Source organism: Paraflavitalea sp. CAU 1676 (genome assembly GCF_029223285.1).
Lineage (GTDB): Bacteria > Bacteroidota > Bacteroidia > Chitinophagales > Chitinophagaceae > Paraflavitalea.
Genome location: NZ_JARHUJ010000011.1, coordinates 1 through 57,671, shown reverse-complemented (window position 1 = coordinate 57,671; position 57,671 = coordinate 1). Strand labels below are relative to the sequence as shown.

The following is a 57,671-nucleotide window of genomic DNA, read 5'->3' as shown; positions in this document are numbered from 1 at the left end:
ACCAGCTGGTCCATGGCCACCGATACCACATACATCAGGTCGCTTCGCAGGGAGTACATCTGGGGCCTGCGGCCTCCTGTCGACGTAGCCAGCCCGGTCTCCACCACGCAACCTTCCTCGATCAGGTAGTTTAACACCCGCGTTGTGAGGGGTACGCTTCGCTTGGTCAGCACGCTCAGGTCGGCGCAGGACAGCGACCTTTCAAAATAGAGGTGCTTGATCACACGCTTCCTGTTGATGGTCTGTTTATCGGGCATGGCAGCAGCAGTTTTGGCTAAGTAACTTTTGTAAATTTTACATTAAGTTAGTAATACTTTTTAAAAATATGCCAGAACATGAAAAGAATTGTTAAAATTCTTGTAGAAGTGTATAAGAAAAGATTAAAAGTCAATGAGTAATAAAGAAACTTTTCCTGAAGTTTTAGGCTACAAAAGCACCTGGGAAGTGCCTATAAGGAAGATTTGAGCCCGAAATACAGCCGGAGAGGATGTTACATTAACCTTGTATTAAAATAATTGCCGCTAAACGGGAAAATGCTTGCTAAATCGTCAAAGCACTCGTGCGTTGAATGCCGTTAGTTGTTACCTTGCATACAGAACTTGCTTGCCAGGATGGAAATACTCCTATAATTCTATTAAATTTTTAATAAGTGTCCGAAAAGCAGTCCCTATACAGGAAGTCACTCATAAAGCATTTATACTTTAGCGGTAAGCTGTCATGCGCCGAGTTGAGCGTCCTGACCGACAAAAGCCTTCCCCATACCGCCCGGGCGTTGAACGATTTGCTCGAGGAAGGGGTCATTGTCGAATCGGGACTGGCTACCTCGACCGGGGGTCGACGGCCACAGGTCTATTCGATGAAGGCTGATTTCATGTATGTGGTGTCGGTGGCCATGGACCAGTTCATTACCCATATATCTATTCTCGACATGGCCAACCAGGTGGTAGGGAATATCGAAAGGGTAGAACTCAATCTGCTCACCAATCCGCAGGCCATCAAAGAACTTGCTCAACACCTTGTTTTATATATTCAGAAAGAAGGTATACCCAAAGAAAAGATTGCCGGCATCGGCATCGGTATGCCGGGTTTTGTTGACGGACTGAAGGGCGTCAACTATTCCTTTTTCAACGGTAATGGCAGCAACATCATTAATTATGTAGAAGGCGTGACAGGGCTGCCGGTTATGATCGATAACGACTCCAGTTTGATCGCGCTCGCCGAATGGAAGCTGGGCATTGCCCGCCAGCGTCAAAATGCGATGGTGGTCAACATCGGCTGGGGCATAGGGTTGGGCATGATACTCGACGGTAGCTTGTTTCGGGGTGAAAATGGCTTTGCCGGCGAATTCAGTCACATCCCACTGTTCACCAACAATAAAATATGTAACTGCGGTAAAACAGGCTGCCTGGAAACCGAAACCTCTCTGCAGGTAATTACCGGTAAAGCGATCGAGGGCCTTCAGCAGGGACGCATCTCTACCATGAAAGGATTGAGCACAGAACGCCTGGAGGAATCGAGTCGCATCATCATGGATGCCGCAGCCAATGGAGATAAATATGCCATCGAGTTGATCTCGGACGCTGCCTATCACATCGGGCGGGGGATTGCCATCCTCATACATATTCTGAATCCGGGCCTCATCGTGCTGAGCGGACGCGGTGCTATCGCAGGACGCCTATGGCTGGCGCCGGTTCAACAGGCCCTTAATGAACACTGCATTCCCAAGATTGCCGAAAACATCGAGATAAAGATATCCCCCCTTGGGTTCAACGCCGAACGCCTCGGTGCGGCATCGCTGATCATGGAGCATTTCGACGAACTGCCCATGCACCGCAAAACAAAGAGTTTACAGATGGTATCTTAAGATCGGGAGATGATAATAATGGTTTACAGCGAAGCCCGCAATGTCAGGTAAAAAGGAATGGCTACATGTTCCGTAGATCGCTCCAATATTAACTGCGCAGCCTTTTCACCCATCATCTGGAAATCGCTCGATATCGTTGTGATCCCATTTAAGATGATCTTTTTGAGCGGGGTTTCGTTATACGAGATCACGCCCACCTGCTTGCCCACTTTGAGCTTGGACGCTAGAATTCGCTCGATGAGGGTAACAAGGTCATTTTCCATCAGGTTGATGTAAACTTCGCCTTCCTGGATCGGCTCGTCTTCGATCTCGTGCACTACCTTGTAATTAAAGGCGTATTGGTTGCAGAACCGGTAGAAACCTTTCAATATTTCTTGTGGAAAGTAGGTGTAGGCAGGAAATATGATCTTCAGGGTTTCGTACTTGCTCAATTGCTGCAGTGCCTGTTCCAGCGCATTGTAGATATCCTTCTCGAAATTCTCATATACCGCACCATATTCACCATTTACACCCGCTACAAGTTTGTCTAGTAAGATCAGTTTGTTTTTATCTATAATATTGATGATCTCATGGGCATTATCGCCCCCTTCCATGAAGTGAGGTATGATGACATAGTGCGTATAGTCGTCCTTTTTGTTCTCCAGCAGTTTCTTGAAAAAGGCAAAGTCATTGTTGTAAATATAAAAATCAACGCTTGCCATTTCCCCCAGCGCCGCTACGAATGCATCGTACACGATCTTTTTGTGCGGACTCAGCTTATTGAACAACAGAAAGATCTTAAGCTGATGGTTCACCTCCGTTGTCTTCACGAAAAAGCCTTTGCCAGGCACCGAACCCAGTACGCCAATCTTCTTCAGGTGCTTATAGCCCTTTTCGGCAGTATCGCGCGAGATCTCAAATTCGAAGCTCAGTTCATTGATCGAGGGAAGTATTTCGTCTTTCACAATCTTGCCGTCTGCGATGGCCTTAACAATGGAATTGGCCAGTTGAAGGTACTTCGGAGTGGCAGAGTGGTAGTCGATATACAGGTGTTGATAGATCGGGGGCTTTTTCATTACAGCAACATTCGTTAACACATGAAGTGTCAAACCTACAAAAAATTGTGCAGGCCCGGGCACTTAATCTACGGCAACGATTGCGCGCGGCCTGCCTTCCGGACAGGTCCTCAGCGGCTGCAAACCACCACCTTATAGCAGGCCCTTTACATCCATGATGGACCATGATGGCCGACTAACCGATTCCGGCTACTTTTAACCACCTTAATTATTGCACTGCCAGGCCATATTGAAAAAATTCTAAACTCATGGGAGCTATTTTAGGCGTTATATTTCACTTTATCGGAGGATTCGCATCAGGAAGTTTCTACATACCGTACAAAAAAGTAAAAGGCTGGGCCTGGGAAAGCTACTGGATCATCGGAGGCCTCTTCTCCTGGCTGATTGTTCCGCCACTGGCTGCCTGGCTCACCATTCCCGATTTCGGCAGCATCATCAGCTCAACCGATTTTTCTGTTCTCAAGTGGACCTTCATCATGGGTGTCCTTTGGGGCATCGGTGGCCTTACCTATGGACTTGGCGTTCGCTACCTCGGGGTATCGCTGGGTAGTTCCATCATCCTCGGTCTTTGTTCCGTTTTCGGATCGCTGGTGCCTTCCATCTATTACGATGTGTTCCCTACTGCGGGAAAAGATACGATTACCGACCTCTTCAGTCAGCGCTGGGGGCAGTTTGTGCTTTTAGGACTGCTCGTTTGTGTTATCGGCATTATCATATGTGGCAAAGCAGGGGCTATGAAAGATAGGGACCTGGCCGGGCAGCAAACCACAGAAGCCAATAAGGAGTTTAAGATCGGTCTGGGCTTACTGGTCGCGATCATCTCCGGGGTACTTAGTGCCTGCTTTAGTTTCGGCATCGAGGCCGGTTCACAAATGGCCAGTGTAGCCAATGAGCACTGGAAGGCGGCCCACCCCGGTGAAGGTGAATTCCTGTATCGAAACAATGTGGTTTATGTCGTGTTATTATGGGGAGGGCTTACCACCAACTTTATCTGGTGCATGATCCTCAATGCCCGCAACAAAACCTTTAAGAACTATACGGATGGGAAATCTCCCCTAGCCCGGAATTACCTGTTCTCGGCATTGGCCGGTACCACCTGGTTCCTGCAGTTCTTTTTCTACGGTATGGGCGAAAGCAAGCTCGGCAACGGCGCCAGCTCCTGGATACTGCACATGGCTTTCATTATCCTGGTCGCCAATGCCTGGGGCCTGGTGCTCAATGAATGGAAAGGCGTGAGCCGCAAAACTAAAAATGCCATCATTATCGGCATCCTCGTGATCCTCGCTTCCGTACTCATCGTGGGTTATGGCAATAGCCTCAAACCCGATCCTGCAACGACCCTCAGGCAGGATACCGAAAGACCTATTTATCGAATTTAAATATTGAACAATGTCTGTTACTACATCAACATTTAAGCATGTAAGTTATCTGTGGAATGAAGCTACAGCCGCCTCTATGGCTGGTGATGAAGTGGCTTTGTTGATCTATCGCTCCAATCTCCTCGGCGCCGACCTTCGTCTTACAAACTATGGCGGCGGTAATACCTCCTGTAAAGTAAATGCCAAAGATCCGCTCACCGGCAAAGAAACCGAAATAATGTGGATCAAAGGTTCTGGTGGCGATATCGGTACGCTCAAAAAAAGTGGACTCGCAGCCTTGTACGTCGATCGCCTGCGCAGCCTTACCAATGTATACCGCGGCGTTCTGTATGAAGATGAAATGGTAGAACTCTTTAACCATTGCATCTTCGATCTCGCTTCCAAAGCGCCTTCCATCGATACCCCCCTCCATGGATTTTTGCCTTTCAAACACATCGATCACCTGCATCCTGATGCGGCCATCGCCATCGCAGCCGCCAAAGACGGTAAGAAGATCACACAGGAGCTTTTCAAAGGCACCATCGGGTGGGTAGAATGGCAGCGCCCCGGTTTCGACCTAGGTCTCAAGCTCAAACAGTGCCTCGATGAAAATCCCGGTATCCGTGGCATCATGCTCGGTTCGCACGGTCTCTTTACCTGGGGTGATACTGCTTACGAGTCGTATGTGAATACCCTCGAAGTCATTGAAGCCTGTGCGGAATACATTGAGTCGAAATCAAGGAAAGACGCCACCTTCGGAGGCGCTAAAATACAGTCGCTGAAAAAGGAAGACCGCCTCAAACAGGCCGCCCTGCTGGCGCCCGTACTGCGTGGCTTTTGCAGCAGCCATACCCGCATGGTAGGGCATTTTACCGACGATGAGCGTGTTTTACAGTTCATCAACTCCAAAGACCTCGATCGCCTCGCACCCATGGGTACCAGCTGTCCCGATCACTTTCTGCGCACCAAGATCAGTCCGCTCGTGCTCACCATAGCACCCGATGCAGATCTTACCGATGCAAAAGGACTGAAAGAGCAACTCGCAGCGCCTTTCGATGCATATAGGAAAATGTATGCCGACTATTACAACGCCTGCAAACATCCGAACAGCCCCGCCATGCGCGATCCCAATCCCGTGGTGATCCTGTACCCTGGTGTTGGTTTGTTCACCTTTGCCAAGGATAAGCAAACAGCCCGTGTAGCGGCCGAGTTCTATACCAATGCCATCAATGTAATGCGTGGTGCAGAAGCCATTTCTTCTTATACATCGCTCCCGCACCAGGAGGCATTTAATATCGAATACTGGCTGCTCGAAGAGGCCAAGCTGCAACGCATGCCCAAGCCGAAAGCGCTCTCCGGCAAAATAGCGCTCGTTACCGGTAGCGCCGGCGGCATTGGCAAAGCCATTGCCCAGAAATTTGCCGACGAAGGCGCCTGCGTTATCATCAACGACAACGACGATCAGCGTCTCGCCAAAGCGAAAGAAGAATTTCAGAAGAAATATGGTAAGGATACATTTACCACTGCCATCCTCGACGTAACAAAAGAACAGGATATAACGAATGCCTATACAGTGGCAGCGCTCGCTTTCGGCGGCGTAGACATCGTAGTGAATTGTGCAGGGCTCTCCATCTCCAAGCCCATCGAAGAGCATACAGAAAAAGACTGGGACCTGCTGTACAATGTACTTGTAAAAGGACAGTTCTTCGTGACGCAGGCTGGCGTAGAGATCATGCGCAAGCAGGCTCTCGGTGGCGATGTGCTCAATATCGTTAGCAAGAACGCGCTCGTATCAGGCCCCAACAATGCAGGCTACGGCAGTGCCAAATCGGCCCAGTTGCACCTCAGCCGCCTCAATGCAGCCGAGTTGGGTAAAGACAATATCCGGGTAAACGTGGTGAACCCCGATGCCGTGATCTCCGATAGTAAGATCTGGGAGGGCGCCTGGGCCGAAGGACGCGCCAAAGCCTATGGTGTGAAGGTGGAAGAACTGCCTGCTTACTATGCAAAGCGTACGCTGCTCAATGAGATCATCCTGCCCGAGGATATAGCGAATGCCTGCTATGTATTTGTAGGTGGATTACTCAGCAAATCAACAGGCAATGTGCTCAACGTCGATGGTGGCGTGGCCATGGCCTTTGTAAGATAAAATTGATCCATATGACCCGTGTTGCTTTTAAAATGACGTTGTATAAAGGGTTTGAAGAAGAATACCTTCGCCGGCACGATACCCTCTGGCCCGATCTGCAGCAATTGCTGAAGGAAACAGGGATCAGCGATTACTCCATCTTCCTCGATCCCGAAACCAATAATCTCTTCGGTGTGCTGAACGCTGCAGATCCTGCCGCACTTGATAACCTGCCTGCCCAGCCCGTGATGCAGAAGTGGTGGGCCTATATGAAGGATATCATGGAAACCAACGACGACAATTCGCCCGTCAGTATTCCCTTAAAAGAAGTATTTTACTTACCATAAAACGATTGATAATGCAAGTGGAGAAGTATGCGATCGACAACCACAATAGTGACCTCCTCGCACAGCATAAAAGAAAATACGATTTCATAGCAGCCGATGTAGCCAATGTGAAAGAGGTGATCAAAAAACTGGCCGACTTCCAGGTAGCCATTCCAAGCTGGGCACTGGGTACTGGCGGTACGCGTTTTGGCCGTTTCTCCGGTGGCGGCGAGCCGCGCACCCTCGAAGAGAAGATCGAAGACGTTGGATTGCTTCATCGCCTCAACCAATCCGGAGGCGCTATTTCCCTGCATATACCATGGGATATTCCCAAAAATGCTGCGTCTATCAAAGCGCTGGCTGCGCAACACGGCCTTCGTTTCGATGCGGTCAACTCCAATACTTTCCAGGACCAGCCCGATCAGTCCGAAAGTTATAAGTACGGCTCCCTGCAACATGTCGACAAAGCAGTACGTAAGCAGGCCATCGAGCACAATATTGAAGTGATCCGCCATGGCGTGGAGCTCGGTTCCGATTCCATCACCGTATGGCTGTCCGATGGATCCTGCTTCCCCGGGCAGCTCAACTTCCGCAAAGCCTTTCAGCGCACGCTCGACGGACTCAAAGAAATATATGCGGCCCTCCCTTCCAACTGGAAAATGTTTGTAGAGTACAAGGCTTTCGAGCCCAACTTCTACTCCATGACCGTGGGCGACTGGGGACAGTCGTTACTGTACGCTAATAAACTAGGCCCGCAAGCCTATACGCTCGTTGACCTGGGGCATCACCTGCCCAATGCCAACATCGAGCAGATCGTTGCCCTCCTCCTGGGAGAAGGCAAACTGGGTGGCTTCCATTTCAACGATTCCAAATATGGCGATGATGACCTAACAGTAGGCAGCATCAACCCTTACCAGTTGTTCCTCATCTTCAATGAACTGGTAGAGGGAATGGATGCACGTTCCATGAACCATGCCACCGACCTTGGTTGGATGATCGATGCCTCGCACAACGTGAAGGATCCGCTCGAAGACCTCCTGCAGTCGGTAGAAGCCATCAAGATCGCCTATGCACAGGCGTTGCTGGTTGATACGAAAGCACTCCAGCAAGCTCAGGAAAATAATGATGTGGCCAAAGCGCAGGAAATATTGCAGCAGGCGTACCGTACCGATGTGCGCCCGTTGGTAGCAGAAGCACGCCTCCTGGCGGGTGGCGCTTTGCAGCCTTTGGGCCTGTACCGCTCTGCTAAAGTGCGCGAGCAGCTCATTAAAGAGCGCGGACAAAAAACAGTAGCAACAGGATTGTAAGTAAACATACAGCCGGGGCGGCGGACTTGCTGGTCTGCCGCCCCGGCTTAAAATTTAGTACAGTGACGAATCTGCCCATCATAGCCATCTTCGACATCGGTAAAACCAATAAGAAGTTCTTTCTCTTCGATGAGGAGTACAATATGCTGCTCGAAAGATCGACCCCATTTGCCGAGATCAAAGATGAGGATGGAGACGCCTGCGAAGACATCAACGCACTTACGCATTGGGTACAGCAATCCCTGCGTGATATCCGTTCGATGCGGGAGTTCAACCTCAAAGCGGTTAACTTCTCTACGTATGGCGCCAGCTTCGTTCACCTCAATACGGAAGGCCAACCGGTTGCTCCGCTGTACAACTATCTGAAGCCTTATCCGCCAGGCTTACAGGAAGAGCTCCACCAACAATACGGAGGAGAGATCACATTTTCCATACATACTGCCTCGCCTGCACTGGGTAACCTCAATTCCGGATTGCAGTTGTATTGGCTTAAGAAGGAACGTCCTTCTTTATTTGAAAAGATCAGGCATTCCTTACACCTGCCCCAATACATGAGTTACCTGCTCACCGGTAAAAAGTATTCTGATATTACCAGTATAGGTTGTCATACAGCCTTGTGGAATTTTTCGCAGAACCATTACCATGAGTGGCTTTTCCGGGAAGGGATCATTGATAAACTGGCGCCCATTTACCCGTCCGATCAACTGATCAACGCGGCGATTGATGGACAGCCCGTACTTAGCGGGGTGGGTTTGCATGATAGTTCTGCTGCACTGATTCCCTACCTGGCCAATTTTAATGAACCTTTTGTACTCATCTCCACCGGCACCTGGTGCATTAGCCTGAACCCTTTCAACCAATCGCGCCTGTTGGCCGAAGAGTTGAAGCAGGATTGCCTGTGCTATATGGAATACAGGGCGAAGCCGGTGAAGGCCTCCCGCCTGTTTGCCGGCTATGAGCACGAGCAACAGGTAAAAAGACTGTCAGACCATTTTGGTCTCCGGGCTGAATACTATAAAACGGTACATTTCGATGCTGCCATTGCAGGGAAATTGAAAGAGCGCCCCGCCATTAAGGGAATTACAGGTGCTAACGGCCTGCAGCAGTCGGTGTTTGGTCAGCGACCGCTGGCAGATTTTGCTACCTATGAAGAAGCTTATCACCAACTGCTCATGGATATCATGCAACAGCAGATAGCTTCTACGAACCTCGTCATGAGCAGGGAAGTAAAAAAGATATTTGTGGATGGAGGGTTTGGGCGCAACCCGGTCTATATGCACCTGCTGGCCCGTGCCTATCCACAGCTCGAAGTATATGCAGCCTCGATAGCGCAGGCCTCTGCGGTAGGCGCCGCCATGGCCGTACATGCTTATTGGAATAAGAAACCGCTTCCGGAAGAGTTGATCGACCTGAAAAAATTCACGGCGCCTATCGAAGAAGTAAATTCGTAATGACTGCTGTAACCTAACTAACAGGGAGCACGAGATGCATAACACAGGTCAACGCTGCATCTCTGTAGTTGATCATTCTGTAGAGCAGGTAAGCGATTCCGGCTGTTCAATTCCGCAACCACACCAACATCGGATTCCAGATCCCTTCTTTATTCCTTTTATCGAAAGGCCCAAGGTGGCCGATCTTCTTGCACCCGACATCGCCGGGTTTAAAATGATGCCAGGTTACCTGGGTGCCTGAGAAATAATGCAACAGGGCCTCTACCGCCTTTTGCGGCGAACGCCAGTCGTCGGTAAAGGTGATCATCAGCAAGGGGATCTCCAGTTTGCGGTAGTTTATGTCGGGAAATTGATCAAACAGTCCGTTGTTGCTGCTGCACCAATCGAGCCATTCATACATGACGCCTTTGGGCAGGTCGTCGGAGATGCCGCTCCGTTTGCCGGGGAAATAGCCAAGCAAGGAACTTGACAGCCGGGCGAACGATTTCAGGAAGGTCATGCGCAGCCTGTCTTTCCAGGGCCAGAGTTTCTTGCAGGTAAGGGCACTGTTTACGAGCACCAGCCGGTTGATATACTGGCTGGCTGGTGACAGACCGATCAACTCGCCGCCGATGCCATGCCCGATGTATATCAGTTCCTGGTTGGGAAAGCGGTTGCGGGCGTAGCGGATCACCGCATCCATATCCTGCATGGCCCATTGTTGCAGCCGGGCTTTGTAGCCGCGTAGCCGCACCGGGGCCGAAAGGCCAACGCCTCTGTAGTCGAACGTGATGACCGCGTAGCCTTGCGATTGTAAGAAGGCCGCCATTTCATGATAGTGCTGCTGGGTGGCAAGCACAGAAGGTCCTATCAGGATGACCTTTCCTTGCGGCGGATCCTGTTCATACACCTTCATGACGATGCTGCAACCATCTTTGGTTCTAATTGTTCCGTTTTCCTGCATAGTGGTACTTCATATAAGTGGAAGAACACAAAATTTGCCTGTGTATTACGCTTGGCGCCTTCCTCTTGCTTCAAATCAGATTCCTGCAGGCATAAGCCTGCACCTTAACTCATGTAACCTCCTGTAACCAAAGAATAGGTTAGAGCAATAAGTTCATCAGCTCCTCGCGCCGGTTCTTCGACACAGGGATCTTCATCTTATTCTCCATCAGCAAATAGCCGCCATCGCCCCGGATGAACTCCCGCACCTGGTTGAGGTTGACCAGGAACGAGTTGTGCGCCCTGAAAAAATGATAGGGCGTCAGCATATCTTCAAAATCCTTTAATATCCGTGAGATCACTTTTTTGCGATTGTCGGTCAGGTATACCGTGGTGTAGTTACTGCTGGCCTCGCAACAGATGATCACCTGCGGATCGACAAATTCGATACTCTCTTTCGAAGCCAGTGCAATCCTTCCCATCTTACCCTTTCGCTCTGCCTGCACGTTCGTGAGCAAGGCATCCACCTGTTCCACCGGTATCTTCCGGGTAGATTTTTTCTGGTGCTTTTCGATCGCCTCTTTCAACTCCTTGTTTTGAACCGGCTTCAGCAGATAATCCAGCGCACTGCATTTCACGGCCTGAATGCCGAAATTATCATAGGCAGTCGTAAAGATCACGTCAAACGGTATGTCCTTACCAAGTTCTTCCAATACATCAAAACCGTTCAGCATCGGCATTTCTATGTCAAGAAACAACAGGTCGGGAGCATTTACCTTTAGCCAGGCAACCCCCTCTGCCGGCTTCTCGAAAGAAGCCACTACCTGCACCTCCGGACAATAATTATCCAGCTTCCATTTCAGCGTCTCGATGCTGTGGTGCTCATCGTCAATAATCACTGCTTTGATCATAAGAACACTTTTATAATGAACATAAGATTTCTACAATGGAATCACCAGCTCTACCCGCGTGCCCAGAGCCTGACCTCCCTCATCGGTAAGGTCCGTCACCTTCACACAAGTTTGTACGTCATATAATTTATTGATGATCTCCATCCGGTCTTTGGTGATCTGCATGCCCATCGAACGCCGCTTGCCCGAAAGCTTCTGCGTGCGTAGTACTTGCGCTTTCTCCCGACCAACACCATTGTCCTGGATCACACAATACAAATTGTTGTCGCGCTCTTCGATCTGTATATTCACTTTGCGGGGGGTGCCGTCATTTTTATTCATCAGTCCATGCCAGATGGCGTTTTCTACATAGGGCTGTATCAGCATCGGCGGTATTACGATAGAGCCGGTGTCGGTTTCCGTCATGATGCGGATCTCATACTGAAACTGATCCCTGAATCGCAGGCCTTCCATCTGCAGGTACAGTTCGAGCGTCTCGATCTCGTCCTTTAAGCTGATATAGTTCGATCTTGAGTTTTGCAGTATCAACCGCATCAGGCGGGCAAAACTGTTCAGGTATTCAGATGCCTTTCTCGATTCGTTCTTGATAATGTAGCTGTCGATGGAATTGAGACAGTTGAATAAGAAATGCGGATTCATTTGTGCCAGCAAGGCACTCATCTCTACGTTCGCCAGCTTCTTTTCATATTGCGCTTTGAGCTGCTCCTTCTTTCGCACCTGGCCGATGCGCATCCGGTAGAGCCAGTACACCAAGGCCGAGATCACCACAAACGACAGCAAATAAAACCACCAGGTCTTGTACCAGGGCGTTGCAATGTGCATGGCCAGTTGAACCATCTTTTTGTTCCAAACGCCTTCATTGTTCGCAGCCTGCAACTGGAATACATAATTGCCCGGGGGTACATTCGTGTAGTTGGCACTGCCCCGTCCTGTTACTTCTTTCCAATCGTCAAAACCAGCGAGCCGGTAGCGGAACTTCACTTCGTTGGGCAATGTGTAAGCCTGCGCCGAAAAACCTACTGTAAAGAAATTCCGCTGATGCGACAGTTCAAGGGCTGAATCGCCGAAAACCGGCGGCATGGTGTACGGTTGATTCAATACATGTAATTCGCTGATATAGGGAACCGGCATTTCATCATTCCGCTTAAATTGTTCCATGTTGGCCAGCACCAGGCTGTTCCGTCCACCCAGCACCATTCCGCCCGAAGGAAGAAATGAAATATGAAAAAAGTCGGGGTCCTTTACGCCATAATCGAAGTTGAAGGTCGTTACGGCTGTATCGCCCTTTTGAATACGGAACAATTGTTTATCGCTGAAGCCCCATAAATGCCCCTGTGGATCACGCGCAAGCCCATACACTCTTCCCTGCACTTGTTTATCGGGCAGGTAGTATTTGGTCACTACGCCGCCAGCGGGATTGCTTACCAGGGCATAGCCCAGCCAGCCGGCATTGCTCAGGGCCCACATTCTGCCGCTACCATCTTCCATATATCGATGCACAAAAGGAAAGCTGTTCGATTGGCCATCCTTATAACCAAAGTTGATGATCGAGTCCTGCACGGCCAGGTAAACCCCCATGCCGCTGTTGCGGGTGAACCAGATATTGCCGCGGCTGTCTTCGTACAGGTTCACCACACGGTCGCCAACTTTGGAGGTATCGTTGGGCCAGATGAATCGATCGTAGTTCTTGAATTGGTTGGATGGGTATTCCCATCGGATCAAACCATCGGCACCCGCACCCAACCATATCCTGCCACGTTTATCTACCACGATATCCCGTAACTGGCGGAAGCGCGTAGGCGGTGGTATTAATGGCTGAAGCACCTGGGTAGTTTTATTATAGGTGAAGAGGCCCTTGTTCGAAGATATGGCCAGTCGCCCATCCGGGAAAGAGGATACACTGTATACTTCCAGCTTGGCGGGTACATTAACTCCTTTAAAGGCCAGCCTGGTCCACTCGCCGCTGATCCGGTCGAATACATAAATACCGTTTGCCTGGATGGGGCACACCGTTACCGTACGACCCAGCTTATCGCTGATGATGTGTTGAGCATAGGCCCAGTCCATCCCGTACAACTCATGAAACGAGTAGGTTGAGAACTGCTGCATCGTAGGGTCGAAGTACTGAATGCCATTGATGCTGCCATACCATACCCGGTTCCTTTCATCGATGCAGTGAATACCATAGTAGAGTTCCTTTTGCGGATTGTTGAAGCGCGCCCAGGTGACGTCTTTCAGGTCGGTATCGTACACCGCCAGTGCCCCCACCGTGGTGACCCATAATTCATGATCGCTCTTGGCGTAGAGGGTACCGATAGACCCGTTCAGGGCTGTTTGCCAGCGGTCACTAACGGGAAGGGGTGTGAGAGCCCCTGTTTTGGGGTCGAAGGTGTGCATGCCCGCCGACCAGTTGCCCACGTACAACAACCCATCGGTGTGGTGGTACATTCGCCGGAATACGTTCACCCCACTCTGGTATGCCTTGTCTTTTTGCGGATAAACATACCAGCGTACTTTGCCGGTATAGGTATTGATCTCTTCCAGTCCGCTCAGGGTACCGGCATAAATGATGCTGTCGTTGGTACGCGACGGTTCGATAGACAGGATATGGTTGTTGGAGCCGAGCACAGGCACTATGTATGGATAGGCTGCAGCAGGGTAGGGGTAATTGATGAAATTATCCTTTCCCGCATCGTATCTCCATAAGCCATGGTGAATGGTGCCGATCCAGATATTACCTTTCCGGTCATCGACGATCGTGTTCACGCCATAATCAAAGTCCTTCGTCAAACTATCCATTTTACCTTTTGCACCAATTTGATAATGCCTGAATGTACCTTGCCTGATATCGAGTACTGATATACCCTGGTTGGTAGCGGCCCACACTTCGTTGCGCAAGGGCAGTACCGAATTGACCGTATTGTCATACAGCGTGTATTGCAGGTCGGTGCCTACCCGGAAGGTCTTGAACTGCTGGCCGTCGAAGCGGCAAAGGCCCTCCGGTGTACCGATCCAGATAAAACCATCCGGTCCCTTGCGGATGGCCCGGACATGGTTGGCCGCCAGCCCCTGCTCCTTGTTCAATACAATGGCCTTCTCAAAACGGAACTGCGCTATTGCTCCATGGGGTAACACGCAGCAGTACACTGCCACGAAGAGAACGCAGATATAGGGCAATAACTTCATGGATCGATGGCTTGGGCTTATCTTGATTGTAAGTACAGTCTTTTTCTGTTCCCGGCGAAAGAGTCCTGATTGAACGGCCTGATTTTCTGTGTAGTTAAGGCTTTACATTGAGCCGGTCAAACCAACTATTCCTGTTTCAGCCAGCAAGTCCCTTCCTCAAAAAAGGCCGCTTAATACGCATGATATCAATACATCTGCTAAGGTACGCTTTCCCCATACCCCGGTTTTGGTTAACCTTGCACTACCCTGCTAAAAATAATCTTTATTCCATTAAACATTGACCGGGAGCCGATTCCCGGCTGCGTAAATTCCTATTAGTCATGAAGAAAGTATTGTTTTTGCTGTATGGTGCAGGTAGCTATTGCATATTTCTCGGAACGATTCTGTATGCCATCGGATTTGTTGGAAATCTCTTTGTCGGTAAATCGATTGACAGTACCCCGCAGACATCCCTCCTGAGCGCTGCCTTCATCAATGCTTCGTTGTTACTCCTTTTTGCCCTCCAGCACAGTATTATGGCGAGGCCGGCTTTTAAGGAGTGGTGGATAAAATACGTTCCCCAGCCCCTCGAACGAAGCACCTACGTATTGCTGGCCAGCGTATGCCTCATTATGCTGATGTGGTTGTGGCAACCCATGGGGGGTATGGTGTGGCAGGTGGAGAATACGGTATTGAAGACCGTTCTGTCTATCGCTTACCTCAGCGGTTGGTCGATCGTGTTTACCAGTACTTTTCTCATCAATCACTTTGACCTCTTTGGCCTTCGCCAGGTATGGCTCTATTACAAAGGGAAGCCCTATACGAACCTGCCATTCAGGATGCCGTTGTTTTACAGGTTGGTCCGTCATCCCCTTTACCTGGGATTTCTGATTGCGTTTTGGGCAACGCCGGCCATGAGTGCGGCGCACCTGCTCTTCGCGGTCGTCACCACGGTGTATATCCTGGTGGCCATCCAGTTCGAAGAACGCGACCTGCTGGCGTCGTTTGGGGAACAATACAGGAGGTATATCAAATGGGTGCCTATGCTGGTGCCATTTCTGAAGCACATTACCCAGCGGTACTAACCATCCATTGTTATAAGTAAATTTCTTGCAGGAGTGCCTTGAAGCTGCCGGACCCGCCCGAAAAGGACGGATTTCCGGAAAAAGAAAGGACATATGGCCCGCCCTGGCGGGCTATATGTTTTTGAGGGGCAGGCGACATTGATATAAAATAAAAAGGGCCGACCAAAATGGTCGGCCCCCGAATGCCGGCAGACTGGAAAACCCAGTTTTCCTGGCCGGCGTGTAGTTCCCCCTATAATTTAAACGGCAGGTACCAGTTTTCTTTGTTCATAAGCTTCGCTTTCACCGCTGCTGCATCGGGTACGCCATCTTTCAGCAATTTCTGATAGATCTTATCAGCCAGGAAGGCCGGGTCGTTGCGGCGAAGCGCCACCCGCAACAGATCGGGCCAGCGGGTACCCTCGAAGGCATTCTCCAGGGCATTCTCGTTGATGATACTGTTCTCGACGTAGGTCAGGCTATCGGCGCCAGCGGGTACTTCATCGTCCAGCAGCAAGGCCCGGTTGCGGATACCGATCTGTCGGTACCAATCGCTCCGGTAATTGGGGATATCCCCCATTCGCGCATCAAAATTGTAAGGCGCCGGGTAGGCCAGTGTATTTTGGTAGGGCGTCACATTGGGCGTATTGGCCGGAACGGGGTAGGCGCCGCGGATACCCGCATTGATGAAACCATAGGCAAGCTTGTGATAGCCATCGCGGTTGGCGGCCTCTGCAAAGCGGGTATGCAGGTGCGTTTGCCGCAGCAGGAACCACTTGCCGTTTTTGGTAAGCGGGTTCACCGGCAGCATGGTGGCATAGTTGATATAATTGTACAGGAATTTCATGACCACCGGTTGATCGCCAATGAGCCGCACGCTTAAGGGGCCGCGTGCATCATAGGGAATGCCGTTGGCGGATCCCGCTACGGCCACCGGCCGCTGCCGCTGACTATTCCAGTTGTCGATGATCGCCTGCGAAGGCTTTACCAGGTAACTGCCGCCGATGGGTGAAAACAGTTTAATGAGCGGATTGTCCGGCGCAAAACGGCTGTCATACGGAAGTGCCCAGATCCACTCACGGCTATAGCCCGCATCATAAGGCCGGTCGAAGATCACCCGCCAGCCATCTGCAAAGTTCAGGGAAGAAGCATCGCCCGCACGGGTATAACTAACGTAATGGTTGTGATTACCGGTCCAGCCTAGTTTGTATTGGGAATAATAGGTTTCCCCTTGTGCGCCCACGGTAGCTGTTTCCAACACTTCGCGGAAATAGATGGCTGCCTGCCGGTAATTCCCTTTCCACAAATAGAGGTCACCCAACAAGATCTTTTTGTTGATGAACATGGTGGTGGTAGGGTGGCCGTCCAGCAGAATGTTCAACGTAGTGCCGGTAGGATAAGGATTTTTGAACGTGATCTTTTCTGTGAAACTGATGAGGCTATCAATCAGTACTGTAAACTTTACTTTCGGAAACCGGCTCTCATCCTTCACGGCGTCTACCGTTTCCAGCGCATCAGTAACATACCGAACCTCATCGCCATAGTGTATGCCCAGTTGCAGGTACAGGAACGAACGCAGGGTGGCGATATCCGAAAACCGTTGGTCGTATTCGCCTTCCTTCATCAGGTTCTTTTGTTTCATGATGGCAAAGTTTTTCAGCACATCATTACACTGCAGGATCAATTCATAGAATGGCCTTGGACTGGCATATGGATTGTCTGCCTTCACCTGGTGGGTGCTGATCTGACGGAGGTTTTCATCCGCATTCACGGTATACTCCAGCAGGTCGCCCCGCAGCTCATTGAGGATAATATACCGGTCGGAGAGCGCCATGAACTTTCCATATATAGCCATAACAGCAGCATCGGCATCGTATACATTGAGGTACATCTGGCTGCTGTCCAGTTCAGTACCCGGCTTAATATCAAAAACCCGTTTGCAGCCACCAGCCAGGATAGCCAGGAGCATCACAGGAAGAACATATCGTAAGGAAAACATTTTCATATGAGATCAATTACTCGGTTACAAAAACTAAACTTTATCCATCTTACAAACCTACCCGTACACCCACCGTTACGGTGCGGAACAGGGGATCGAGTCCTGTATCGATGCCTTGCGTAAATACACTGGGTGTTGCGCTAAACTCCGGATCGTATCCTTTGTATTTGGTGAGTGTAAAGAGGTTGGTACCATTGGCATAGATACTGGCGTTCTTCAGGAAACTGCCGGGCCGTATGGGCAGGTTGTATTGAACAGCAACACTGCGCAGGCGGATGTAAGAGCCGTCCTCTATCCAGCGGTCGCTGAACCGGCTATTGCCTACCGGATCGCCCCAGGTAGCCTTGGGCATGTTCGTGACATGGCCATCACCTCTCCACCGGTTGCGGGCGCTTTCCAGTTGGTTATTGGCTGAGCTGAGCGATTCCAGGCGGTAACGTACATAGTTGAATACATCGTTACCGTAATTGAATGTAAAGAGGATACCCAGTTCAAATTGTTTCCAGATCAACCGGTTGTTGAATCCGCCGAAAAATACAGGGTGGGGCTCGCCGATCACCTGCCGGTCATTGTCGTCTATGACCTTGTTGTTGTCGAGGTCTGTAAAATGTATATCACCTCCTTTGAAAGGAGTCAAAGAACCGTTGGCATTTTTGCTCGAAAGGCCTGCTGCCGCTGCTTCGGCATCGCTCGCAAAAACACCCTGTGTGGTATAGCCGTAAAACTGACTGGCAGGCTGCCCCACTGCCGTCAGGATGGTAGCATCTGCAAAAGTGGTGGTAAAGCGATTGCCGGGCACCGCTTTGATCTTGTTCTTATTGGTCGCTATATTGAAACCCGCATCCCAGCTAAGGTCTTTGAGGTTTAGGATCCGCACGTTCACATTGGCTTCTATACCAGTGTTCTCCATGCTGCCGTTATTGGTGAGTATCGTGGTAAAACCGCTGGCAGTGGGCAAGGTCTCATACACCAGCATACGGTCAATCGAGGCGTGATACACGTCGGCACTCAGTCCTACCCGCTCGTTCCAGAAAGAAAGATCTATGCCGGCATTCACCATGCTCTTCTTTTCCCATTGCAATGCAGGGTTCGCGATACCGCCCCGCAATAAGCCTTGCGCACCCAATAGGTTTTGCGACCGGTAGGTCATCCGCCCGCTGTAATTGCCGATATCGTCATTGCCCGATACGCTGTAAGTAGCACGCAGCTTCAACAGGTCGAGGAAGGAGTTGGCCATGAACTGTTCAGAAGAGATCAGCCAGCCGCCGCCCACCGAATACATCAAGGGAAATTTCCTGCCAGCCATCGAAAGCCCTTCTGATGCTTCCGTTCCAAACCGGGACGAACCATCGAGTGCCGCATTCAGCGTCCCGAAATACTTATCGCGGAACCCGTATTGAGCACCGAAATAAGTGTTCAGCCAGTTCCATTCGCCGATTCCGCCACCCACCAGGCGCAGGGCTGCCACCCCGTTTTGAACACTCACCAGGTCATCCGTAGCCGAGTTGAATGTTTTGGCGTAATCCTGTTCTGCTTTGTTGTGTTGGTAGCGCAAACCGAGATTGGCCGTCAGGGCATGATCCCTTCCAAACTGCCGGTTGTAGGTAAGCCTGGTGTCGTTGTAAATGGTGAACAGGCGTTTCACCTGCGTGCCCATACGGCTTTCGGCGATGGCGTTGGTCAGTGTGTCATCGGCCACCCCTTTGCGCGGCACAAAGAAATTCTCCCGCACTTTGTCGAAGACGACACCCATCAGGGTACTGGCGCTGAGGCTCTTTGAAATGTCGTATTTGAAACCAAAGGAGCCGAAGAAGCGGTAGTACTTATTATATGCCTGCATATTGGCAATGATCACGGCCGGGTTGCTCAGGCCAAGCAGGTCTGCATCGGTGAGGTTGGGCGATTCTACTCCTTTATCGTTCACTTCATTGGCGGGTAGAAAAGGCGCTTTCGTCCAGGATAGGAACAAAGGCGCCGTTTTATCGGCCATGCCCTGGTCTTTCAGGTTCTGTTCATTGTAAGTAAAGCTCAGGTTGGCCGTACCGGTAAATCGCCTGGTGAAATTGAATACGGCGTTGAAACGCGTATTGTACCGGGTGAGATCAGTTTGTTTCACGATTCCCTGGTTGCCGGCATAACCCATGCTGAGGCCATACGTTGCGATATTGTCGCCCCCGGTTACTTTCAGAAATATATTCTGGTTGGCGCTGTTCCTCAATACCTGCTTTTGCCAGTCGGTCTTATAGTGATAGCGGGCATAGTCAGCATTTTTCTCATCATCATTCATGTAGGGCAACCTGGCAATATCGGCATCCGGCATTCCTTTGCTTTGCAGCATTTCGCTCAAATAGATCCGGTAATCCGAAGCATTCATCACAGGCAGATCTTTGGGTGCCGTATTGAAGCCCGTATAAGCGGCAAAGTCGATCCGGGTAGCCTGGTTCTTCGTGCGGGAAGTGGTAATGATGATAGCGCCGTTGGCCCCCTTGGTGCCGTAAATGCTCGACGCATCTTTCAATACCGTGATATTGTCGATATCCTTCACGTCGATCAACGCCAGTGGATTTGCCACATTATTGGCGATGATGCTTTCGCCGTATTCATTACCATCGTACAACATATTGTCAACGATGATCAGGGGTTTGTTGGTGCCATAGAGTGAATTATACCCGCGCAGGAACAGGTTGGCGCCGGCGCCCGGATTGCCCGATCGGCGGATCACCTGCAAGCCGGCAATACGGCCTTGTAATATACCGTCAGCCATTTCGCCAGGCTGCGACCAGGCGGCATTGATATTGTATTGCCCGGTGGCAGCTGTAACCTTTCCTTTGGTAACAGGCCCAAAGGGCATTTCTACCGGCTCATGAAAGGAGATATGCGAATCGCTGAGCAGCGAAAATTCAATGCTATTCCTTCCTTTCAGGGGCACGCGCCGGGAATCGTAGCCCTCTCCGGCAATCGACAGGGTGGAACCATACGATGGCGCTATGATCGAAAATTTTCCCTGGTCGTCGGTGATCGCCGCCGAAAACCCCTCCACCTCAATGCGGATGCCTGCAAGGCCTTTCCCCGTTGCCGCATCTTTGACCACGCCACTTACAGGAACGCCTTTCTTCTCTACTGCCTTCACCACCACCACTGCGGCCGTGCTGTCCTTTTCGGCATCGGTTTGTGCGGCAAGGCTGCCGGTCACCAGCAGGAGGGCTGAGACAGCCGCCGTTCTTCTGATAAAATTGTTTATAAAGAACATCTGAATAGTATTAATCAAAAATGAATGAGTTTAGAGAACGGGTACCAGTTTGATGTAATCGCACACGATGGTATTGGTCAGGGCAGCCGTGCTGTTGGCCGCCGTCAAATAGATCATCGTGGTAGCGGTATAGGTATTGATCGGAAACTCTCCCAGGTATACCTCGTCATAGTTGTTAAGGCCCACCGTTACATAAGGCAGTAAAGTGGAGGTGGCGGTGCCTATCCCAAGTTTCTGCTGAAAAGTGGTAGAAGAACCATTGATGTTGTCATGCAAGGCGACCCAGTAAGCCTTGTATTTTATGGTGGGAAGCCCCGAGAGGCGATAACCAAGGTTAAACAGCGCTACTCCATGATTATATACCAGCACATCGCGAAAACCCTTTCCGGTGGAGGGGGTGATGCGGTCGCGGAAATAGGTATTGTTGCGGCGGTCATGACTGACCGTTTGGTAGTTCTCGGCCTGGATCACAATAGGCGTGAACTTATCGACAGGCCTCACGTTCAGTTTCTTCATGATGAAGATGGTGCCATTGCTCGTTTTGATGGTGCGCTCTATCTGGCTTTTGTCGATCCCTACTTTCGTATTGTATCTCGATAATACGGTATCCGGTAGCGTATTGGCGTCGTAGGCGCCTTCGATGGCACAATCGCGCAGCACATTCCAGCTGGCCAGGCGGATGCTGGTATCGGCGCCGCCCGATTTGAAGAGGGGTATATAGTTACCGATCTCTGTTGCCCATGCATTATCGTTGAGCAGGAATACGGTGTACTGTTTCTTCTCCTCCCGCAGGTCATAAACGCTTCGCCAGAATGCATTTGTTCGCACGGAATCGGTGCCGGGTTGATAGATCGGTTCGCCCGTATTGGGATCAACGCCGATCTGAACGGCATTGGTCGTATCGTACACGTTACCAAAGAGAGAAAGGAAATAGGAACGTTGAACGGCTGGCGCGAGCGGATCGCTCTCGATGAACTCCCATATGTTCTGCAGGGCAGGCACGGCCTTATCGATCACCTGCAGTACGCCGTTACGCGCATAGCGGTCGGCCTCGGTGATCGTCGCATCTTCGAGCAGCTTTCCTTTCAGCGTAGTGTATTTTTCACTCAGCATCTGCAGCCGTACAGGGGCCGTAGCCTCGCCGGTTTTGTGCGATTGATTGGTGATATGGTTGGCCACGAACATTTTGAGCTTCGCATCATTGTTCACCACTGCCGGATCCAGGTTGCTCAAGGCCGCATCGGTGGGCGCAAACACGGTGAACGTTTTGGAAGAAGCTATGACCTTGTCGTAACCCGATTTTACGAGTAGTTCCCTGAACTTACTGAGGTTGCTGCGCGCTTCGATCTGCTGAAAAAGGTCTTTGTCGGTAGCAGGATCGGTGATCGCATGGTGGTCATCCCATTTTTGGCAGGCGGGTAACAAGCTGCCGCAAACAAGGAGAACCTGTATAGATCTTATTAAAATACGTCGCATGAGTAACTATGTTTAGAAATTCAGACTGCACCTTGTAGCATCATTTTCAGATACAGGTGCAAACCATTCAATTATTGATACACTTTAGAGCCATCTGGTTTGAACCTTGGGAAGATCTGGTTATCATTCACCGGGATAAAATGTACCATATCGAGGTGGTTGGCGGCATTGGTGCCACTAAGCCCTTCGATGCGCAGTTTATGCCGCTCGGTCGTTTTTATATCCACGGTTCCAACCAGCCGGGCCGAGAAGAACCCGGCAGGAGTAGCTGTATATTGTTTCCATCCGATAGACTCCAGTTCCGCATCCGAACCCGCCGGTTTTGCTTCACCCAGGTTAACGGGCCGTTGCATCAATTCTCCGTTAACGCGTACATTGACTTGTACCGGGTTGCGCGAGCGGTAGCAGATCCAAACCTTGTAACGCCCTTTGATGATCACAGGCGTGGTAAATTCATACCAGGCCGGGCGGGCTGGTGCATTCAAGGGAATGGTAATGATATCGTTGTTACAGGCGAAGTTGGCAATAGACCCTGTTGTGGTGTATTCATAAGTAAGAAAATCGCCATTGTTCAACCGGTACTCCCAATCGATATCCTTGATGGGCCGGTCCAGCTCATTCTGCCGCTTGAATGTGTAATTCTGCTTTTTATAATAGGCAGGCAATTTCATGATCTCCGGGAAAGCCGAAAGGTCCCAGAACACACCGGCCGGTTTACGGTACTTAACCATATAGTGAGCGCCTGCATAGTGCCATACCCCATTGGTGGCTGCATTATCACTTTTGCTGCGATTAAGGGAAATACCTTTTTCTATCACCCCATCAAAGACATCTTCGTTCACCACCACATCCTGGTCGATCAGCTGTGTACTGATCACCTCCTGAGGTTGCAGTGTTTGGTGTGAAGAGGAGTTGATGATATCTCCGAGAAATTTAATATCCCGCAATACGTGATAGGCTACATAAATGTATAGGCTGTCTGCCGGATTCTCGGGGTTCTTCGTATTGCAATACCTGTTCTTGAGGGCGGCGTAAGAAGTGATGCCACTATCGGCCAAAGCCTGGTTGCTTTCTGCGATCACCGTCATCCAGCGTTTGGCAGTATCAGGATCAACCGTGTTCAACCGATCGTAGAATTTGGTTTCCTTCAAGGCTTGCGTAAAGATCGAGAATTGCGGATCGCTTTCCAGCTGCTGGGCGATTGACTTCGCAGCAGGAGTGAGAATATGATCGATCTCGTGTACAATGCCATTGCCTACTTTCACATTCGAGCGCAATACCGCTGCCTGCCGATTTACCGTATAGCTGGAATTGCCATCCTTATTAACTACGCCGGTGATCAGGAACTGGCTTTGCATGGTGGGTACGGGCAGTTTACCATCCTTAAAGGAGGCTGTGGTTACCGTATCGTTAAGCAAGTGGAATTTCACGAGTTCCTTCAACACATTCACATCAGCGCCCTCCACAGATGTGAACTTATTGGAAGCCAGCCAGGCCTTAACACCACTATTGGTTGGGGCAAAGCAGGTATAAGCACCGTATGCGTTCAGGAAGGCGCTGTTGTCTGTTCGCTCCAGGATCTGCCTGAACAGCGAAAAGGAATCGGGGTACTTATCGAGGTACCCCACAATGTTTACATCCCCGGTCGTCTCTTCCCGGAACTGCTGCTTTTTGCAGCCCGGCAGCAGGAGCTCCGAAAGCAGCATCAGCAAGATGGCTGTGGCAAATACATATTGCTTTTTCATAAACAGGCGAATTAGTTATTTGTAAAAGGGGTTCTGCACCAGCAGGCTGTTAGTCTGCAATTCATAAGTGACTATCGGGAAATAATGGCTGTTCTTATCACGCAGCTTGTTAAGCGCTGCCTGCAGTCGGTCCGAAGGCACACTCATACTGGCCATATTGAGCAGGTACTGGATGCCTTCGTAATTGTTCCGCTTGGCGTTCCGCAATACATCATACCAGCGCTTCCCTTCAAAAGCCAGCTCACGCTGCCTTTCTTCGAGTATGTAGCCTGTCATGGAACTTTTGTTCGTGCTGTCCATGGCGCGCAGTTCGAGCGCATGGGCGCGTTCCCGCACAGTTTTCACAATCCGGGATGCTTCCAAAGGTTGGTCGAGCTGGTTGATGGCTTCCGCTTTCAGCAACAGGATGTCGGCATAGCGGTAGAAGATCCAGTGGGCATCGGATTGTTCAAAAGGCCGCAATTCACGTCCGTCGTTATCAGCGCCCACATATTTCCAGATGGTGAAATCGGTACCACGGAAAGATGTTTTATCGCCCCGTACGTCCACAATAGGCTCTGTGTTGACGAGGTCGATGCCATATACATCTTCGCTGAGGTGGAAGGCGGCACCCCAGCGCCGGTTGCCGGGGGTATGCATCGCATAAAAAGAATTCAGTTTCTGCGTATTGTATTGCAGCTCAAAGATGCTTTCGTTGGAATTGCCTTCGAGGAAAACGCTGTTGAAGAACTGCTCAGCGCGCACCAGACCAAACCTGCCCGATTTAATGATTTTGTTGCACTCGGCTACGCATTCATTGTATTTGTCCATCCAGAGATAAACATCTGCCAGCAGGGCATTCACCGTATACCGGGTAGCCCGGCCCTTATCGGTGGCTTTGTTGCCATAGGTGAGTGGCAACAGGGGCTCCGCTTTTTTGAGGTCGGTCACGATCTGGTGCAGGATGGTATCCTGGCTGCTTTTTCCCAGGGGCGCTATATCCTTATCGCTGACGGTAGCCTGCAGCCGTAATGGCACCTCTCCAAAGCTGCGCGCCAGGTAGAAATACATCAACGCCCGGATGGTAAGCGCTTCACCGGTGGCGCGGTTCAGTTGTTCCTGCGAAAAGGTGTTGTCGTGCTCCAATACCTGCGGGGCCAGGTCAATCACCGTATTGCAGTAATTGATCGTTTGGTAGAAAGAGCGCCAGTTGCAAAAGTTATTGGTGGAAAGCATGTTGAGGTACACAATGTCCAGCTCGGCCGCAGAAGCCCGGAAGCCGGGCGATACCATGTCTCCGCGCCCTTCGCCCCATACAAAAAGGTATTCGGGAATGGGACGGTCGCCGATGGTGCTGCCCAGCATGGAAGAATAGATGCCCACCACGGCCGATTCAACCTGCTCTTTGGTTTTCCAGAATTCCTCCCGCACAATGCCATCCTGAGGCTGCAGGTCGAGCCACTTCTTGCAAGAGGCAAGACTGGCCGGCAGCGCAAGGATCAAAACGTATAAGATTGACTTTTTCATGTAATAGAATTTAGAAGCCTGCTACAAGGCCGATCGTAAATATTTTGGAAGGAGGTGTCATAGAATTATCGATCGCGAGGCGGAATACATCCGCACCACGCATGTTCACCTCCGGATCCTGGCCGGTGTATCTGGTCCAGGTTACGAGGTTCTCGGCAGTAACGAAGGCGCTCAGGGTCTTCATCTTCAGTTTGCTCAGGACGGAAGGATCAAAAACATACCGCAGCGTTACCGTGCGGAAGCGCAGGAAAGAAGCGTCTTCCACATATCGATCGCTGCCCAGCCAGTTATAACCACCTTCAATGATGCCGCGGGGAATGTCCGTTACATCGCCTTCCTTGCGCCAACGGCGTAAAACTGCGGTACTTTGGTTGTCGAAGGATGACATGCTCGTAGTACTCATCTTGGTACCGTTGATCACTTCATAGCCGTAACGGAAGTTGAAATAGGCCGACAGCGTCAGTTTGCCTTTGTAGCCTATCGTGGGACCGAAACCACCGGTCAATTTAGGATTGCTGTTACCCAGGTACACGACATCCATGTAATTGATGTTCCCGTCGTGGTTGATGTCTTCATACATCGCATCGCCGGGTTGAAACACATAGTCTACATTGGGGTAATTGAAGCGCATGTACACTTCCTGTCCATTGGGTCCGATGATCGTTTTGCCGGTGGTCGATTTGGCCAGGGTCGCTTCCTTGTCTTTGTAAACCCCTTTGTATTTGTATCCGTAAAACGATCCGAAAGGATTGTCGATCTGCAACAGACGCAGGTATTCGCCATTGATGCCCACATTGCCTTTACTGTTGGCAGCGTACTCGGAGATCTCGCGGATGACGTTCTGGTTTTGGGAGATGTTGAAATTGAAACCGATGTTCCAGGTCTGGTTCTTAAAAGGCACCGTCCACATGGCAAATTCCCAGCCCTGGTTATCGAGAGTACCGATATTCATCGCCATAGAGCTGAATCCATTTTGAGAGGGGATCGCCAACGCATCAGAGAACAGGTCGGTCGTGCGGTTGCGGTACACATCCACATCGGCCCTGATCCGGCCCTTGAACATCGTAACACTAAAACCCAGGTTGGCCCCATGCACGGTTTCCCAGCGCAGGTTCTTCAACTCGGGGCGCGATGGGTAAACACCGCTCTGGTCCAGGTAGTTCCAGCCATAGGTGTTGTACAGGTTGAAGAAGGTATAGTCATACCGGGGGGCATTGCCGCTCAAAGCGTAGCTGGCTCTCATACTGAGGTCGTCGATCGATTTGATCTTTTTCAGGAACTTTTCTTCCGACATACGCCAGCGTAGCGATCCGCCAGGAAACAATCCGTATTTATAGTCGGGACCAAACCGCGAATTGCCGTCCCCACGAACAGTGGCTTCGAAAAGGTACTTGTCGCGCCAGGAGTAGTTGACGATGGCCACCGCACCGATCGTGCGTGTTTGTGAAATTCTTGAAATGGCCAGTAATTCCTGGTTCTGGGTACGGGAAGGAACCGAAGGATCTACCAGCAGTGAGGAAGCTGTGTTCGAGGTCATCAGCTCCTGGTTAACCGATTTGTTATCGTTGGTGAAGAAGTTGAGGCTGGAAGAGAACACATGATCTTCATTCTTGAACCGGGGCGTGAAGATGAGGCTGCTGCGTGTGCCCACCCCAAAGATGTCGATATCGCCGTCATAAGCCCTGTTCACCACCGTTTCGGTATTGGGACGGCCTGTTGCCAACTGCGGCAGGAAACTACTGTTCTTGGTATTGTTGATATCGAACTGTACATCGAAAGTGGCACGGAGGGTATTCTTCATGATCGAATAGTCGACCTGGAACCTTGGTACGATCCGTTCACCCTTTACAGTTGCCTTCGCCAGCGATGCCATAGCCACCGGATTGTAGATGCGGCTGTATTGGCCCTGCACATTGGCGGCGGGCGAAAAGAAGTTGGGCGACAGGTTGCCAAGCTCATCATATTCAAACACGCTCATGTTGGGCATCTTGATATAAGCGATGCCGCGGATGGCATTGTCCTTGTCAAAATAGTTCCTGCCCTGGTCGGTATGCGTATAGGCGATGCTGGTGAAGATCTTGATGCGATCGGATATAATATAATCCAGGTTGATCCGTGTGTTGATGCGCTTCAGGTCGGTACCGATCGTGGTACCGGTTTGATTGAAATAGCCTACGGAGGCAAAATACTTCGCTTTTTCACCACCGCCATTCATGGAGATCGTGTGGTCGTGCAGTATACCGTTGCGACTGATTTCCTTGACCCAGTTGGTATTGTTACTGTAGTTGTGGTACCAGTAGGGATCGTTGGGGTCGTAGTTGAATTCCCGCACATTGCCCAGCATGGTGGTACCCAGCCGGTTCATGAACGCTTCGGGAATGAGGGTGGAATACTGATCGCCATTCAACATAGGGATGGGATCGGGCAGTATCGAGGAAGAGCCCTTAAAGGTATAAGTGATGCTGGGCTTGCCACGACTGCCACGTTTGGTGGTAATGATCAGTACGCCATTGGCGGCCCGGCTACCCCAGATGGCCGTTGCACCCGCATCTTTCAATGCCGTGATCTCTTTGATGTCTGAAGGGGATATATTCAACAGTTGTGCATAGCCCTGTTCATCGGCAGTGCCGAAGTTGAAGTCGCCGGGAATCTCCGTTTCGTAAGGCATACCGTCTACCACGATCAGGGGATTGCCGGTGGAGTTGATGGAAGACACGCCACGGATCCTGATATTCATGGGTGAGCCCGGGTCACCGCTGGTGGCGGTGATGTCTACACCGGCCATACGTCCCTGCAGGGCGAGGTCAATACTGGCGGAAGACATTTCCTCCATGTCTTTGGCATTGACCCGCGACACGGCTGTAGTGAGGTTTCTTTCGGCTTTCGAGTTCATGCCGTTCTCTACGCGGCGCGATGCTACGACGATCGCTTCGTCGAGATCGGCGCCGCCACCTGCTTCCAGTTGAAAGTTGATGACCGTGTGGTTGTTGATAGGCTGACTGGTCGTTTTGTAACCAACGAAAGAAACGGAGAGCCTGTTTTTTGCATTGGTGATCTTCAGTACAAAGTTGCCTTCTATATCGGAGGCAGCGCCTTTGATGATACGTCCGTCGGCATCTATTTCCGAAACGGAAGCACCCGAAATAGGCTCTTTGTTCTTGCGGTCGGTGACCTTACCGCGTATGATGAGTTTGCTGTCGCCCGCCGATTGTGCCAGGCCAGCCTGCCAGCACGTGATCGGCAACAACAGCAGTAAACAGCGAAAGATTAGGAACTTGCTCATGAGCAATGTTATTTGGGATAATTAGTCAATGTATTTAAGGTAGTTGTCGATGAGGTGGATCATGCACCGGTTGCTGAGGTAGTATCCGGGGGTGGAGATCACCTGGGCCGTGCGGTCTTCCATATCGCGCAGGGAGATAAGGCCGGGAGCATTGGTAACAAAGACCTTGGTCTCATCGCCATTGTTCTTTTTGAGCACGGTAGCAATATCGCCGCTTTCAAGGCCATCGGCCGCAATGACCTTCTTATTCAGGAAATGGTAGTGCATGAACTTCGCGACCAGTGATTGGTCTTTACCCAGTGTGGGGGCAAAATTGGGTGTGCCGTTTGCGTTCTTCGGTAGCAGGCCGTCGTCAACTGCTTTTTGAATGGCTGCATTGTTGGGTATGAACAGCGTATAGAAAGTGCCGCCCGCTATACCGGTAAACTCCTTCGTGGCATTGTTCCAGAGGGGACTATTCTTCATGAACTGCCAGAAGGAATTGTAGGGAGAGGCCGCAGGCGTACCCAGTGCTTCAATATGCTTGCCCAGTGGCGCCTCACTGAACTCCATGATGCGGTTGATATAATATACCACGCCGTTGCGCGCCGCTTTTTTATCGAGGATGGTCACTACATTGTTCGAGTCTACGTTACCCGAGCTGTATACTTTGCCATTCTTATAGGCGATGTATTCGCCGCCATAGCTGTTGGCGGCACCCTCGCCCGCGATATTATCCAGCACGGTTTGGGGCACAACGTGCAGGTTGAGGATTCGCAGTAGCCGGTTACGGGTAGTGCTACCCGTACTGGCCGGGATCGTGGATCCGGCCGGCGGCGTATACCGCCATTGATCGATAGGGTTGGCACTGATGGAGGGATCGACTGTGTATCCTGCCGCATTGAACATGTCGTTGCTGATCAGGAACAGGGTATAGTTACGGTAGATATTCGATACCTGGAATTTCAGTTCCATGTTGAGCAATGAGATCATCATGGAGTATTTGGGGTCGAGGTAAGCCTTGCCATAAACGCTCGTAAATACGTTGGCATCCTGCACTTTGTTGGTGCCGTAGAAAATGCCATTGCTGAGTATCTTCTTCTCGACCACATTGGCGGCGGGGTCAAACCGCGCTTCTTCGTTCACCACATTGAGTGTACTGGAGAATTTGCTGGGCCATACGACATTTTGCCAGAGATGAGCGTTGATGAAATCGTAGATAACATTGATCGGCGTATTGTCGATGCTGCCAAAATGTTCCAGCAATACGGTCTTCAGGTAGGTGTCGAGCGCAGCATTGGTGGGCACAAATACGCTGTACATATTGGACTGTCCATCGTTTTCCTGTGCTTTTACAAAGTTCTCATTGTTCAGTGCAAAGCCGACCAGCGGGTTGTACACCTTCGTATAAACCTGGTCGTTCCGGCCGGTTACATTCTGGTAGCGGGTGGTGGCCGTTCCATTGAGCACATACTGTATCAGGAAACGGTCGAATATTTTCTTGAAGAGACTGTATTCGGGTTTGCCGGCAATATATTGATCTATGGAAGGGAGGGAGGTAATCACTTTGTTCACTACATGGATAACGCCGTTCTCGGCCGGGATATCCTTTTCGGTAACCACGGCGTCCAGCACGTTGAATCCGGTATAGGTAGTAGTCGGATAAAAATAATTGTAGTCGGCAGCAGTGAGGTTCCGCGCTTTCATGAAATCATCGACAAAATAAGTGATGTGTTTATTGTTGTTATCTGTTTCGCTATAAAAGGCTACCCCGTTCCGGTTGGAGGCGATCATCTTTAGTTCTTTGCCCGAAGTGTCTGTTCCATTGTACACACCGGTAAAGCTGGCGGTACGCCGGCGGTAGGCGCTGGAGGCCACCCAGCCATTGTTCGATTGGAAGTCGTCGAGCCGCTCTTTTTTAAAAGCGTTGTAGACGAGACAGTAGGTAACGATCTGGCGGCAGGCGTTGCTATCGAGCTTGTCGATGCCGGGGAGGTTGTTGGCCGTCAGGTAAACCTGGAAGGCGGAATCGTGCGGAGCGAAAAAAGTCCAATAGCCGGCAGCACCCAATATGGGTTTATATCCCGCCTTGTCGATGGCCGCCAACAGCAGCTTGAAGTTGCCTTTGGCTTCCAGCGTCTGGTAAATAGGCGGCTCCAGCGAATCGGGCCGTCCGTAATACTCATCGAATGCTTTTTTTCGACACCCCACCAGCAACAAAAAGGCCATTGTTGCCAGGAGTGTCTTGTGTAAAACCTTGAACATAGAGGTTGTCGTTTTCGTTTTTCTTATAAGAACCGTATATCAATCAGGAAGGAGAGAAAGGTTTATGGAGTACACAGGCTTCAGTTACGGCAATAAATAGCCGTATCATTGTTCCAACTGCCTGGAGGAACAACAATCATATTATTTGGCCAACGGCCGCATTGCTTAAGCCGATACCTGGTTAGCTGTTACATCGGTAATATTGTCTTACTGCGTAGAGTTGGGCGATATTGCCCGGCTGCCGGTGAAGCGGTGTGCGGATAGAGTCCGCCTCCTTGGGAAATGCCCGGGCGGGTGGGCTTACACAATCCTGAAATAGCATGGCAAGCAAGTTTAGGTGCTGGTTAGAGTTGTTGAGTAAATAGCAAAAAGCCCTTCAGTAGCCACTCATTAATCGTAAAGATTACACTAATCCGGTAATAAAATTAACTTTTGCAAGGCAGCAACCGTCCTGAAGTATCCTGCAATAGGGCGTTTCAGCCGAATGCCCCTCTATTTGCCAGTCAGTTGCATTTAAAATTGACCAAAGGCAAACCCTATCAGGATAGTTCAGGATGATTAATCATGTACGCCTGATTAATTTAGGCTTGGTAACGATTGAACAAAACATGCTATAAAAAACGCTGTATGAAAAAATGCCAAAGCCATGCTTATTGGATTTGTGTGCCCCTATTGATTACTTGCTTCTATTCTAACTATGCTACTGCAACTCCCCGGTATCCACACTCCTTCAAAAAGCATTTTACACCAAACGAACATGTATCCGACCTACCGGCTCCCGTAGCCGATACCACCGTAACGGGTACTATCCTCAACGAAAAAGGCGAGCCGCTGATCGGCGCTACCGTCACCGTGAAAGGGTCCGGCGCCACCGCTTCCTCCAATGACAAGGGAGCTTTTACCCTCCAGGTTGCCAACCCCAACGCCACGCTCGTCGTGAGCTACATCGGGTACCTTACCCAGGAACTGAAATTGAACAATAAGGCGACTGTCTCGATCATGCTGTATGCTACCAGCAAATCGCTCGAGGATGTGGTGGTGGTAGGTTATGGTACCCGAAAAAAAGGTGACGTAACCGGTTCTACCGCTTCCGTCAGCGCCGAGAAGATACGGGCTGTTCCGGTTACCAACGTTACCCAGGCCCTGCAAGGTCGCGTGGCGGGCGTAGAAGCGATGGCTTCTTCCTTCCGTCCCGGTAATGGATCGCGCATCCGTATACGGGGCAACCGCTCGCTTTCGGCCAGTAATGAACCGCTTTATGTAGTAGATGGTGTGCCCGTAAGTTATACGATCGATGATATGAACCCGCTCGATATTGAAAACATCGACGTACTGAAAGACGCCTCCGCTACCGCTATATATGGTGTACGCGGCGCCAACGGTGTTATTCAGATCACCACGAGAAAAGGAAAAGCCGGTAAAGTGAGTGTTGAATACAGCGGCAGTGTTTCGTTCGACAACATATTAAAACATATACCCGTCTTCAACGCCACCCAGCTGATGGACGCCTGGCGCCAGGCATTCTCGGCCGATAAGGTGTACAACTTTGCGCAGAATACCTCACAGCCCAACAACTATTACCCCAATGCCGCTGCCGATATCAACCTGTTCGATGGCGACCTGTATACGCTCAACGCGATCAAAGGCGCTTACCAATGGCGGGTCTTCGATCGGGCAACCAATACCTATATCGCCTTCAAAAGGCCGTCTACCGCAGAAGAAAAAGCCGTCATGGGAAGCCTGAAGATCCCCGTACTCGACAGTCTCGATATCTATGATCCATCCAAAGTACAGGGGTACAACTGGCAGGATGCAGCCATTCGCCAGGGCATCACCAATTCTCAGAATATCAGCATCTCTGCCGGAAGCGATAAGATCAGGGCCAGCTTCAATGCCGGTTATTTCAACCAAAAAGGTATTGAATACGGCCAGGATTACACCCGCTATACCATTGGTAACAATACCGAGTTCAAGCCTGTTAAATGGCTCACATTCGGAAATAGTATCACCTATTCCAACAGCCTCCAGAACATTGGGCCCAGCATGTATGGCGGCGCATCGGGCCAATTGCCCTTTGCCCAGCCTTACGACAGCACCGGTAAGTTCATTCTCTATGCCGGCGGCGATCAGAACATCGTGAACCCGATGAACGACAAGAACACCGTGTTCAATGAAATGAAAGTGAGCCGTGTGTTCGGTAACGTCTACGCCGAATTCACCCTGTTCAAAGGACTTCGTTACAAAACAGTATTTGGTCTCGATTCGCGCAACAGTCGTCAGGGACAGTTCAACGGCGCTCAGTCATCCGTACGCCAGGGTGGGGTTGCCAATGCTACACATACCATCACCAACAGCATCTCCTGGGTATACGATAACCTGCTCTACTACGATTTCAAGATCAAAAAAGACCATTCCTTCAACGTTACCTTACTGCATGAGATGCAGAATCCCAATAAGACAGATGTGCTGGCCCTTACTGCCAACAACCTGATCTTTGAAGAACAGAAATGGTACTCGCTCAACCGGAATACATTGGGGGTAACCACCGGTAGCGGTAGCTACAGCGCACAGCAATTGCTGTCGTACATGGGGCGTATCGATTATAACTATAAGAACAGGTATTACCTTACCCTCAGTAACCGGTACGATAACTCCTCTGTACTGGCCGAGGGAAGCAAAGGCCAGTGGTTCCCCTCAGCTGCTGTGGCCTGGCGTATGGACAATGAAACCTTCTTCCTCAACCAGCATGTCATCAATGCCGCCAAGCTGCGGGTAGGGTATGGCCTGGTAGGTAACTCATCCATTCCTCCTTACCGTACCAACGGTCCGCTCGATTTCACCAACTACAACTGGACCAATGGTGCTGCTGCCGTAGGCCTGGCGCCCACTACCTTTAAAACGCCCGGACTTACCTGGGAGAAAACAGCGACCATCAACGCGGGCCTCGACTTCGGCCTGTTTGGTAACCGCATCTCCGGTAGCATCGACGTGTATAAAAGCAAAACAACCGATCAGCTCCAGGAAATGCGCATCCCCAATGCCAATGGTGTAAGCTCCATGTACATCAACCTGGGTGAAGTGAGCAATAAAGGATTTGATATCTCACTGAGCTCGGTGAATGTCAACAGCGGCGGTTTTACCTGGACTACCGACTTGGTGTTCAGCAAGAACAAAGAGTCAATAGTAACCATCGACGGTACCAGCAACAACAACCTCCTCAACCTGTGGATGGTTGGACAGCCGATCCGTGTGTATTATAACTATGTATCCGACGGAATTTACCAGTATTCCGATACGGCCAAAGGCGGCTACCTGGCCGATTACCTGTGGCCCAAGGGTACCAATGCTGCCAATACGCTCTACCGCCCCGGTAAGGTAAGGGTGCGCGATATCAACGGCGACAGCCTCATCGATGGCAATGATAAAACAGTGTTGGGTTACGACAATGCCAATTGGACCGGTAGCATCACCAATACCTTTAGCTATAAGAATTTTGAGTTGAGCTGTATGATCTATATCCGTAAAGGTGGCATGTACCGTGTGCCACGTCCCAGCCTCGTGGGCCGCTTCCAGTCGAACAGCGTAAATTATTGGACCCCTACTAATCCATCCAATGAATACCAGCAGCCCACGCGCACTTCCGATGTACCTACGTATTGGGAGGCGCTGGGCTATCGTGAAGGCAGCTTCGTGCGCGTGAGGAACATCTCATTAACCTATCGCATCCCGCAATCACTGCTCACCAAAATAAAGGCAAATGCCATGTCGGTTTACATCAATGCGGTGAATCCCTTCTTATTCCACAATAAGTCGGATTACGATCCCGAAACGATCCAGTACACCGAACAATTTGCTTCCACTACCAACAACCCCGGTCCCAACTCCTACAGCTTCAGAAGCTTCGTGGTGGGTGTAAGACTCGGACTGTAAGTAAACCAACTGTTTGCCTTAAAAAAAGAACAACAATGAAAACATTCTATAAAATAGCCGGTGCTGCAGTAGTGATTGCGATGAGCACGGTAGTATCCTGTAAGAAGTTTATCAAAGAAGAGCTGGTCACCACGCTGACACTCGATTATTATAAAACAGATCAGGGATTGGAAGATCTCGTGAAATCGGCCTACGCGCCTCTGCGCTGGAAGTTCGAGAACGAGCAGTCCTATGCCATGTGGAACTTCGGTACCGACGAGTTCCGCCTGGGCGACCAGTTCAATAACGAACATTGGAATAAATACAACGGCTTGCTCAATCCAAATGGATCGGATGGATTTGTGAACGGTCTATGGAGCACCAATTACGGCGGCATCAACCGTTGTAATATGGGTATCGAACTGATCGGCGCTTTTGCCGATCCCAACTCGCGCCTGCTGGGTACGCCAGCGCAGCGCAACCAGCGTATTGCCGAATTGCGGGCGTTGCGCGCGTTTTACTATTTCCAGATGGTGCAGCAATTTGGCGGCATTCCCCTGGTAAACCAATCATCCGATACCCTGCGCACCGATTTTCCCCGTGCCAGTGTAGCGGAGATCTATAACCAGATCATTGGTGACCTGCGCAGCGTGGCGCCCGTGTTGAGTTATGCCATCCCTTCTGAAAGAGGAAGGATCTCTAAATCGGTAGCCTACCATTTCCTCGCCAAAGCCTATCTCACAAGAGCCAGTGCGGTAACAGAGCAACGCGGACAGAAATCCTCCGACCTCGATAGTGCGATCGTGTTTGGTGATTCGGTGATCAAATCGGGTGTACACAACCTGGAGGCCAACTATGCCAACCTGTTCAGTGCCAGCTATGCCAACCATACTCCTCCTAAGCCCGGTTTTGATGGCGCCACTCCCCTGGGTGACGCCTCCAAGATCGCTTCCAACAACAATAGCACCGAGATCATCTTTGCAGCCCAGGTCAGCAACAGCCTGGCGCTGGCCGGCAGCGGCAACCGGGTACACCTGTACTTTGGTACCCAATACGATGCTGGTATTCCGATTCCTGGTATGATCCGTGACGCTTTCAACGGTCGCCCTTTCCGCCGGCTGCGTCCTACCGATTATGCCATGGACATCTTCGACCGTGCCAACGATTCGAGGTTCTTCAAAAGTTTCCAAACGGCCTATTACCGCAATGCGCCTACCAGTCATAGTAACTCATCGGCGATCCCGGTCTTCACGGCGGCCAATGCACCAAGCCCCGATCTCGTTGGTAAGAAAGTTGTGGGCATCGGTGACACGGCTGGTTTATTCATCGTCAACAAGCCCGAGCAGGCCCTGCTGCCTGCCGATATCGCTAAGTTCAGGGCGAAAGTATATGCGCGGTACAGGAAGGCCAGCCCTACGGCGGCGATCACTTCCGATTTTTCCGATAACAAATACCTTACCCTCATTAAATTCCTCGATGGGGTGCGCCTTACGGCCGACCTGCAGGAAGAAAGAGGCATCCGCAACGGAACACTGGCCAGGGTAGCTGAAACTTATCTGATCGTGGGAGAAGCCTATGGTCGCAAAGGTGATTACGCCAAGGCACTCGAATATGTGAATATCGTACGCAAGCGTGCCGCTTACAAGACCGGCGAGGTGAAGAATCCACATAACTGGTTGTTCTATGGCGGCTCCGAAAGCGATCTTAGCAGCACAGAACCAGCGATGGTAGCAACAGCCGCTCTGTTCACCACCAATGCCTCCAGCGAATTGTATCCGCCAACAGTAACCTCTACCGAAGCCCGCTTCATCCACTTCATCCTCAATGAAAGGACCCGCGAGCTCTGTGGTGAACTGTACCGCTGGGAAGACCTGGTACGTACCGAATCATTATACGACAGAACGAAGCTCTATAATGCCGACGCTACCAACCTGGCGCCGACCCACAAGCTGCGTCCTATTCCTTTACCGCAGATCATTGCGTTGAAGCACAATGGGCAGCCTTTATCGAACCAGGAAATGGCAGCCTACCAGAATCCCGGTTATCAATAATGTCAAGCAGTCTTAGTTAGTAGAATAGCAAGCACGGACGTGTCAATTTTTATTGACCGTCCTTTTGTTTTTACGAACTTGTTACAGAAAATATCAGCAAACAGAAACCGAAGCACAATATGAAGTATTCAATGAAGCCCGTACTGATGGCCGGCATGAGCCTGGCAGCCCTGCCGCTTTTTGCGCAAAAGGCCAATGATGTTACCGCCCCGCTGCATGCGTTGCAGCCCAACTATCCGGTACCTTATAATCCGCCCACCACAGCAGCGTTGAAACAGGTACTCGACCGGGTATACAATTACCTCGATGCGGCGACCCCTGTCAGTTTCGTCAACCGCAATACCGGCGTAGAACTAAGCTCCCTGCAGGCGGCCGATACAGCCTCCATCTTCAAGCCCGGCGACTTCCGCCTCACCAGCTATGAATGGGGTGTCACCTATTCGGGTATGATCCAGGTGGCGCAGGCAACCGGCGATAAAAAGTATGCTGATTATACCAACCGCCGTATGCAATTACTGGCGGATGCAGTACCCGTATTCAAGCCGATTTTTGAGAAATATAAGAACCGCTCCAATCCATTGCGGTCGGTGATGGAGCCGCATGCGCTGGATGATGCGGGTGCGTTGTGTGCCGCCATGATCAAGGCAGAACGTGCAGGCAATGTGAAGAGCCTGCGCCCGCTCATCGATAATTTCATGCAGTATATTTCTACCAAAGAATTCAGGCTGCCCGATGGAACGCTCGCGCGCAACCGTCCCCATCCCAATACCATCTGGCTTGATGATCTGTACATGGCCGTGCCCGCCCTCGCACAGATGGGTAAACTCACCGGCGACAAGAAATATTACGACGATGCAGTAAAGCAGGTGGTGCAATTCTCCGGGCGCATGTTCAATAAGGAGAAGAACGTGTACATGCACGGCTGGGTGCAAGGTATGAACGAGCATCCGCAGTTTCACTGGGCCCGCGCCAATGGCTGGGCGATCATGACGAAGGTAGAGTTGCTCGATGTATTGCCCGAAAACCATCCCGGCAGGGCCAAAGTACTGGAGCTGCTGAAAGCGCATATCAAAGGACTTGCTGCCTACCAGTCTGGCTCGGGCTTCTGGCATCAGTTGCTCGATCGCAATGATTCTTACCTGGAAACATCCGCTACCGCCATCTATACCTATTGTATAGCGCATGCGATACAAAAAGGGTGGATCGATCCGGTGGCTTATGGTCCCATGGTGATGCTGGCCTGGAATGCCGTATCGACGAAGGTGAATGCGCAGGGACAGATCGAAGGAACCTGTGTAGGCACTGGCATGGGCTTTGAGCCAGCTTTCTACTATTACAGGCCGGTGAATGTCTATGCAGCCCATGGTTATGGACCGGTGCTGCTGGCTGGCGCCGCCGTATACGAGTTATTGCAGAGCAATAAATACAAGATCAACGACAGCGCTTTACAGTATTATGAAAAATAATAGCAGGGTGCTTCATCGCCCTGCTCCCCTGCGGGCACATTAACCCGCAGGGCATTTCCGGATACCCATTACAGCAATTATCTTTAATCGACTATGCGATTCCTATTTGTTCTTTTAGTGGCCTGTCTGCCATCACTACTTAATGCACAAACTACCAGCTGGCGATTCGATTTTGGCAACGGCGGGACGGCTGCCGGCTATACACCGGTCAGCACCACCGATACCTACAATGATGCGAAAGGGTATGGGTTTGAGCCAGGGGCTGTACTGCAGGCGGTGAACCGAAAGAAGAGAGACCCCTTGAAGGGCGACTTCATTACCGGTCCGCTTCCTTTCTTTTTTTCCGTAAAACTGCCCGAAGGCAATTACAACGTAACGGCCATACTGGGTGATGCCGACAGCGCCTCTGTGGCTACCATCCGTGCCGAGAACCGCCGTATGATGGTGCAGCAGGTAAAAACCAGGAAGGGAAAATTTGCTACCGTATCCTTTACGGTACATGTACGTGATTCATTGATCCATGGCACCGATAAACAGGTGGGCTTAAAGTCGAGGGAATCGGCCTACCTGCATTGGGATAACAAGCTCACGCTCGAGTTCAATGATGCGGCGCCTAAATTATGTGCACTCGAAATAACGCCGGCAGAGCAAGCGGTCACTGTCTTCCTGGCTGGCAATTCCACCGTAGTCGATCAGGCGTCGGAACCGTATGCAGCCTGGGGGCAAATGATCCCCGCATTCTTCGAGCCGGGCAAAGTGGCGGTGGCGAATTATGCCGAATCGGGCGAGGCACTCAACAGCTTCCGGTCGGCCCGCCGCCTCGAGAAGATTCTGCAATTGATGAAACAGGGTGATTATCTCTTTATAGAGTTTGGTCACAACGACCAAAAGCAAAAAGGAGAAGGTATTGGCGCCTTCACTTCTTATACCCGCGATCTGAAATACTACGTCTCCGAATTCCGCAAGCGGGGAGGCATACCGGTACTCGTAACTTCCATGCACCGCCGCAGCTTCGACAGCACCGGCAAGATCGTCAATACACTGGGCGATTATCCGGCTGCCGTTCGAAAGGTAGCGGTTGAGGAGCGCGTGGCGCTTATCGATCTCAACAACATGAGCAAGACCTTATATGAGGCCTGGGGCCGCGATAAGAGTCAGCTGGCATTCGTGATCTATCCGGCCAATACCTTCCAGGGACAGGAAAAAGCACTTAATGACAATACGCACTTCAATCCTTATGGAGCGTACGAGATCGCGAAATGTATTGTTGAAGGAATCCGTAAGAATGATCTCCTGCTGGCTAAGCTCCTCAAAAAAGACCTGCCTGCATTCGATCCCGCTAAGCCAGATGATGTGAAAGACTGGCACTGGCCACTAAGCCCCCGCCTTAACGTAACAAAGCCCGATGGTAATTAATAGGTTTATCAGGACGGCGCAGGATGATAGAACAGCTGCGCCGTCCTACTTTTAAGCAATTGGTTCTCATACTAAACGATTGCTATATGAAAACACCTGCACCGGGCGCCAGACACAAGCATACGCTGCTTACTGTCAAATCAACACACAATTCCCTTGTTCACACCATTGCCCGGTATTAACTTGTCACTCCATGAAACGCGCCTCCCTCATTACCTGCTTGTTTTTTGCTGTTACAGCTACACACGCACAAAGTAAATGGCCTGTTGTTACCAGCACCGCCAAACCCTGGACACGCTGGTGGTGGCAGGGCAGTGCGGTGAACAAAACCGATCTCAGCTCGCTGATGAAACAATACAGCGAAGCCGGATTGGGTGGACTCGAGATCACCCCCATTTATGGAGTACACGGTGCCGAGCAACAATTCATTCCCTTTCTATCGCCGCAATGGGTAAGCATGCTCGAACATACCTTACAAGAGGCGAACCGCCTTAAAATGGGCATCGACCTGGCGACCGGTACGGGATGGCCTTTTGGCGGACCCTGGGTTACACCAACCGATGCGTGTAAGAATGTAAACCTGAAAACATGGTCGCTCAATACCGGTGAAAAGCTCACCGAGAAAGTGTTGTTTACGCAACAGCCGATGGTGCGCACGGTAAGCGGCAAACCGGTTGATATCAAAACACTCAGCTATCCCATCGCTACCAATAAAGGATTACAGGAATATGCATTCGACCAGGTAAGGTTCGGGAAAGAACTACCGGTTACCTTATTGATGGCCTATGATGATAAAGGCAATCAGCAGGACCTTACCGGTAACGTGTCGCCCGATGGTACGCTGAACTGGACGGCGCCGGCAGGCAATTGGACACTCTATGGGCTTTTCCAGGGCTGGCATGGCAAGCTCGTGGAGCGCGCAGCGCCAGGTGGCGAAGGCGATGTGATCGATCACTTCTCGTTACCTGCCTTGCAGCATTACCTGCAATACTTTGACAAAGCATTTGCCGGTAAACAGGTAAAAGGCATCCGCTCTTATTTCAACGATTCGTATGAGGTGGATGATGCGCGGGGCCAGGCCAACTGGACACCCGATCTGCTGAACGAATTTCAGCAGCGCCGGGGATATGATCTGCGAAAAGAACTGCCGGCATTATACGGTAAAGACAATGCCGATAAGAATGCGCGCGTATTGAGCGATTACCGGCAAACCATCTCCGAGCTGCTGTTGGAGAAATTCACGACTCCCTGGCATAGCTGGGCCAAAAGCAAAGGAGCGCTCATCCGCAACCAGTCGCACGGATCGCCCGCCAACATACTCGATCTTTACGGCGCCATCGATATACCCGAAACGGAAGGAACAGATATATTACGTTTCAAGTTTGCTACGTCTACCGCACATGTGATGGGCAAACCGCTCGCTTCGGCCGAAGCCGCCACCTGGCTCAATGAGCATTTTATATCTACCCTCGGTGATGTGAAGCTGGCCATCGACAAATATTTCATTGGCGGCGTAAATCATATTTTCTATCACGGCACCAATTATTCACCAGCCAACGATTCCTGGCCAGGCTGGTTATTTTATGCGGCCGTGCATTTTCATCCCAACAATCCATTCTGGAAAGATTTTCCCACACTTAATAAGTATATAGCCCGTACACAGTCGTTCCTGCAGGCAGGTAAACCCGATAATGATGTTCTGCTGTATTTTCCGGTGTATGACCGCTTTGCACAACCGGGCCGGGACCTGCTGCATCATTTCGATGGCATGGAAGGATTTGAGAATACCGATTTCAAAAGTGTTGCAGCCTGGATGCTGGAGCAGGGCTATACATTTGATCTCTTCTCCGATAAACAATTGCAACAAGTGAAATATACCGGTCGGGATCTGTTGTCGGGCGGCAATGCTTATAAGACCATCGCTGTACCGCATATCAAATACCTGCCATTGGAGACCTTGCAAAAGCTGGTAACCCTGGCTGGGCAAGGGGCTACCATTCTTGTGCATACAAGCCTGCCTGAAGATGTTCCTGGATTCAGCGATCTGGACAAACGTCAGGAAGTCTTTAGGAAACTGATAGGCAGCCTGCAGTTTGTCAGCGTTAATGGTGTGCAGCAGGCCATAGTAGGCAAAGGGCGGGTATTGCTGGCCGACGATTGGCAGCAACTGATGGCAGCCGCCAAAGTGCCCCGCGAAACCATGGCTCAAAACGGCCTGTTGTGTATACGTCGTTCCATTGCTGGCGGTAAGTATTATTTCATCACCAATACCAGCAACAAACGTGTCGATGATTGGATCACCATGGCAACGTCTGCCAATCACGTAACCATATTCGATCCCATGCAAGGCAGGCAGGGTATCGGAACGGTAAAGAAAGAAAACGGTCAAACGGCAGTATTCCTGCAACTCAATCCCGGCGAAAGTTGTGTGCTGCAAACGGCAGCACAGGCCCCTGGTGGCTCGCCATTCCCGGGGTACCTCGCAACGGGCAAACCCTCTACGATTAGTGGCACCTGGCAGGTAAGTTTTGTAAAGGGTGGTCCCGTTTTACCAGCTGCAACTACCGCCACACTGCTAAGCTCCTGGACCGAATGGGCGGGTGAGGAAGTCAAGAAGTTTTCCGGTACTGCATCCTATAAGATCAGCTTTCCAAAGCCTGCCGATAAAGCGGAGCAGTTCCTGCTCGATCTGGGGCAGGTGCAGGAGTCGGCGGAAGTGATCCTCAATGGTAAAAAGATCGCTACCCTGATAGGGCCGGTATTCCAGGTAACTATACCGGCAACAGTTCTCAAGGCCAGCAATCAGTTGGAGATACTGGTCACCAATGGCATGGCCAACCGCATTGCCGCTATGGATAAAGAAGGGGTGCTTTGGAAGAAATTCTATAATACCAATTTCCCATCGCGGCTGGCAGAGAACAGGGGAGCCGACGGGCTGTTTACCGCGGCTAAATGGCAGCCCCGGGCTTCGGGCCTGACAACTGAGGTTACAATTTTGCCAATAGCCCTTTTAGAGAAAGTCAAGTTTGGGCAGCCCGGGCGGCCGCGAATTATTCAATAAGACTTAATTTGGGTTCATTCTTAACCCGCAAAAATTATATAGAATGCGAATTAAATTGCTGAGCCTGCTCTTACTGGTAAACCTTGTCACTGTTACCGTAATGGCCCAATCAAAAGACGAAACTGCCGTAGCAGCTGCTGTGGAAACATTGCGCAAAGCGATGGTGGATGGTGATAAAGCAGTCCTCGAAAAAATTGCCGCTACCGAACTTACCTATGGGCATTCCAGTGGCAAGCTGGAAGACAAGGCTGCCTTCGTAGAAGCCATTGCCAGTGGTAAATCCGATTTCGTGAGCATCGACCTTACCGAGCAAACCATTACCGTATCGGGCGATGTAGCGATCGTGCGTCATAAACTCGCTGCCGAAACAAATGATGGCGGCAAACCCGGTGCTGTAAAACTGGCCATCCTCACGGTATGGAAAAAACAAGGCAAGGAATGGAAGCTGCTCGCCCGCCAGGCAGTAAAGCTGACCTGATAGTGAATAGTTCACCCCTGGGCGCCTGCAAGCTATCAACCTATTGGAGCGCCTTATAAGCCGGTATCAACTTTCCGTTGCGTTAATGTCAAACACTATGAAGTTCCTCACCATCATCGCCTCCTTACAGCTCTTGTGTACAGCTCTTGCTACCGCCCAATCGCCGGCGCCCAAGCCGCTGTACTGCGATCCCGTATACGATGGAGCAGCCGATCCGGTGGTGATCTGGAACCCAAATGTGAAGAAGTGGTGGATGTTCTATACCAACCGCCGCGCCAACAACGACGATTCTACCTCCGTAGCCTGGGTGCATGGCACCCGCATCGGTATTGCAGAATCGAAAGACGGTCTGCACTGGAAATACAAAGACACGGCCAATATCAATTACCGGCCACATGAAGGGTATACCTTTTGGGCGCCCGATATCATCGAGCACGAGGGCACCTATCATATGTACCTCACCTATGTGCCCGGTACATTCAAAGACTGGGCGCATCCGCGCAATATAGTGCACTGCACCAGCAAGGACCTGGTGAACTGGACCTATCAGTCCACCCTTCCGTTGGTGAACAATAGTGTCATCGATGCATCGGTATACCGCCTGCCCGACGGCTCCTGGCGCCTTTGGTACAACAATGAGCGTGATGGCAAATCCATTTATTATGCCGATAGCAAGGACCTGTATACCTGGACCGATAAAGGCAAAGCGATAGCGGCCCGGGGCGAAGGCCCCAAAGTGTTTCCCTGGAAAGGGAAATATTGGATGGTGATCGATGTGTGGAAGGGGATGGAGATCTATAGCTCCACCGATCTGCTGCAATGGACGAAGCAGCCGGGCCGTGTGCTGGAAGAGCCGGGCACCGGCGCCGAAGACCAGTCCATCGGCGGCCATGCCGATGTGGTGGTGAATCACGATAAAGTATACCTGTATTACTTCACACATCCGGGACGTAGAAAGGACAAACGTGCCAAGCCCGGATCTGTAGATGATAAACGCACCCTCATACAACTGGCCATGCTGGAATACAACAACGGCGAGCTTACCTGCGACCGCAATAAGCCTGTTGATGATCCGCTGCTGCCGTTGAAGAAGCGTTGATACAGCTGCTTTATTGACTTTGATATGAACCTCCGTTGCACGATAAGCGCCATGCTATGCATGGCCATTAGCTACATGGCCACGAGCCAGGAAAAAGAGATCAAATACCTGTCGGGTACTGATAAAGACCATACCGTAGCCTGGCAGTTCTTTTGTACAGGTGGCCGCAAAAGCGGCCAATGGACAACCATACAAGTTCCCTCCTGTTGGGAACAGCAGGGTTTTGGCGCCTATAACTATGGGCGCGATTACAAGACCTACGGCCGTAATTTCCGCTTTGCCGACGAAAAAGGATTGTACAAATACAACTTTACTATTCCTGCCAATTGGAAGCAGAAAGAGATATTCATCGTCTTTGAAGGGGCCATGACCGATGCCGAAGTAAAGGTGAACGGCAAACTGGCTGGCCCCGTACACCAGGGCGCCTTCTATCGTTTCAAATACCATATCACCGATAAGCTCCTTGCCGGCAAGCCCAACCTGCTGGAAGTAACCGTAAGCAAACTATCGGCCGATGAATCGGTCAACAATGCAGAGAGGCTGGCCGACTACTGGGTCTTCGGCGGCATTTTCCGTCCGGTATATCTCGAAGCACTTCCCAAAGAATACATCGATCATACCAGCATCGACGCCAAAGCCGATGGCAGTTTTGCAATGAATGTGTCGCTGGCCAATATCAAAGCAGCCCGCCAGCTAACAGCGACCATCAAAGACGCTGCCGGCAAAACGGTCGCAACAGCCCGGCAAACAGTAAAAGCAGGCGATAGCCTGATAAAGCTAACTACCCAAGTTAGCAATCCTCAATTATGGACCGCCGAAACGCCGAACCTCTACACGGTACAGGTGAATCTCTCCAATGGCGCGCAGCCAGTCTATACCACCAAAGAGCGTTTCGGATTCCGCACCATCGAAATACGCAAGGGCGATGGCATTTACCTCAATGGCGTACAGATCAAAATGAAAGGCATCAACCGCCATGTGTTTTGGCCCGAGACAGGCAGAACCGTAAGCCCTGCCATCGACCTCGCCGATGTGTTGCTCATCAAAGAAATGAACATGAATGCCGTGCGTTGCTCGCACTATCCACCCGATAAACGTTTTCTGGAGCTTTGCGATTCGTTGGGACTCTATGTGCTCGATGAACTGGCCGGCTGGCAAAAGGCTTACAGTACTAAGGCCGGCACGCCATTGGTGAAGGAGATGGTTACCCGAGATGCCAATCACCCCTCGATCATTTTCTGGAGCAATGGCAATGAAGGTGGCCACAACAAGGAACTCGATGATGACTATGGCCAGTACGATCTCTCCAACCGCCCGGTGATCCACGCGCACCACCGGCCCGGCAATACCTTCAATGGCATCGATTGCAATCACTACGAGGATTACTACAGCAGTAAGAATATTCTCGCTGGGCCAGATATCTATATGCCTACCGAATTTCTGCACTGCCAGGATGATGGCGGCGGCGGCGCTGCGCTCAACGATTTCTGGGAGCTGCACTGGAGTGCGAAGAAGTCGGGCGGCGGATTTCTCTGGGCGTTGGTGGATGAAGGCATCGTTCGTACCGATTTCGATGGCCGCATCGATGTAAATGGCGTCAATGCACCCGATGGGGTAGTGGGGCCGCACCGCGAAAAGGAAGGCAGCTTCTGGGCCATCCGCGAAATATTCTCACCGGTAAAAATAAAATGGCAAACCCTGCCGGCATCGTTCAATGGACAGATAACACTGGAGAATCGCTACCATTTCACCAACCTGTCGCAATGTAAATTCAGCTGGCAGCTGGTCAATTATACCAAACCGTTCAGCGGACAAACAGGTACCACCATATTGAAGAAAGGAACAGCGGCTGGTCCGGCCATCGCACCCACACAATCCGGAGAACTGTTGCTCAACCTGCCCACCGATTGGAAGAACCACGATGCACTTACTTTAATAGTCCATGATCCTTCGGGCAAAGAGATAGTACGTCAAACCTGGTCTATCAAGTCCAATACGGAGTTGCTGTCAACCGTCATCTCCACCAATAATGATTCGGTACATCTTGTAGAAGCTGATACGGCCTACACGCTGCGGTCGGCAGGCATCGCCATCACGGTTAGTAAGAAAACAGGTCTGCTTACGGGGGTTGCCAATGCGGTGAGCAATAGCTTGCTGTTCCGCAATGGTCCGGTATTGGTGGGTGGCAATGCCGGCTTTGAAGGTATCTCAACGATAGCCGATAGCAACACACGAAGCATTGAAGTAAAGTATACCGGCGACCTTAAATATGCCCGTTGGACGATGCACCCCGGCGGCTGGGTAAGCCTCGATTACGAGTACAATCTAACTGGCGCTGTTCCATTGGCAGGCATCAGTTTCAGCTATCCGGAAAATTTTGTGCTGGGCGCCAAATGGTTGGGCAAAGGGCCTTACCGGGTGTGGAAGAACCGCCTGCAGGGCGTTACCAGGAATGTGTGGGAGAACATGTACAACAATACGCAAACCGGCAGTTATCCCTGGAATTTCCCGGAGTTCAAAGGATATTTTGCCGATATTACCTGGATGGAGTTGAATACGGTTGAAGGGAAATTCCTTGTAGCCAGTAAGGATACCGGGCTGTATGTACGGTTGTTCAATTTCTATGGACTATCGGGTATTGTGCCGCATCCTACTTTGCCAACCGGCGATATTTCTTTTCTGGAGGCGATACCGCCCATCGGCACCAAACTGGCGTTGAATATCAGTGCCAACACCAGCAACCTGGGGCCAGCGGGTGAGTTTACCAAATTCAATGCGCCCGTAAAGAGAACGCTCTGGTTCTATTTCGGGTTACCAAAACCGGAAGATCAGCGCAAGCAGTTTACCATGCCGTCTGTAAATGACCTGTTTTGATACCAGTAAAGCCGATCAACTATGAAAAGACTATTAATAGGATTATTGATATTGGCAGGTGCGGGCACGTTGGCACAGCAGCCGCTCATCGACCGTATGGCAGTCGTAAAGCGCCATACCGTAAAGGTCAATAAAGCCGATTCACTTTCCTCTTTGTCCATCGGCAATGGCAGCTTCGCATTTACAGCCGATGTAACGGGACTGCAATCCTTTCCTGCCTATTATAAAGGTGGCGTGGCGCTCGGCACTCAATCAGAATGGGGATGGCATAGCTTTCCCAATATCAATCATTACAAGTTCGAGGAAACCTTGCGGACTTATGAGTTGGAAGGCCGCAAGATCCCGTATCCGGTGCAATGGAAAGAGCCGGAGCGCAATAAGCATGCGGTAGATTATTTCCGCGTCAATCCCCATCGCCTTCAATTGGGCAATATCGGATTGGAGATCATCAAAAAGAACGGAGCCCCGGCCACGATCGATGATATTAAAGACATCAACCAGCAGCTGGACATGTGGACGGGTGAGCTCAACAGCCGCTTCACGGTAGAAGGCCAGCCGGTGCAGGTGATCACCTACGCGCATCAGTCGCTCGATATGATCGCTGTGCGGGTGATTTCGCCACTGGTGCGGAAGCAGCAATTGAAACTCACCATCCATTTCCCCTATCCCAATGCGCAGTTTAAAGATGTAGGGGTATATGCAGCCGGCAATGATAAACACCTGGCTGGCTTTTATGTTGGCGATGGTGAAGCGAATGAGCGCATCAACACATCCCTGCCTTCTACGATCGTGCACACACTCGACAGCACCGATTACTACCTGCGGTGCAGCTCCCCACAAAAGGCGAATATTCTACAGGTGCAGCACGATCGGTTCATCATCATCCCGCAGGCGGAGAAAGATGCTTTTGAGGTCAGTTTCCTTTTTTCACAAAAGCCGCCAGCCCTCGCGTTGCCTTCGTTCAAGCAAACCAGTAGCAATAGCCAGCAGGGATGGCAACAGTTCTGGAAAAGTGGCGGTGCAGTTGACTTCGCCGGTAGCAAAGATACCCGTGCTCCCGAACTGGAAAGACGGATGGTGCTGTCGCAATACCTTACCAAACTACAATGCGCCTCGAACTTTCCACCACAGGAAACCGGCCTCACCTACAATAGTTGGTATGGCAAACCGCATCTGGAAATGCACTGGTGGCATGCCGTGCATTTTGCCTTGTGGGGCAGAACGGAGCTGATGGAAAAAAGTCTGGACTGGTATGCTACTGTGGCAGGCGGCGCCAAAGCCATTGCACAACGCCAGGGTTTTGAAGGGGTACGTTGGCAGAAGATGACGGACCACGAAGGCAATGAATCACCCTCGTCGGTCGGTTCTTTTCTCATCTGGCAGCAGCCGCATTTTATCTATATGGCCGAATTGAGCTACCGCGAGCGAAAGTCGAAGCAGGTGCTGGATAAATACAAAGAACTGGTGTTTGCTACCGCCGATTTTATGGCCTCCTTTCCTTCTTTCGATGCCGCTAAGAAGAGATACAACCTGGGGAAGGGCCTGATACCGGCGCAGGAATGTTTTGACGCGGTAACCACCTTCAATCCCACGTATGAACTGGCTTACTGGCATTGGGCGCTCAATGTGGCGCAGCAATGGAGAATACGAGACGGCCTTCCCCGCAAAGCCGAATGGGATAAGATCATTGATAACCTGGCCCCGCTACCGCAGGCCAATGGCGTATACCTCGCCACAGAGGCCACGCCCGATTGTTACACGACGGAAAAGTACCTTACCGACCATCCGGCCGTGCTGGGTACCTATGCTTCGCTGCCTGCCAGCAATCACTTGGATACTGTCGTAATGAAGAGTACCTTTGAGTTGGTGTGGAAGATCTGGAAATGGGATGATACCTGGGGATGGGATTTTCCACTCACGGCCATGGCTGCCACCCGGCTCAACAAACCGGAAAAAGCCATCGATGCTTTGTTCATGCCGGTTCGAACCAATACTTACCTTGTCAACGGCCACAATTATCAGGATGAAAGATTAACGATTTACTTGCCGGGCAATGGCGGATTATTAAGTGCCATCGCGCTCATGTGTGCCGGATCCGATGCCAATACAACCCTTAATCCGGGTTTCCCAAAAGATACCTGGTCCGTAAAGTGGGAAGGGTTGCGTAAGATGCCTTAAATCGCTCCCATTGATACGACTTATTTGTGCCCTGCTCTTACTGGCTATTGCGCCTATAGCCAATGGTCAGGTGCCAGCTGCTGCTCCCTGGCATGGTAAGGAACGTACGCTCCATTACCGGCCCGAAGGGAAGGATTTTGTAACGACGAATGGTGCACTCCGCTTCAACCGCGCGTTGTATGGCGGCAATACCGCATTCCGGGTAGAGGCCGGCGACTTGCCGGAATTTGCTTTGTACCTGCCCGGTATGGGCGGCAATTGTAAGCTGGGCATCATCAGCGGCAATAAAAGCAGTTGGCTCACCGCTGCTAAAAACATAAAAGCCATTTATCGCCCCGGTTCGATGCAGTACGAGATCAGGGACCCCTTGCTGGGTACCGGCTCCCTGCTGCTGAATGTGATCGCCACCTACGACCAGGAAGCGATGATCATTCAAGTGGTGCCGAAGGGATTGACTGTACCGGTACAATTGTTGGCTGCCTTTGGCGGGGCCACCGGTAAAAAGTTTTCGCGCGATGGGGATATCGGCGCCGATCCCGAATCATCCTTCTATTTACAGCCTGCTTATTGTACTGGTAATGCGTATGAGTTGCAGGGCAACCAATTTACTGTTCGCTTTGGTGATAACGGAGCAAAGAAGCTGGAAGGTGTGTTTCCTGCGGGGATGCAATTGCATACGGCAGATGCCAACCAGCAGCAATCGCCCCTGTCTGCCGATGCCAGCACTGCGGGCAATGCGCCCATGGTTTGCGGTAAGGTGGAGTTGAAGAGAACGGATACAGCTTATTTCCTGATTCGCCAGCCTGCCGCCAACGCAGGCGCCGTTGCTTATACAGATATTCCTGCTATTTATCGTAGCGCCGACAGTGCGCGCGGCTTGCTGGCCAACAGGATAAAGATCAATACACCCGATCCATACCTCAACACGCTCGGTGGTGCACTGGGTATCGCAGCCGATGCCATCTGGGACGATCCTACGTACATGCACGGCGCTATTGCCTGGCGCATGCGCCTGCCCGCCTGGCGTGGTGCTTACACCGCCGATCCACTTGGCTGGCACGATCGTGCGCGCCGGCATTTCACCAGCTATGCGGCATCGCAGGTTACTACGCCATTGAGCGGACCGGTAGTTCCCGATACGGCCTTGCATTTCGCGCGTCAGCAGGAGAAGATGGGCAATGCCATGTTCAGCAGCGGGTATATCTGCCGCAATCCCAATGGGGATATGCGCCCGCACCATTACGATATGAACCTGGTGTTCATCGATCAATTGCTTACTCATTGCAGTTATACGGGCGATACGGCGTTCATCCGTGAGATATGGCCGGTGATCGAAAGGCACCTTAGCTGGGAGAAGCGCAATTTCGATGCAGATAATGATGGATTGTACGATGCCTATTGCTGCATCTGGGCCAGTGATGCGCTGCAGTACAGCGGCGGAGGAGTAACGCATTCATCGGCCTATAACTACCGGGCCAATGCTATGGCCGCTACGTTGGCAGCCATCGTTGGTAAAGATGGAAAGCCATACCGGGAAGAAGCGGCAAAGATCGCGGCAGCGATTAATAAACAGCTGTGGCTGCCGTCCGCAGGCGTATACGGTGAATACAAAGACCTGTTGGGCTTGCAGCTGGTTCACCCGTCTGCTGGTTTATGGACGATCTATCATGCGCTCGATGGCGGACTACCCAACGCTTTCCAGGCCTGGCAGTCGTTGAAGTACATCGATCAGCATTTGCCACATATACCCATGCAGGTAAAAGGTCTGCCGGGTAAGGATCATTATATGTTGTCAACCACCAATTGGCAACCTTATACCTGGTCTATCAACAATGTGGCGCTGGCCGAGAATCTGCATACGGCCTTGGCTTACTGGCAGGGAAATCGTGCGGATGAAGCATTCCGCTTGTGGAAGAGTGCGCTGCTCGAGTCGATGTATGTAGGAGCTAGTCCGGGTAATTTTCAGCAGCTGCCATTCTATGATGCCATACGCGGAGAATTGTACAGAGATTTTGCAGACCCCATTGGCATGGCATCGCGTACGCTGGTAGAAGGACTGTTTGGCATATTGCCCGATGCTATCAGAGACACACTCACCATCAGGCCCGGCTGGCCGGCGGGCTGGAATGCGGCCTCGTTGCAAACACCGGGCATACAGGTCGATTATAAACGGGATGCTGTCAAAGACCAATACATCATTGTTCCAGGCTATTCGCATACCATGCATCTCCGCCTGGTAGTGCGGGCAGTAAAAACAGGTGTGCCGGTGGTAACGGTGAATGGCAAACCTGTAGCTGGCAGGCCGGTGAATGAAGCGGTGGGCGAACCACTCTGGGAAATAACGGTGCCAAAACAAAACAAGTATGCTATTAGCATCACCTGGAAGGGTGCAGTGCCACAAGCGCTTCAGGTAGATAGCAGTCAGGTAGGCGGTACTGCCATCGCGATCAATGGCGGCAATGCTGCGGTACAGCAGGTATACGATCCACAAGGGGCCTTGCAATTGCCTCTGGTACGCAACAACAAAGTGGAAGGAAGAGTGGCAATGGGTGAAGGAGGAAAGACGTTTTTTGTGCAATTGAAACAGGGGAGCATGAGCTGGTGGCAGGCGGTAGATATCAACATCACGCAGTCGCTGGACATAATACCGGTGCGACAGGATTCAACCGGTATTTATTTTAAAGTACGTAACCATATCCAGGCTGTGAAGGGGAGATTGGTATTGAATCCCGGTCCGCGGTTGATCAGTATGCCGCTGGAGGTGCCGGCCAAAGGTGTATCGCCTACCGTACATATACCGGCGCCTTATTTGGTATCGGGTACCAATATCATCCGTTTCGTGTGGGATAGCACTCGGGTGGTAGAAGCAACGATGCTCAACTGGAGTATTCCTTCTATAGGCATAGCCTTTGAGAAAATAGAGCTGGCCAATAAGATGAATGGAAAATTGAATAAAGTGTTTGAGCCGGTGTACCTGTCACCCAGACCGGCATCGCCCACCTTGCAATTACCTACGCAGGGAATTGGTAACTGGTGTTATCCGTTGGTGCAGCCAGTTATCAACGATTCGGGCTTACGTCAACTGGCCGGTAGCAATAATGAGATCAATCTTGAGCAGCATATACCATTTGGCACATCGGGCGATACTTCTGCCAATAATGTGCTGTGGACCTCTCAATGGGACAATTATCCCGATAGTACGGTGTTACCGCTCACGGGCCGGTCTTCGCATGCTTACCTGTTGATGGCGGGTACTACCAACCCTATGCAGAGCCGTATGGCGAATGGAAGGGTAGTGGTGGAGTACACAGATGGTACGGCCGATACCTTATTGTTGAAGAACCCCGAAAATTGGTGGCCCATCGAGCAGGATTTCTATACCGATGGTTATGCGTTTACGACAGATGCAGAAGAACCCTTGCGCCTATACCTGAAGACGGGTGTAGTGGTGGCGCCTTCATCGGTAAAGGAATATACCTCCCTGAAGGGCTTCAGCAATCGGGCCATCGATGGCGGCGCCGCCACGATCCTCGATATGCCATTGAATAGTGAGAAGGAATTGAAATCGCTCACGGTGCACGCCCTCGCCAATGATGTGTTGATCGGCCTGTTGAGTGTGACGTTGGTGAGGAATTAAATATAATTTTTAACAACACTTGCCTTGCGGCTGATTCAAGCGCAGGTTGGCGGGTTTCTTTTTTTATGGAAGTCATCTGAAAATGATGATCAGCTTTGAAAAGAATTTCAGATATTCAATTATGTACAAGCTCCTCTTACTGCTCTTAGTTACCAAAGTATCACTTGCCCAGCAATCCAGCGCTCCTGTTTATCTCTTCTCTTATTTTAAGGGTAATGGCGAGGATGGATTACACCTTGCTTACAGTCACGATGGCTACACCTGGCAATCGTTGAAGGGTGATAGCTCCTTCCTCAAGCCCACCGTTGCCAAAGACAAACTGATGCGCGACCCCTGCATTGTACGGGGCGCTGATGGCAACTTTCATATGGTATGGACCGTAAGCTGGAACGACGGAGGAATTGGCTATGCCAGCTCCAAAGACCTCATCCATTGGAGCGATCAGCAATTCATCCCGGTAATGGAGCACGAACCAACCGCCCGTAACTGCTGGGCGCCCGAGATCTTTTACGACAAGCGCAAAAAAGAATACATGATCTACTGGGCCACTACCATACCCGGCAGGTTTGCCGCTGGCGATACGGCTGGCGATGATAAATACAATCACCGCATGTATTATGTGACCACGAAAGATTTTAAGTCATTCAGTCCAACCAAACTCCTGTACGATCAGGGCTTCAATGTCATCGATGCCACCATTCAGCAACATGGAAAGCAGTACGTCATGTTCCTGAAGGATGAAACACGGAAGCCGGCGCAAAAGAACCTGCGCATCGCCACCAGCAAAAAACTCACCGGTGGATATTCCGCTCCATCGTCTCCCATTACCGGGAAGTATTGGGCAGAAGGTCCTACCGTGATAAAGATCGGTGCCAATTGGATCGTTTACTTCGATAAGTACACCGAACATAAATACGGCGCCATCACTTCTACGGACCTTATTACCTGGACCGATATCTCCGACAAAGTAACCTTTCCCAAAGGGCTGCGTCATGGTACGGTGTTTACCGTTACGCAGGAAGAGTTTAAGTTGTTGAGTAAATGAGTTAGCTGTTGGAGGGTTTTCAAGACGAGGCGCCGGGAGCTAACCTGCCCAGGGGGGGCGGTCGGTCGGGCGTTCGTGGAAATCATCCTTTGAGCATGAGCGTCGTCATCTTCATTTGTGCGGCTGCAGGATGCCGCAGGACAGCCACGCTCTCATCCTGTTCTATTTTCCCGTTCTCAAATCAGCTTGCCATGCGTAGAATTGCCTTGTACGGGATCGTAGCCTCTGTGGTTTTATTGTTCAGTCTGCCCGCCCTGGCCAACCAGCCCGACAGCATTCCTGCCCACGTACTTGCCTGGGCAAAGAAAACGGGCGCCCGCAAACAACCCACCAATAAGCGGATTTTCCTCGTCAATAAATACGGCGCTGTTAAAAATGGCCAAACGCTTACCACCGCCGCCATCCAAAAAGCCATCGACGATTGTGCTGTCAAAGGCGGCGGCATCGTAACCTTTGAGCCCGGTGAATATGTAACCGGTTCTATCTTTCTCAAAAGCAATGTGCACCTGCAAATCGGCAAAGGTGTTACCCTGCTCGGCAGTCAAAGTTTTTCAGATTATCCGGAGATCGATACGCGCATCGCCGGCATCGAAATGAAATGGCCTGCAGCGCTGATCAATATTATTGGACAGCAGAACGTAATGGTGAGTGGCGAAGGAAAGGTCAATGCGCGGGGAAAATTCTGCTGGGATAAATACTGGACCATGCGCCGGCAGGAGTACGAACCCAAAGGCCTTCGCTGGATCGTTGACTATGATGCCAAACGCGTGCGCACCTTCCTCGTGCAGGAGTCAGCCGATATTACCCTCAAGGGAGTTACCTTCTCCAACGCAGGTTTCTGGACGGTTCAATTGTTGTACTCAAAATACCTTACGGTAAATGGCGTCATCATCCGCAATAACGAAGATGGGAAAGGTCCCAGTACCGATGGAGTAGATGTGGACTCTTCTTCCTGGGTACTCATCGAGAACTGCGATATCGATTGTAATGACGATGACTTCTGTCTAAAAGCCGGGCGCGACTGGGATGGCCTGCGCGTTAACCGTCCCACCGAGTATATCGTGATCCGCAACAGCATCGCCCGCAAAGGCGGCGGACTGCTTACTGTAGGATCAGAGACCTCCGGCAGCATCCGCCATGTATTGGCCACCAACCTCGTGGCCATGGGTACGGGCAATGGGTTTCATATCAAATCAGCCACCACTCGGGGAGGCACAGTAGAAGATATTTATTTTATCAATAACCAACTCGATAGTGTAGGCAATGCATTTCACTTCACCATGAACTGGAATCCCACGTATAGTTACTCCAAACTACCGGATGGGTACAATTACGACTCCATACCTGCTCACTGGAAAGCGATGTTGCAAAAAGTAGAGCCTGCCGAAAAAGGAATTCCACAATTCAGGAATATTTATGTGAGTGGCATAAAAGCTGCCGGTGTTAAGCGGGTGATCAGTGCAACCGGTTTATCGCAGTCATTACTTACAGGATTCCATTTCAAAGATGTGACGATCGATGCTGCTACTACGGGTGATATTAGCTATGCTTCCGGCTGGCAATTCCATAATGTGCATATTACTTCGAAAGATAAATTCCCATTGAAGACTACGAATACTGATAACATGCAAAGCATGCCGGTGCAGTAAAACTATCCCACTATTTTACCGGTAGTCAGCCGGCTGCTGTCGGGAAAACCTGAGCCGTTATCCATCCACAGCCTGAACTCCATATGGTTGAACAGGTCGGCGGGCCTGATGGCGAAGTCTTTTATTTCGGGACGGCGTCCCAGCACTTTCGGCACGATCTCATTGATGAACCAGGAATTGTGTGTTACAAGCAGGGAGGCTTTGTGGCCAGTATTGGCCAGGGGAGATAGCAACAATTCATGCAGGTCTTTGTCGCCTGCATAAGATTGGGCGAAAGCTTCAAAGTTGATGCCGTTGGCTGCGGATGGTTCCAGCGCTGATACAAAATCAGCTAGTGTGGGTATGAAGCGGTTCTGATAATCTGGCAGGATATGATCCTGCTCGCAGAGGTCTTTTATATTAACCGCTTTGCCATCGCTGTTGGTGATGGTGTGCCCAAAGATGGGAACGATGACGCGTTTAATACCCCACATGGTATGCAGGATGCGGTGCCGGTTATCGCTGCACAGTTCCTTGGTGCAGTCCATGAAATCGTGAATAGCCAGGTAGTCTTCGATGACACCACCTCTGCGCTTTACCGATATGCGGGAATGGATGACAGCATTCATACGCTAAAATTCTCCCAGTTCCATATGATCTAATTTAAAATCATCGGGGTTTAACACCGCATCGTCCGGGTATTCCACGATGTCGTGAAATGAAATTTCAAGGATGGAGAGAAAGACCTTTGCCTGGTCACGCGAAATATGCGGGGGGAAGTTGAAGTAATATTTATCGGTCAGGGTAATGCCGAAATCCTTTTTGTAGAACGCTTCCAGTTGTTGAAAAGCCCCGTCATAATTCTTGTGGCTAAACAGAAAATCGATGGCGTTCGTGCCTTTGAGATTTTGCATGGAGGCAACATCGTAGGCTGCTTTGGCGGCAGTGGCGGTATCGAGCGAGCCGAAGGTATTAACGATAGAACCTTTCGCTTCGGGATGGGCTTCGAATGCTTCGTCGGTATAGAAGAATCCTTTTTTGTGGATCACGAATTTGGGCATGGTAAAGGGCGTTGGGTGGGTGGAAAGATAGGGCGGAACCTGCATATGTGCAAGGGAGGGTGAGCCGGTTTGACCTGGAAATTAAGCGGCGGGGAGACGCTCTGGGCAGGTTACATGTATGTGGAGGCCTGGTCGCAAAATGTGCATTTTCTTGGCGAAACCAGGCGCCGGACTAGACGGACAACGGGAGCTTTCAGGCGGGGGAGTGGGTGGCTAATGGGCGTGGGATTGGGAAGGTATGCTCTGGAGGTGGTACAGAAGTCCTACAGAAATCCTACTCCTACACTAGGAGCTTAGGCCATTCCCAGGCAACTCGTAGGCCATCCCCCGGCGGGTTGGCTGGGGGTACGCTACAGGTTGACTGCAATGTAAACCCAAAACCGGAAACAACAGCAACGCATGTCTGTATGCGGGATGCGTTTAAAGGTTATTAGCGACGCATGGCGGCCCGGCAGTCTTACGTTTAGTGGTAGAGGCTTTGGTCTTGTTGTTGGGGCGTAATGAGTCGCTAATGCGGTATAGGTGGAGGGGTGGGGTCACTTTGCCGAGGGCCGCAAAACAGGTTTCAGGGAACTTTTTGCCTGTTTTACCTTGTCCTTTACCAAAATAGCTATACAGTTTCCATAAAACACGACATTTATGGAGCATATGGTCAAAAAGGTAACAGGATCCGAAAGCCGTGAGAGTTACCGGTTTTCAGAATCGCAGAAAAAAA

Annotated in this window: 33 protein-coding genes (1 of these 33 running past the window's edge); 19 read left to right on the top strand and 14 right to left on the bottom strand. The window is 50.9% G+C overall.

The genetic code is table 11. The features are described 5' to 3' along the window. Positions 1–257, bottom strand: partial view of an ROK family protein gene (locus P2H89_RS30930; protein WP_275834538.1) — the beginning only. The gene continues 958 nt to the left of window position 1, outside the view; only the first 257 of its 1,215 coding nucleotides appear in the window; it begins with the start codon at positions 255–257; its stop codon lies off the left edge, out of view. A gap of 392 nt (positions 258–649) precedes the next feature. Between P2H89_RS30930 and P2H89_RS30925 the strand changes: the two genes are divergently transcribed. Continuing rightward, entirely contained in the window at positions 650–1,864 is a 1,215-nt protein-coding gene (locus tag P2H89_RS30925) for an ROK family protein (protein ID WP_275834537.1), read from the top strand. A gap of 23 nt (positions 1,865–1,887) precedes the next feature. On the opposite strand, the gene P2H89_RS30920 is transcribed toward P2H89_RS30925, so the two are convergent. Continuing rightward, positions 1,888–2,919, bottom strand: coding sequence for a GntR family transcriptional regulator (locus P2H89_RS30920; RefSeq protein WP_275834535.1), 1,032 nt, complete (start codon positions 2,917–2,919; stop codon positions 1,888–1,890). A 248-nt stretch (positions 2,920–3,167) separates the two neighbouring features. On the opposite strand from P2H89_RS30920, the gene rhaT reads away from it, so the two are divergent. The 5 genes from rhaT to P2H89_RS30895 all read left to right on the top strand — a co-directional run bounded on the left by rhaT (position 3,168) and on the right by P2H89_RS30895 (position 9,489). Beyond that, positions 3,168–4,298 (top strand): L-rhamnose/proton symporter RhaT, encoded by a 1,131-nt coding sequence (gene rhaT, locus P2H89_RS30915; protein WP_275834533.1) that lies wholly within the window; start codon positions 3,168–3,170, stop codon positions 4,296–4,298. 10 nt (positions 4,299–4,308) lie between these two features. Next, complete coding sequence (locus P2H89_RS30910) at positions 4,309–6,426, top strand: bifunctional aldolase/short-chain dehydrogenase (RefSeq protein ID WP_275834531.1); 2,118 nt, start codon at positions 4,309–4,311, stop codon at positions 6,424–6,426. An 11-nt stretch (positions 6,427–6,437) separates the two neighbouring features. Continuing rightward, positions 6,438–6,752 carry an L-rhamnose mutarotase gene (gene rhaM / locus P2H89_RS30905; RefSeq protein WP_275834529.1) on the top strand — a complete coding sequence of 105 codons (315 nt, stop codon included), beginning with the start codon at positions 6,438–6,440 and terminating at the stop codon, positions 6,750–6,752. 11 nt (positions 6,753–6,763) lie between these two features. After that, positions 6,764–8,038 (top strand): TIM barrel protein, encoded by a 1,275-nt coding sequence (locus P2H89_RS30900; protein ID WP_275834527.1) that lies wholly within the window; start codon positions 6,764–6,766, stop codon positions 8,036–8,038. 62 nt (positions 8,039–8,100) lie between these two features. Next, entirely contained in the window at positions 8,101–9,489 is a 1,389-nt protein-coding gene (locus P2H89_RS30895) for an FGGY family carbohydrate kinase (protein WP_275834526.1), read from the top strand. A 106-nt stretch (positions 9,490–9,595) separates the two neighbouring features. Here P2H89_RS30895 and P2H89_RS30890 read toward each other — a convergent pair whose 3' ends face one another. The 3 genes from P2H89_RS30890 to P2H89_RS30880 form a co-directional block, all read right to left on the bottom strand. Continuing rightward, a complete protein-coding gene (locus tag P2H89_RS30890; protein ID WP_275834524.1) occupies positions 9,596–10,432 on the bottom strand; it encodes an alpha/beta fold hydrolase in 837 nt (278 codons plus the stop codon). Positions 10,433–10,571: 139 nt separating this feature from the next. Further along, positions 10,572–11,321, bottom strand: coding sequence for a LytTR family DNA-binding domain-containing protein (locus P2H89_RS30885; protein WP_275834522.1), 750 nt, complete (start codon positions 11,319–11,321; stop codon positions 10,572–10,574). A gap of 30 nt (positions 11,322–11,351) precedes the next feature. Next, positions 11,352–14,507 (bottom strand): sensor histidine kinase, encoded by a 3,156-nt coding sequence (locus P2H89_RS30880; RefSeq protein ID WP_275834520.1) that lies wholly within the window; start codon positions 14,505–14,507, stop codon positions 11,352–11,354. Positions 14,508–14,827: 320 nt separating this feature from the next. Here P2H89_RS30880 and mddA point away from each other — a divergent pair, with 320 nt between their 5' ends. Further along, positions 14,828–15,571, top strand: a complete 744-nt coding sequence (mddA, locus tag P2H89_RS30875) for a methanethiol S-methyltransferase (RefSeq protein WP_275834518.1) — start codon at positions 14,828–14,830, stop codon at positions 15,569–15,571. 232 nt (positions 15,572–15,803) lie between these two features. Here mddA and P2H89_RS30870 read toward each other — a convergent pair whose 3' ends face one another. The 7 genes from P2H89_RS30870 to P2H89_RS30840 all read right to left on the bottom strand — a co-directional run bounded on the left by P2H89_RS30870 (position 15,804) and on the right by P2H89_RS30840 (position 31,053). Next, positions 15,804–17,555, bottom strand: a complete 1,752-nt coding sequence (locus P2H89_RS30870) for a RagB/SusD family protein (RefSeq protein WP_275834516.1) — start codon at positions 17,553–17,555, stop codon at positions 15,804–15,806. Between the two features lie 43 nt (positions 17,556–17,598). After that, the gene (locus tag P2H89_RS30865; protein ID WP_275834514.1) at positions 17,599–20,799 is read right to left on the bottom strand and encodes a SusC/RagA family TonB-linked outer membrane protein; all 3,201 of its coding nucleotides are present in this window, start codon (positions 20,797–20,799) and stop codon (positions 17,599–17,601) included. A 30-nt stretch (positions 20,800–20,829) separates the two neighbouring features. Next, positions 20,830–22,275 (bottom strand): fasciclin domain-containing protein, encoded by a 1,446-nt coding sequence (locus P2H89_RS30860; protein ID WP_275834512.1) that lies wholly within the window; start codon positions 22,273–22,275, stop codon positions 20,830–20,832. A 71-nt stretch (positions 22,276–22,346) separates the two neighbouring features. Next, on the bottom strand, positions 22,347–24,020 hold the full coding sequence (locus P2H89_RS30855) for a fasciclin domain-containing protein (RefSeq protein ID WP_275834510.1): 1,674 nt from the start codon (positions 24,018–24,020) through the stop codon (positions 22,347–22,349). Between the two features lie 15 nt (positions 24,021–24,035). After that, complete coding sequence (locus P2H89_RS30850; protein WP_275834508.1) at positions 24,036–25,526, bottom strand: RagB/SusD family nutrient uptake outer membrane protein; 1,491 nt, start codon at positions 25,524–25,526, stop codon at positions 24,036–24,038. A 10-nt stretch (positions 25,527–25,536) separates the two neighbouring features. Next, positions 25,537–28,809 carry a SusC/RagA family TonB-linked outer membrane protein gene (locus P2H89_RS30845; protein WP_275834506.1) on the bottom strand — a complete coding sequence of 1,091 codons (3,273 nt, stop codon included), beginning with the start codon at positions 28,807–28,809 and terminating at the stop codon, positions 25,537–25,539. A gap of 21 nt (positions 28,810–28,830) precedes the next feature. Further along, positions 28,831–31,053 (bottom strand): fasciclin domain-containing protein, encoded by a 2,223-nt coding sequence (locus P2H89_RS30840; protein ID WP_275834504.1) that lies wholly within the window; start codon positions 31,051–31,053, stop codon positions 28,831–28,833. A 627-nt stretch (positions 31,054–31,680) separates the two neighbouring features. Here P2H89_RS30840 and P2H89_RS30835 point away from each other — a divergent pair. From P2H89_RS30835 to P2H89_RS30780, 12 genes are all read left to right on the top strand, one after another. Further along, positions 31,681–34,983, top strand: coding sequence for a TonB-dependent receptor (locus tag P2H89_RS30835; protein WP_275834502.1), 3,303 nt, complete (start codon positions 31,681–31,683; stop codon positions 34,981–34,983). 35 nt (positions 34,984–35,018) lie between these two features. Then, positions 35,019–37,013, top strand: a complete 1,995-nt coding sequence (locus P2H89_RS30830; protein ID WP_275834501.1) for a RagB/SusD family nutrient uptake outer membrane protein — start codon at positions 35,019–35,021, stop codon at positions 37,011–37,013. Between the two features lie 119 nt (positions 37,014–37,132). Further along, positions 37,133–38,479, top strand: a complete 1,347-nt coding sequence (locus P2H89_RS30825) for a glycoside hydrolase family 88 protein (protein ID WP_275834499.1) — start codon at positions 37,133–37,135, stop codon at positions 38,477–38,479. Positions 38,480–38,572: 93 nt separating this feature from the next. Continuing rightward, positions 38,573–39,895: a GDSL-type esterase/lipase family protein gene (locus tag P2H89_RS30820; protein ID WP_275834496.1), complete on the top strand. Its 1,323-nt coding sequence runs from the start codon at positions 38,573–38,575 to the stop codon at positions 39,893–39,895. A 193-nt stretch (positions 39,896–40,088) separates the two neighbouring features. Beyond that, positions 40,089–42,956: a glycosyl hydrolase gene (locus P2H89_RS30815; RefSeq protein WP_275834494.1), complete on the top strand. Its 2,868-nt coding sequence runs from the start codon at positions 40,089–40,091 to the stop codon at positions 42,954–42,956. Between the two features lie 43 nt (positions 42,957–42,999). Continuing rightward, positions 43,000–43,434: a nuclear transport factor 2 family protein gene (locus P2H89_RS30810; RefSeq protein WP_275834492.1), complete on the top strand. Its 435-nt coding sequence runs from the start codon at positions 43,000–43,002 to the stop codon at positions 43,432–43,434. 97 nt (positions 43,435–43,531) lie between these two features. Then, entirely contained in the window at positions 43,532–44,533 is a 1,002-nt protein-coding gene (locus P2H89_RS30805; protein ID WP_275834490.1) for a family 43 glycosylhydrolase, read from the top strand. Positions 44,534–44,557: 24 nt separating this feature from the next. Next, a complete protein-coding gene (locus tag P2H89_RS30800; protein ID WP_275834487.1) occupies positions 44,558–47,407 on the top strand; it encodes a glycoside hydrolase family 2 TIM barrel-domain containing protein in 2,850 nt (949 codons plus the stop codon). Between the two features lie 21 nt (positions 47,408–47,428). Further along, a complete protein-coding gene (locus P2H89_RS30795; RefSeq protein ID WP_275834485.1) occupies positions 47,429–49,585 on the top strand; it encodes a hypothetical protein in 2,157 nt (718 codons plus the stop codon). A 10-nt stretch (positions 49,586–49,595) separates the two neighbouring features. Beyond that, positions 49,596–53,222: a DUF4450 domain-containing protein gene (locus tag P2H89_RS30790; RefSeq protein WP_275834483.1), complete on the top strand. Its 3,627-nt coding sequence runs from the start codon at positions 49,596–49,598 to the stop codon at positions 53,220–53,222. Between the two features lie 121 nt (positions 53,223–53,343). Then, positions 53,344–54,267, top strand: a complete 924-nt coding sequence (locus P2H89_RS30785; RefSeq protein WP_275834481.1) for a glycoside hydrolase family 43 protein — start codon at positions 53,344–53,346, stop codon at positions 54,265–54,267. 191 nt (positions 54,268–54,458) lie between these two features. Beyond that, positions 54,459–55,916, top strand: coding sequence for a glycosyl hydrolase family 28 protein (locus tag P2H89_RS30780; protein WP_275834479.1), 1,458 nt, complete (start codon positions 54,459–54,461; stop codon positions 55,914–55,916). Positions 55,917–55,918: 2 nt separating this feature from the next. On the opposite strand, the gene P2H89_RS30775 is transcribed toward P2H89_RS30780, so the two are convergent. Beyond that, positions 55,919–56,524 (bottom strand): hypothetical protein, encoded by a 606-nt coding sequence (locus tag P2H89_RS30775; RefSeq protein WP_275834477.1) that lies wholly within the window; start codon positions 56,522–56,524, stop codon positions 55,919–55,921. 3 nt (positions 56,525–56,527) lie between these two features. Continuing rightward, positions 56,528–56,956 (bottom strand): hypothetical protein, encoded by a 429-nt coding sequence (locus tag P2H89_RS30770; RefSeq protein ID WP_275834475.1) that lies wholly within the window; start codon positions 56,954–56,956, stop codon positions 56,528–56,530. Positions 56,957–57,671: the final 715 nt, after the last annotated feature.

What these genes read in the sequence shown, in the direction of transcription:
- P2H89_RS30805 (WP_275834490.1), top strand. Translation starts at nt 43,532, where the DNA reads ATGAAGTTCCTCACCATCATCGCCTCCTTACAGCTCTTGTGTACAGCT.
- P2H89_RS30900 (WP_275834527.1), top strand. Translation starts at nt 6,764, where the DNA reads ATGCAAGTGGAGAAGTATGCGATCGACAACCACAATAGTGACCTCCTC.
- P2H89_RS30850 (WP_275834508.1), bottom strand. Translation starts at nt 25,526, where the DNA reads ATGAAAAAGTCAATCTTATACGTTTTGATCCTTGCGCTGCCGGCCAGT.
- P2H89_RS30855 (WP_275834510.1), bottom strand. Translation starts at nt 24,020, where the DNA reads ATGAAAAAGCAATATGTATTTGCCACAGCCATCTTGCTGATGCTGCTT.
- P2H89_RS30810 (WP_275834492.1), top strand. Translation starts at nt 43,000, where the DNA reads ATGCGAATTAAATTGCTGAGCCTGCTCTTACTGGTAAACCTTGTCACT.
- P2H89_RS30840 (WP_275834504.1), bottom strand. Translation starts at nt 31,053, where the DNA reads ATGTTCAAGGTTTTACACAAGACACTCCTGGCAACAATGGCCTTTTTG.
- P2H89_RS30880 (WP_275834520.1), bottom strand. Translation starts at nt 14,507, where the DNA reads ATGAAGTTATTGCCCTATATCTGCGTTCTCTTCGTGGCAGTGTACTGC.
- P2H89_RS30775 (WP_275834477.1), bottom strand. Translation starts at nt 56,524, where the DNA reads ATGAATGCTGTCATCCATTCCCGCATATCGGTAAAGCGCAGAGGTGGT.
- P2H89_RS30920 (WP_275834535.1), bottom strand. Translation starts at nt 2,919, where the DNA reads ATGAAAAAGCCCCCGATCTATCAACACCTGTATATCGACTACCACTCT.
- P2H89_RS30860 (WP_275834512.1), bottom strand. Translation starts at nt 22,275, where the DNA reads ATGCGACGTATTTTAATAAGATCTATACAGGTTCTCCTTGTTTGCGGC.
- P2H89_RS30865 (WP_275834514.1), bottom strand. Translation starts at nt 20,799, where the DNA reads ATGTTCTTTATAAACAATTTTATCAGAAGAACGGCGGCTGTCTCAGCC.
- P2H89_RS30870 (WP_275834516.1), bottom strand. Translation starts at nt 17,555, where the DNA reads ATGAAAATGTTTTCCTTACGATATGTTCTTCCTGTGATGCTCCTGGCT.
- P2H89_RS30890 (WP_275834524.1), bottom strand. Translation starts at nt 10,432, where the DNA reads ATGCAGGAAAACGGAACAATTAGAACCAAAGATGGTTGCAGCATCGTC.
- P2H89_RS30825 (WP_275834499.1), top strand. Translation starts at nt 37,133, where the DNA reads ATGAAGTATTCAATGAAGCCCGTACTGATGGCCGGCATGAGCCTGGCA.
- mddA (WP_275834518.1), top strand. Translation starts at nt 14,828, where the DNA reads ATGAAGAAAGTATTGTTTTTGCTGTATGGTGCAGGTAGCTATTGCATA.
- P2H89_RS30830 (WP_275834501.1), top strand. Translation starts at nt 35,019, where the DNA reads ATGAAAACATTCTATAAAATAGCCGGTGCTGCAGTAGTGATTGCGATG.
- P2H89_RS30770 (WP_275834475.1), bottom strand. Translation starts at nt 56,956, where the DNA reads ATGCCCAAATTCGTGATCCACAAAAAAGGATTCTTCTATACCGACGAA.
- P2H89_RS30885 (WP_275834522.1), bottom strand. Translation starts at nt 11,321, where the DNA reads ATGATCAAAGCAGTGATTATTGACGATGAGCACCACAGCATCGAGACG.
- rhaT (WP_275834533.1), top strand. Translation starts at nt 3,168, where the DNA reads ATGGGAGCTATTTTAGGCGTTATATTTCACTTTATCGGAGGATTCGCA.
- P2H89_RS30845 (WP_275834506.1), bottom strand. Translation starts at nt 28,809, where the DNA reads ATGAGCAAGTTCCTAATCTTTCGCTGTTTACTGCTGTTGTTGCCGATC.
- P2H89_RS30785 (WP_275834481.1), top strand. Translation starts at nt 53,344, where the DNA reads ATGTACAAGCTCCTCTTACTGCTCTTAGTTACCAAAGTATCACTTGCC.
- P2H89_RS30835 (WP_275834502.1), top strand. Translation starts at nt 31,681, where the DNA reads ATGAAAAAATGCCAAAGCCATGCTTATTGGATTTGTGTGCCCCTATTG.
- P2H89_RS30795 (WP_275834485.1), top strand. Translation starts at nt 47,429, where the DNA reads ATGAAAAGACTATTAATAGGATTATTGATATTGGCAGGTGCGGGCACG.
- P2H89_RS30780 (WP_275834479.1), top strand. Translation starts at nt 54,459, where the DNA reads ATGCGTAGAATTGCCTTGTACGGGATCGTAGCCTCTGTGGTTTTATTG.
- P2H89_RS30815 (WP_275834494.1), top strand. Translation starts at nt 40,089, where the DNA reads ATGAAACGCGCCTCCCTCATTACCTGCTTGTTTTTTGCTGTTACAGCT.
- P2H89_RS30820 (WP_275834496.1), top strand. Translation starts at nt 38,573, where the DNA reads ATGCGATTCCTATTTGTTCTTTTAGTGGCCTGTCTGCCATCACTACTT.
- P2H89_RS30910 (WP_275834531.1), top strand. Translation starts at nt 4,309, where the DNA reads ATGTCTGTTACTACATCAACATTTAAGCATGTAAGTTATCTGTGGAAT.
- P2H89_RS30800 (WP_275834487.1), top strand. Translation starts at nt 44,558, where the DNA reads ATGAACCTCCGTTGCACGATAAGCGCCATGCTATGCATGGCCATTAGC.
- rhaM (WP_275834529.1), top strand. Translation starts at nt 6,438, where the DNA reads ATGACCCGTGTTGCTTTTAAAATGACGTTGTATAAAGGGTTTGAAGAA.